Origin of the sequence: Pseudoxanthomonas sp. LjRoot127 (genome assembly GCF_964253495.1) — a bacterium.
GTDB lineage: Bacteria > Pseudomonadota > Gammaproteobacteria > Xanthomonadales > Xanthomonadaceae > Pseudoxanthomonas_A.
On the sequence record NZ_CAXUQR020000001.1, the window covers coordinates 1,910,001 to 1,967,442 of the forward strand.

Here is a 57,442-nt window from a genome sequence, read left to right on the forward strand (position 1 = left end):
AAGCAGGGGGTCGTCGGTTCGATCCCGACAGGCTCCACCACTGGGTACGACTTTTGGGTCTGTAGCTCAGGTGGTTAGAGCGCACCCCTGATAAGGGTGAGGTCGGTGGTTCGAGTCCTCCCAGACCCACCAAAACCAGGCTGGCTATTACTTCTGAAACCTGCAATCGCACACTAAAAGATTATTTTGAAACGGATCGGCGCTGAAGCCGGCTTCGTGTTCTTTAACAACTTGTGACGTAGCGAGCGTTTTAGATTTTCATCTAGACGTGTCGTTGAGGCTAAGGCGGGGACTTCGAGTCCCTAATAAATTGAGTCGTATGTTCGCGTTGGTGGCTTTGTACCCCATCAACACGGCATGTAACTCCGAGGCGACTTGGGGTTATATGGTCAAGCGAATAAGCGCACACGGTGGATGCCTTGGCGGTCAGAGGCGATGAAGGACGTGGCAGCCTGCGAAAAGTGCGGGGGAGCTGGCAACAAGCATTGATCCCGTAATGTCCGAATGGGGAAACCCACTGCTTCGGCAGTATCCTGCAGTGAATACATAGCTGCTGGAAGCAAACCCGGTGAACTGAAATATCTAAGTAACCGGAGGAAAAGAAATCAACCGAGATTCCCTGAGTAGTGACGAGCGAACGGGGACCAGCCCTTAAGCTGGATTGGTTTTAGAAGAACAGTCTGGAAAGACTGGCCATAGACGGTGACAGCCCGGTATTCGAAAAGACCATTTCAGTGAAGACGAGTAAGGCGGGGCACGAGAAACCCTGTCTGAACATGGGGGGACCATCCTCCAAGGCTAAATACTCCTGACCGACCGATAGTGAACCAGTACCGTGAGGGAAAGGCGAAAAGAACCCCGGAGAGGGGAGTGAAATAGATCCTGAAACCGTGTGCGTACAAGCAGTAGGAGCCCGCAAGGGTGACTGCGTACCTTTTGTATAATGGGTCAGCGACTTACTGTTCGTGGCAAGCTTAACCGTATAGGGGAGGCGAAGGGAAACCGAGTCTGATAAGGGCGCATAGTCGCGGGCAGTAGACCCGAAACCGGGTGATCTAGTCATGCCCAGGGTGAAGGTGCCGTAACAGGTACTGGAGGCCCGAACCCACTCCCGTTGCAAAGGTAGGGGATGAGGTGTGATTAGGAGTGAAAAGCTAATCGAACCCGGAGATAGCTGGTTCTCCTCGAAAGCTATTTAGGTAGCGCCTCGTATGAATCTTCTTGGGGGTAGAGCACTGTTATGGCTAGCGGGACATCGCGTCTTAGCAAACCATGGCAAACTCCGAATACCAAGACAGAATGTACGGGAGACACACGGCGGGTGCTAACGTCCGTCGTGAAAAGGGAAACAACCCAGACCCACAGCTAAGGTCCCAAATTTCGTGCTAAGTGGAAAACGATGTGGAAAGGCACAGACAGCCAGGAGGTTGGCTTAGAAGCAGCCACCCTTTAAAGAAAGCGTAATAGCTCACTGGTCGAGTCGGTCTGCGCGGAAGATTTAACGGGGCTAAGCACGAAACCGAAGCTTGGGGTGCATAACTTTGTTATGCGCGGTAGAGGAGCGTTCCGTAAGCCTGCGAAGGTGGCTTGAGAAGGCTGCTGGAGGTATCGGAAGTGCGAATGCTGACATGAGTAACGATAATGCGGGTGAAAAGCCCGCACGCCGAAAGCCCAAGGTTTCCTTGCGCAACGTTAATCGACGCAGGGTTAGTCGGTCCCTAAGGCGAGGGCGAAAGCCGTAGTCGATGGGAAGCAGGTTAATATTCCTGCACCTCGCGTGAGTGCGATGGAGGGACGGAGAAGGTTAGGTGTACCGGGCGTTGGTTGTCCCGGGGAAAGGCGGTAGGTTTGGATCTTTGGCAAATCCGGGATCCTTTAAGACCGAGCACCGAGACGAGTCCTTTAGGACGAAGTCACTGATACCACGCTTCCAGGAAAAGCTCCTAAGCTTCAGCTCACGCAGACCGTACCGTAAACCGACACAGGTGGGTAGGATGAGAATTCTCAGGCGCTTGAGAGAACTCGGGTGAAGGAACTAGGCAACATGGCACCGTAACTTCGGGAGAAGGTGCACCCTCTTTGGTGGCCCATGCGGGCTATAGCTGAGGGGGGTCGCAGAAACCAGGCCGCTGCGACTGTTTATCAAAAACACAGCACTCTGCAAACACGAAAGTGGACGTATAGGGTGTGACGCCTGCCCGGTGCTGGAAGGTTAATTGATGGGGTCAGCCGCAAGGCGAAGCTCTTGATCGAAGCCCCAGTAAACGGCGGCCGTAACTATAACGGTCCTAAGGTAGCGAAATTCCTTGTCGGGTAAGTTCCGACCTGCACGAATGGCGTAACGACAGCGGCGCTGTCTCCACCCGAGACTCAGTGAAATTGAAATCGCTGTGAAGATGCAGCGTTCCCGTGGCAAGACGGAAAGACCCCGTGAACCTTTACTATAGCTTTACATTGAACGTTGAGTTCGTCTGTGTAGGATAGGTGGGAGGCTATGAAACCGAGGCGCTAGCTTCGGTGGAGCCAACCTTGAAATACCACCCTGATGTGCTTGACGTTCTAACCTAGGTCCGTAATCCGGATCGGGGACCATGTATGGTGGGTAGTTTGACTGGGGCGGTCTCCTCCCAAAGAGTAACGGAGGAGCTCGAAGGTACGCTCAGCGCGGTCGGACATCGCGCACTGTGTGCAAAGGCATAAGCGTGCTTGACTGCGAGATCGACGGATCAAGCAGGTACGAAAGTAGGACTTAGTGATCCGGTGGTTCTGTATGGAAGGGCCATCGCTCAACGGATAAAAGGTACTCCGGGGATAACAGGCTGATACCGCCCAAGAGTTCATATCGACGGCGGTGTTTGGCACCTCGATGTCGGCTCATCACATCCTGGGGCTGTAGTCGGTCCCAAGGGTATGGCTGTTCGCCATTTAAAGTGGTACGCGAGCTGGGTTCAGAACGTCGTGAGACAGTTCGGTCCCTATCTGCCATGGGCGTTGGAAGTTTGAGAGGGGCTGCTCCTAGTACGAGAGGACCGGAGTGGACGAACCTCTGGTGTTCCGGTTGTCACGCCAGTGGCATTGCCGGGTAGCTATGTTCGGAAGCGATAACCGCTGAAAGCATCTAAGCGGGAAGCGCGCCTCAAGATGAGACTTCCCGGGGCACAAGCCCCCTAAAGGAACCATCAAGACTAGGTGGTTGATAGGTCAGGTGTGTAAGTGGGGCAACCCATTGAGCTAACTGATACTAATGATCCGTGCGGCTTGACCATATAACCTCAAGTGGCCTTGGACTCGACGATATCGTCAGAGAAAATCCAATGCCCGCTACGTCACAAGACCCTATGAGAGATTGGCGCCTTAATCCGTTCCCTGGATGGCGACGCTCCAACCCTCTCCCTGGTGAAATTAGCGCTGTGGTCCCACCCGTTCCCATCCCGAACACGGAAGTGAAACGCAGCCGCGCCGATGGTAGTGTGGCTTAAGCCATGCAAGAGTAGGTCATCGCCAGGGGCTTTACCCCAAAACCCCCAGCTGAAAAGCTGGGGGTTTTTTCTTGCCTGTGTTTCGCCAACAATCGGGTCTCATCTCACGAAGGGGCGGGTGCATGAGGGTATGTCGATGGGCGTTGGCCAGCGCGCTGGCGATGATCTGCCTGGACGGCGTCGCCGCCGATGAGGTGGCGCCGTCGGCAAGACGCGTGCACGATGAGGCACTCGTCCTGGATACCCATTTGGACACCCCTGCGAACTTCCGTCGCCCCGGTTGGAACATCGCCGACAACCACGAACACGAAGGCGATCTTTCACAAGTGGACCTGCCGCGCATGAAGGCGGGTGGGCTGGATGGCGGATTCTGGGTCATCTACACCGCGCAGGGCGCGCGCGACGTGGACGGCAAGCGCGCGGCGCGTGACCACGGACTGGATCGCCTGGTGAGCATCCATGAAATGCTTGCGGCCAACGCGGGGGAGATGGAGCTTGCGCTTACCGCCGATGACGCAGAGCGGATCGGACGCGCCGGCAAGCGCGTGTCGTTCATCAGCATGGAAAATGCCGCTCCCCTGGCCAGCGATCCCAGCTTGCTGACGGCCTACCATCGGCTTGGCCTGCGCATGCTGGGCATCACGCACGTGCGCAACAACGATTTCGGTGACTCTTCGACCGACCCGGCCGGGGCGGAATGGAATGGCCTGAGCCCGGCGGGTCGTCACCTGGTGGAAGAGGCCAATCGCCTCGGGGTCGTGCTGGATGCGTCGCATGCCAGCGACACCGTCTTCGATCAATTGCTCGCACTATCGAAGGCGCCGATCGTGCTGTCCCATACCAGTGCTGACGCGTTGTACGACCACGCTCGCAACATCGACGATTCGCGCATTCGGCAGCTCGCTTCGAAAGGGGGCGTCATCCACGTCAACGCGTTCGGTGGCTACCTGATCGATATCCCGAAGATTTCCGAGCGCGAAGCGGCCATGGATGCCCTTGGAGAAAAGTACGGCCCTGAAAATCGGCTGGCGACGGACCGCGTAACGGCATATCTGGCTGAGCGCCGTGCTATCGAAGCCCGGTACCCGGTCAAGCGCGCCACATTCGAGGACTACATGGCACACCTCCTTCACATCCTGAAGGTGGCGGGCGTAGACCATGTAGGCATCGGGGCGGATTGGGACGGCGGCGGCGGCGTGACCGGCATGGAGGATGTCAGCGCGTTGCCCCGGATCACGGACGCACTGCTGGCGGCCGGTTACACCGAGCAGGATGTCCGCAAGATCTGGAGCGGCAACCTCCTGCGCGTGATCAGGGAAGCGCAAGCGATCGGATCCGCGGAGCGTTGAGAACGCTCGACGATCGGCGTGCGGTCTTGCAGACGCATGTGACGGAGGCTTCGGGAGGCAGGTGTCATGGAAGAGACGATCACCGCCCGTCGATTCATCGCCACGCTGGGCATGGACATCCCGAGGCATTGGCTGCCCGGCAATGAGGTGGTGTCGTCGTTGCTCAACGCGTACACCATTCTGGTGCCCGCCAACGAGGCGTTCTATATGCGAACGCTCAACGCCTGTCTGCCGCGCATCCCGGACGGCGCGCTTCGTGCGCGTTGCGAAGCCTTCATCCGCCAGGAGGCGCAGCACGGGGTCGCGCACAAGCGTTACTGGGCAAATCTCGACGCGCAAGGTTACGCCTACCGAGGCGTGGAGCGTGTCGTGGAGCGATGCGTCTTCCGTGTGATGGATCGCCTCGCGCCCTTGTGGTTGCGCGTGTCGCTGGTGAGCTGCGTCGAGCATATCAATGCCTATCTGGGTTACGAATTCCTGAGCCAGTCGATCCTTGCAGACGCCGACCCGCGCCTTCGCGATCTGATGGAATGGCATTTCGCCGAGGAGATCGAGCATCGGGCAGTCGCATTCGACCTGCTCCAGGCGGTATCACCCTGCTATCCCGTGCGGATGCTGGGTGCGGCGATGACCGCCACGCTGTTCCATCTTCTGTTGACTGGCCTCGCAGCGTGGCTGCTCGCGCAGGATCGCCTGTTGTGGCGAAGGGCGACCTGGACACAGTTGATCAGTCATCTGGGGGCCGGACACGAGATGGGGCGCAGGTCGTTCGAGCACCTGCGTGACTACCTGGCGCCGCGGTTCGATCCTTACTGCTTGCCCGGCGCGGACGCGCTGGCGGCCGCCGTGCTGACGCGTCTGGGTGCGGAGCATTCGCCGTCCGTGGTCCCGATGGCGCCCCGAAACTGAACGATTGCCCCCTAACCTGCTTCCGCGGGTTACCGGCAGCACTGATGTTTGCGGCATATCCAAGTTGTTGATTAGTAATCACTTTCAGGCCTGGCGTTGAGGGCCCGGTTGTTGCACAACTGGAACAATTCGGAACTTCCGGCACGGTTAGCAGTCGAACCCCCCGACTGCTAACATCCATGCCCATGAGCCAGAACACTCCCACTACCGCCCTGGTCACTCACAACCTGCCGATTCCCAGCGCGCTGGGTTCGCTCGACGCCTACATCAGCGCCGTGCACCAGATCCCGGTGCTGACGGTGGAAGACGAGCGTGCCCTCGCCAATCGTTACCGTGACGAGGAAGACCTCGATGCCGCGCGCGAGCTGGTGCATTCGCACCTACGCTTCGTCGTGCATGTGGCGCGTGGCTACAACGGCTACGGCCTGCCGCTCGGCGACCTGATCCAGGAAGGCAACATTGGCCTGATGAAGGCGGTGAAGCGCTTCGACCCGGATATGGGCGTGCGCCTCGTCAGTTTCGCGGTGCACTGGATCCGTGCCGAGATGCACGAGTTCATCCTGAAGAACTGGCGCATCGTGAAGGTCGCTACCACCAAGGCGCAGCGCAAGCTGTTCTTCAACCTGCGCAAGTCCAAGACGCGCCTGGGATGGATGAATGCCGAAGAGGTCAGCGCCATCGCCAAGGACCTCAACGTGTCCGAGCGCGAGGTGATGGAGATGGAATCGCGGCTGTCGGGGCGGGACATCGGGTTCGATGCGCCGTCGGACGAGGACGAGGACCATGCGCCCCCGTCACCCGCCAGCTATCTGGTCGCGCGCGACGAAGATCCGTCGCAGGCATACGAGCGCGCAGACAGCGAGGATAACCAGCTCGAGTTGCTGCGCGAGGGCTTGGCCAATCTCGATGACCGCTCGCGCGACATCATCAAGCGCCGCTGGCTGGATAGCGAAAGCAAGGTCACGCTGCAGGAGTTGGCCGACGAGTACGGCATTTCCGCCGAGCGCGTCCGCCAGGTCGAAGCCAATGCGCTGAAGAAGATGAAGGCGCTGTTCGCTGCCTGATTCACGCACGCGCGAGTCGTTACCGGAGAGGCCCCATCGGGGCCTCTCCGCTTTTGTGGCGGGTGGAATGGCGGATGTGGTCCACTACGCCGCGACCCGCCGTGGGCGGCGTGACAACCAGAAGGAGCAGGGCATGGGGTGGGGCAACAAGCGGCATTGGGTCTTGGCATTGGCGGTGATGTGCGGAGCGTGGGGTGCGTCTGTCATGCCGGCCCTGGCGGCGGACACGGGCAACCTCCCATCCGAGGGGCGAGAAGGCGGTGTGCGCTTCGGCATCGATCGCGAAGAGTACGACGCACAGGCGCGTGCGGCGATGCAGGTGGATCCCGTCGTGGCTGCGCATCTCGGTGCGATCCGCAAGATCTCGCTCGATGACGCCGCCAGCATGGACGAGCCCGGCCCGGACGTGCTGGTGTTCGACGTGGAAGGCAGCCGCGGCAAGGGGCGTGTTACCGCGCGCTTCATCACGGTCAGCGCCACCCAGGAAGCATTGGGACCCGGTGTCCTGGTCATGGCCGACGGCACGGAGCATGCGATCACCGGCAGCGCCGATGCCCTGGCGGCGGAAGACGGCAGCCACGATCACCACCACCACGACCACGACGAGGACGTCGAGGCGGGGGCCGGTCTCTTCATCCAGCAGGCACGCGAAGCCGCGCAGCGCTATCCCGTGATCCAGCAGCACATCGGCCGCATCAGCACCTTCGAGATCGACAGCGACGCTTCGGGCGCGGCGCCTGGCATGAACGCTTTCGTGTTCGATGTCGTGGGCGACAAGGGACGTGGGCGGCTGGAAGCCGACTTCATCACCGTCAGTGCCGCTACCGAACGCCTCGGCAAGGGGGTGCTGACGCTGGTCGATGGCCGGCGCGTGCCCTTCGACGGCGAACCGCGCGGCGAGGATGAGTTTGCCGATCACGAAGGTGCCGGCGCACTGTTCGGCGACATGCAGGACAATATCTTCACGCGCCAGGCGCGCGTGGCCGTGCAGCGCTCGCCCCTGGTGCAGGAGCACATCGGCACCCTGACGGCGTTCGACTTCGACCTGGCGGGCACGGGGGAAGCGGACGGCGCGAACGAGTTCGTGTTCGACCTGGCCGGCGACAAGGGGAACGGACGCATCCTCGCGGAGTTCATCACCGTCGACGCCGACACGGAGCGCCTCGGCAAGGGCGTGCTCACGCTGGCCGATGGTCGTGAATTCGCGTTCGAGGGTGAGCCGCCGGCGACAGGTGAACTGGACGCAGCGCGTGTCGATACCGACCGTGGCGAGGCTCCCGATGCGTTCGCGCGGCAGGACGGCATCTTCGTGCTGCAGGCCAACGCAGCCATGCAGGCCCATCCGGTCGTGCTGCGCCATATCGGCGACATCCGTGAGGCGGCGTTCGACCGCGACGCATCCTGGGCAGCGGAAGGCGAGCGCTATATATTCGACCTGAGGGGCAGCAAGGGGCAGGGACGGCTGGAGGCCGAGTTCATCACCGTGGATGCCGACAGCGAGCGCATCGGCGAAGGCGAACTCGTCATGGCCGACGGCAAGCGCTACCCACTGGGCGGAAAGTGAGCTGCGCAAGATCCGGATAGCGCCGCCCTTCGCGCGGCGCGAGCATGGCATCCCGTTCCCGAGAGCGCGATGCCATGCCGTTCGTGATCCGCGGGCTGCCGCCCGCGCCCTTCCTTCCCCTGTTCGCCCTTGACGATGCCGCGCTGGCGGCACGCAACATCCGCCGCATCGCCGCGGACGCCGACCGCGGCTTCCCCTGCCGCGTCTCGCTGCGCGATGCGCAGCGTGGCGAGACCGTGCTGCTGCTCCACCATCTGCACCACGAGGTCGTCGGCCCGTATCGCGCCAGTGGCCCCATCTACGTACGCGAAGCCGCGATGTCGTCCGGCGCGGCGGAATTCCGGGACGCGCTGCCGCCCTCGTTCCCACGCCGCCTGCTGTCCCTGCGCGCGTACGATGCGGGCGGCGACATGCGCGATGCCGACGTCGTGGACGGTGCCGATGCCATGCCCCACCTGCAGCGCCTGCTCGGCCTGCCCGGCGTGGCCTACCTGCACGTGCACAACGCGCGGCCGGGGTGCTACGCCTGTCGCGTCGATCCCGCCTGATCCTCGTCACTGCCCAGGATGATCCGGGCGCCGCGCTGGTAGCTCCAGTACGCCCAGAACCAGTTGAGCAGCACGACCAGACGGTTGCGGAAGCCGATCAGGAAGAACACGTGCGCGGTCAGCCAGAACCACCAGGCCAGCACGCCCGAGAATTTCAGCTTGCCGAAATCGACCACTGCGGCCATGCGGCCGATCGTGGCGAGGTTGCCGTAGTCGCGGTAACGGAACGCGCCGGGCGATGCGCCGCCCGACAGGCGTGCACGCAGCACCTGCGCCACGTGGCGGCCCATCTGCTTGGCGGCCGGTGCCACACCGGGGACGGGCTTCCCATCCGCAGCCACTGCCGCCAGGTCGCCGGCGACGAAGATGTCCGGATGACCCGGCACGCTGAGGTCGGGCTGCACCGTGACGCGGCCCGCACGATCCAGCGGCACACCCAGCGAGCGTGCGAGGGGCGATGCGGCCACGCCCGCTGCCCACACCACCGTTCTTGCGGCCACGAACGTGTCCCCGAGTTGGTAGCCGTCGGCGGTGATGCCGCTGACCGGCGTCCCGGTGACGACCTCGACCCCCAGCTTTTCCAATTGCCGACGCGCCTTTTCCGACAGCGCTTCGGGGAACGAGGCCAGGACGCGCGGTCCGCCCTCCACCAGCCGCACGCGCGCCTGCGAGGGATCGATCCGGCGGAACTCGTTCCTGAGCGTGTGCCGCGCGATCTCGGCCAGCGTGCCGGCCAGTTCCACGCCGGTCGGTCCACCGCCGACGATGGCGAAACTCAGCCACGCGGCGCGTGCCGCCGGATCGGTTTCCGCCTCCGCACGTTCGAAGGCGAGCAACAGGTGGCGCCGCAGTTGCAGCGCGTCGTCGAGCGTCTTGAGGCCCGGCGCGTGCGGCGCCCATTCGTCATGACCGAAATAGGCATGCGTCGCGCCCGTCGCCAGCAGCAGCGAGTCGAACGCGATGTTCGTCCCGTCCGTGAGCACGACGTGTTTGTCCCGAGCGGCGATCGAGGCGACTTCCGCCAGCCTCACCTCGACATTGGCCTGCCTGCGCAGGATGTGGCGCAGCGGCGCGGCGATGTCGGGTGCCGACAGACCGGCGGTCGCCACCTGATAGAGCAGCGGCTGGAACAGGTGATGGTTGTGCCGGTCGATCAGCGTGATGCGCACCGGCGCGGAGGCCAGCGCGCGCGTCGCCCAGAGGCCTGCGAAGCCACCGCCGACGATGACGAAATGGTGTGCCGGCTGCATGCCGTCTCCCGCGGCCACGGACCGTGGCGGATCGCGACGTATTGTCGCATGCGCGCCGGTGCCGTCGTTCAATGCGGGTCGCGATCGATCAGCGACGTCTCGCGCGTGTCCGGCATCCACAGGTACACCAGCAGCGAACACGCGATGCATGCAGTGACGTACCCGTAGAAGCCGGCTTCCATGCCGATCTTCTTGAACCACAGGGCCACCATGTCCGCCGTTCCGCCGAACAGCGCGACGGTCAGCGCATACGGCAGGCCCACGCCCAGTGCGCGGATCTCGACGGGAAACATCTCGGCCTTCACTACGGCGTTGATCGCGGTGTAGCCGCTGAGGATCACCAGCGCCGCCATCACCAGCCAGAACGCCTGCACGGGGCTCGACACCGTCTGCAGCGTGGACAGGATCGGCCATGTGCACAATGTGCCCAGCACGCCGAACGCGATGAGGATGCGGCGCCGCCCGATCCGGTCGGACAGTGCGCCGACCACCGGCTGCAGCAGCATGAAGAAGAACAGGGTCGAGGCGTTGATCAGGCTGGCCGTCTCGCTGGCCATGCCGGCGCTGTTGACGAGGAATTTGTGCACGTAGGTCGTGTAGGTGTAGAACGCCAGCGTGCCGCCCATGGTCAGCCCGACCACGGCGAGGACGGCCCGCGGATGCCGCGCCAGCGCGCGCAGCGTTCCCTGCGCCTGCCCGCGGTCCGCGTGGCTGGCGCCACGGCGGCAGAACGATTCGGTTTCCACCATGTTCCGGCGCAGCCACAGCGCGACGAGTGCCGCCACGGCACCGATCGCGAACGGGATGCGCCAACCCCAGTCGCGCAGTTGTTCATCGGTGAGGAAGACGCGCTGCAGCGCGATCAGCACGGCCAGCGCGATCAGGTGGCCCATCACCAGCGTCACGTACTGGAAGCTCGACCAGAAACCGCGGTGCCCGCGCGTGGCCATCTCGCTGAGGTAGGTCGCCGAGGTGCCGTACTCGCCGCCGACCGACAGACCTTGCAGCAAGCGTGCCAGCACCAACAGGATCGGCGCGGCGACGCCGATGGTCGCGTACCCCGGCGTGCACGCGATGATCAGCGAGCCGCCGCACATCATCACAACCGACAGCATCAACGCGCGCTTGCGTCCATGGCGGTCGGCGTAGCGGCCGAGCAGCCAGCCGCCGAGCGGGCGCATCAGGAAGCCCACGGCGAAGATGGCCGCGGTCTTCAGCAACTGGCTGGTGCGGTCGCCGCCCGGAAAGAAGATCTCGGCGAAATACAGCGAGAAGGCCGCATACACGTACCAGTCGTACCACTCCACCAGGTTGCCCACCGATCCGCTGAAGATGCTGCGCAGGCGCTGGGCGGAGGTGAGGCGCGTGAAGGGCGTCGGCGTCATCAGTACAGGTCCATGGGGTCGACATCCAGCGACCAGCGCGTACGGCGTGCTTCCGGGAGGGCATGGATCTGCGGCAGCGCGAGATCGAGCATGCGGTGCAGGGCGCGTCGCTCCGGCGAAGAGAGCAGCAACTGCACGCGATGCAGGCCCGCGCGCCGTGGCATCGGTGCCGGCAAGGGGCCGTGCATCTCCAGCACGGAGTCGTGCGCGCGGAGCACCTGCTTGGCCGCCCGCAGGAAGTGCTGCGCGGCATCGGCCTGCTGTGCCTCCGCGCGCAGCAGTGCTAGGTGCGCAAACGGAGGAAAGCCGGCCATCTGGCGTTGTTCCAGTTCGGCCTCGGCGAACGCGTGGTAACCGCCGTTGATCAGCGTGTTCAACAGCGGATGATCGGGATGGTGCGTCTGCAGCCACACATCGCCACGCTTGCCCGCGCGCCCCGCGCGTCCGGCGACCTGGATCAGCTGCTGCGCCAGCTTTTCGCCGGCGCGGAAGTCGGTGGAGAACAGGCCTTCGTCCACGCCGACCACCGTGACGCGGGTGAGGTGCGGCAGGTCGTGGCCCTTGGCCAGGATCTGCGTGCCGACCAGGATGCCGGGCGTGTCGCCCAGCTTCGCCAGTTGCTGCGCAAGGCCATCGCGCTTCTGCGTGGTGCCGCGGTCCACCCGCAGCACCGGCACGTCGGTGAACTGTTCGGCCAGCAGTTCCTCCAGACGCTCGGTGCCGATGCCCTGCGGTTGCAGCGCCAGTCCACCGCAGTCCGGACAGGCCGGCGGCGACGCTTGTCGTGCGCCGCAATGGTGGCACTGCAGCCGCCTGCCCCCTGCATGCACCGTCATCGGACTGTCGCAGCGCCTGCAGTGCGCGCTCCAGCCGCAGTCATGGCATAGGAGCACTGGCGCGTAGCCGCGGCGGTTCTTGAAGACCAGTACCTGGCCGCCGGCGTCCAGCGCCTGCCGGATCGCCTGCAGGGTGTCCGCCAGCAGGCCCGCCTGCTGTGCGCGCTTGCGCATGTCCAGCACGCGCACGCCGGGCGGTTGCGCCTCGCCGGCGCGGCGCGAAAGTCGCAGGTGCGCGTAGCGGCCGCTGCGCGCGTTGTGCAGCGTTTCCAGCGATGGCGTGGCGCTGCCGAGCAGCACGGGGACGTCCAGCGCCTTGCCGCGGACCAAGGCGAAGTCGCGCGCGTGGTAACGGATGCCGTCCTGCTGCTTGTAGCTGCCGTCGTGTTCCTCGTCTATCACGATCAACCCGGCTTCGGGCAGCGGTGTGAACACCGCCGAGCGGGTGCCCACGATCACCCTGGCCTCGCCGCGCAGACAGGCCGCCCAGGTGCGCGCGCGTTCGCCATCGTTGAGGCCGGAGTGCAGAGCGTGCACGGGCACGCCCAGTCGTTCGCGGAACCGCGCCAGCGTCTGTGGGGTCAGGCCGATCTCGGGCACCAGCACCAGCGCCTGCCGTCCGCGGCGAAGGCAGCCGGCGATGGCGTGCAGGTAAACCTCGGTCTTGCCGCTGCCGGTCACGCCATCCAGCAGCAGCGCGCCGAAACCGACCGTGCCGGTGACCGCGTCAGCGGCGGCCTGCTGTTCCTCGTTGAGCGTCGGCCCGGGGCGTGGAGCGGGCACCGCGGGCACCACGGCGGCAGGGACGCGCTCGGCCAGCCCCCGCTTGCCCAGGTCGCGGGCGGTGGCGCGGCCGGCGTCCAGGTGCAGGTCCAGCGCATCTTCATCCAGTGTGCCGTGCGCCACCAGCAGATCGGCCAGGCGGCGCGGCCGGCTGCCCGCACGCAGGCGGTCCCGCCGGCCCAGGCCCGCCTCCGTCAGTCGCCAGTGCCAGGCGTGGGTGTCGGGCAGCGGCTCGCCCTGGCGCAGCAGGACGGGCAGTGCGGTCGCCACCACCTCGCCCAGCGGCGCATGGGTATAGCGCGCCAGCCAGTGCAGCGATTCCAGCAGTTCGCCCTGCAGCAGCGGATGGGCGTCCAGCAGGGCGTCGGCGTGGCGCAGTTCCATGCCGGGGTCCGTCGCGGGCGCGACGTCGGCGACGAAGCCGGTCAATGGCCGGTTGCCGAACATCACGCTCACCCGCTTCCCCACGTCCGCGGGGGTGGCGTCATGGCCGGGCGGAGGCAGGTAGTCGAACAGGCGCGGCAGGGGCACGGGCAGGGCGACTTGCAGGACGGACACGGGCGACATTGCGTGCAGTGTATCGGCCTGTCCCGGCGCGGGTCAGGTCTCACACAGTTGCGGTGATGTCCTGCCGGAATCTTGACGAAAATCACGCAAGTGCTGATCCCGGAAGGAGATTCCGGTTTATCCACACCTGCTGTGGATAAATCTGTGCATGGCCGGAATGCTTCACGGCGCGATGACGCTGCCGCAAGCATCCCGCCCGGGTTGGCCAAAAAAGTGCCAGTAATACTTTCTTTATTTAAATCATGTGGTTAGGCGTGAAACGCAGCTGACACAATCGGGCGGAGGGTGGCATCGCGGCCACGGATGACAGATCGGTGACTGCTGTGCACAACGTGATTTCCCGGAAACCCTTGTGGCGCCGAAGAGAGCAGATTCCGACGGTCTGTCAAGCATCCGTACCGCCGTCGCAGGTGACTATGATCGCCAGTACGCCACCGGTTCCACGATGACCTCTTCCCGTTCCGATTCCTCCCCCGCCCCCGCCGCATTGGCCGCCTTCCTGCGGGGATGCGAGCGCCGCGGTGCGGTGTTCGCCGAACTCCAGTGCGGAGACGCCGATCGCGGCGATGTCGCCCTCGCCGCCGCCCTGCGCGCCTTTCGGGGCAAGGCGGCCGCGCTCCCGATGGCGGACTGGCCCGTGCGCTTCTGGACACTGCTGGCGGCCACGCCGCAGCTGCGGGTCGATGGCCCGTCGGCGCGCTGGGCGGACGGCTTCGCCGCCCTTGCCCGGCCGGCGGCCGCCGATCGCGCTGCGCTGCTGCTGAGGCTCGCCGGCGGCCTGCAGGAAGTCGAAGCCGCCGCCGCGCTAGGTCTCGACGACGCTGCGTACCGCGATGCCCTCGCACGCGCCTGCCCGCGCGACTCCCTGGGATACCCCGATGCGGGCGCCTGGCGCGCCTTGGCCGAGGCGATCCAGCAGCACCTGCGGGAACTGCCGGACCACCGCCTCGCCACGCTCGCGCGCCTGCGGGAAGAGGCCCTGGCAGGGATTCGCATCACACCACCGGCACCCCAGGCGGGACCGGCAACGGCGGTTCCGGCCGCGCGCCGCCGGTATTGGATCCTGCTGCTCGCGTTCCTCCTGCTCGCGGCGGCCGGCGCGGGGCTGTGGTGGTGGCGTGGGTCGCCACCGGGGGCGACAACGTCGCTGCCGGCCGTGAGCGCGCTTTCTGATGAAGGCGTCGCGGCGCTTCCGGCGGATCCGGTGATCACCTCGGAACCGCTACCCGCCCCCGATGCGCCCGTTGGCCGCGCCGCCGGGATCGCCACCGCCGACGCTCATGCCGACTTTGCCCTCCTGTCGGACCCCGAGGGCGAAGCGCTCGCGCGCGAGGCGGATTTCCTGGCCTGGTACGTGGCGGGTGCCGGCGCGCCCACGTCTGACGCGGGAGCCGCGACCGATGCCGCCCGCTGACGTCAGGCGGGCAACGGCCCTGCGCGCGATCGCCGTGATCGTGCTGTGGGCGGGCATCGGTGCGTCGTCCGCCCAGGAGGCCTCGAATGCCGCCCGCTGGGCCGCGATGTCGCCGCTGGCGCAGGCCGCGTGGCAGCAGCGGCGCGTGGCATGGGACGCCTTGCCCGCGCACGAGCGCGAGGACCGTCGCGCGCGCTACGCCGCCTGGCGGGCGTTGGATGACGTGCAGCGCGCCCGGCTGCGTGCCGCCGCCGCCGAGATCGCCGGCCTGCCGCCGGAACACCAGGCGGCGCTGCGCACCCAGTTCAGCGTGCTGGACGCCATGCAGCGACGCGGCTGGCGCCTTGGACCGGAACTCGGCGCCGACTGGCCACGGTTGCAGCCGCTGTTCGCGTACGTGCCGCCGGCCGAACGCGAGGGCCTGTTGTCGGTGCTGCGCCGACTGGATGCGGAACAGCGCGATGACCTGGCCGCCCTGGCGCAGCGCCTGCCACCGCAGGACCGCGATGCCTTCCGCCGTGAACTGTTGGCGGTGCCGGAGGGCCAGCGCCGCGCGTGGCTGCGGCAGCGGCGCGATCGGTAACGGGGCGGCGTCGCCACGCGAGGGCGCAAGGCTCGCCTCGCGCTACGCGTTCGCCCACGTACTCAGCATCAGGTACATGGCCCCCATCACCAGCATGATGAAGTACACCGTGCCCAGCACCGAGAACTTCACCAGCGTCACCACCCCGTGCTGGCGGTACACGCGCTGCTGCATCCACAACAGGTAGAGCGGCATCCAGCAGAAGACCAGCATCTGCGCCATGCGCACCAGCCAGGAGGCGCCCTCGGGCAGCAGTCGGCCGATGCCTGCGCACAGGAAGATCGCCAGCAGGCACAGGCACAGATAGGCGTGGCTGTAGAGCGCCACCACTAGGTGCTCCAGGTAACCTCGCCGCGTCTCGATGTAGAAGAGTTTCAGCAGCACCGCGAACAACGGCACCAGTACGAACAACACCGACGGTACCGAGCCGATCAGCAGGTTGAAGAAGTGCGACGGGTCCTGCTGGATGCGCGGGATGTTCTGCTCGGCGCGCGCGAGCTTGCGGCTCAGCCACCGGTTGGCGAAGTCGGGCAGTCCGCTGAGCCGTACGGGGTTGGTCTCTGCATCGAACGGCTTGTCGCCGACGCTGATCAGGGGCTGCGCGGCCACCTCGGGCAACGGCTGGCCCTCGGGAAAACGGTCGGGCAGGGCGAGCGCAGGGTGGTCGGGCTGCAGTTCGGCGATGCGCTCGCGGGCGAGTCGCTGCGTCGAGAAGATGTTGTCTTCCATCGGCTTGCGCACGAAGCCCAGCCCGGCCGGCAGGCTGGCGCGTGCCGACACGAGGCCATCGATCGTTTCGTCGCGCAGCTTCAGCACGTCCTCGACCGTGGCGGCCTTGCTGAAATCCACGCCGCCCCGGTCGGGGGCGGCCATCAGGTTGGTGGGCTTGCCGTCGGCCGCCGCGGGGACGGACGGCGGCGCGATCTGCACGTTCGCCAGGTCTTCGGCGTGCAGGGTGAGCTTGGCCACGAAGAACGTCAGCACGGCCAGGATCACGAACAGCCGCAGCGGCGCCACGTACGGCGCGCGGTGGCCGGACAGGTACGCGTTGGCAAGTTTCCCCGGCGACATCAGCGCGCGCAGTGTGCGGAAGATGCGTCCGTCCAGGTGCCAGAACGATTCGAACACCTCCTCCACCGCATGCCCGAAGCTGCGCAGCGGGTTGTGCGCGTTCTGCCCGCACTGGTGGCAGAACCCGCCCTGCAGCGGCGTCTGGCAGTTCTCGCACGCGCGGGCGTGCACCGTGTCGGCGGGGTGCGATGACGTCATGGGGTGTTCGAACGGTGCGGGTGGCGAGCGGGTAAGATACCGGCCTCCCGTGACCCGGTGCCAGCGCGAAACCGTGCGGCCGCAGTCCGGCGGTTGATCCTCATGTCTTCCCCTGCTCTCCCGACCCCGCGCTTCGGCCAGGAAGTGCGCTCGACGGCCACGCTCGCCCTGCCGCTGGTGCTGGGCCATGTGTCCACTGGACTGATCGGTTTCGTCGACAACGTCATCGCCGGCCACCACGCCACCGCCACGCTCGCGGCGGTGACGGTGGGTACCGCGTTGCTGTGGCTGCCCATGATGGTGCCGATCGGCACGCTGATCTCGCTGACCGCCTCGGTCTCGCAACTCGATGGTGCGAACCGGCGCAGCGAGATCGCCCCCCTGTTCCGGCAGGCGCTGTGGCTGTCGCTGGGCCTTGGCCTGTTGATGTTCGCCTTCCTGAGCCTGGCGCCGCATGCGCTCGCGGCATTCGGCATCGCGCCCGACATCATCCCCGGCGCCACCGCCTTCCTGCACGGGATCCGCTGGGGCGTGCCGGCGCTGACGCTCTATTTCTGCATGCGCTACCTCAGCGAAGGCACGCACTGGACGCTGCCGACGATGATCCTCGGCTTCGGCGGACTGCTGGTGCTGGCGCCCGCCGGCTATGTGCTGGCCTTCGGCAAGTTCGGATTCCCCGAAATGGGTGCGGGTGGCCTCGGCGTCGCGTCGGCGCTGACCATGTGGCTGCAGGCGACCGCCTTCGCGATCTACCTGGCGCGATCGACGCGCTTCGCCGACCTTCAATTGTTCGCGCACCTCGAGCCGCCGCGCCGGGCACCGATCATGCAGTTGCTGCGCACCGGCCTGCCCATCGGCATCACGGTGCTGATGGAAGGCAGCCTCTTCATCGTCACCGCGCTGCTGATCGCCCGCCTCGGCGCCACGCCGGCGGCGGCGCACCAGATCGCCATCAACGTGTCGGCGCTGTGCTTCATGATTCCCATGGGCGTGGCCGAGGCCACGACGGTGCGGGTGGGGCATGCGGTGGGGGCGGGCAACGTGCAGGGCATCCGCCGCGCTGCCCATGCCGGCTATGTCATCGTGCTGGCCACGCAGGCGATGTCCGCAATGTTCCTGCTGCTGGGCCACGACCTGGTGGTGGCGCTGTACACCGATGATCTCGCCGTGGCCGCGCTGGCGGGTACGTTGCTGCTGTTCGCGGCGGCGTTCCAGTTCCCGGACGGCATCCAGGTACTGTCGGCCGGCGCATTGCGTGGGTTGAAGGACACGCGCGTGCCCATGTGGCTGGCGGTGGTCTCCTACTGGGGCCTGGGCATGCCGCTAGGTGCCGGGCTGGGCCTGGTGCTGGGCTGGGGGCCGCAGGGCATGTGGCTGGGCCTGATCGTGGGCCTGACCGCCGCGGCGGTGCTGCTGGGCTGGCGCTTCGAGCGCAGCAGCCGGCGCCACGCGGCGCTGCCGGCCGTGCCAACGGTGACCAACGGGGCATGAAAGCCCCGCCGCCGCACGCTACAGTGGCCCCAGTTTCCCGGAGCTTTCCATGAGCCAAGTCGCACCCGCACCCCGTCGCAGCCCGATCGTCGCGTTCTTCGTCGGCCTGTGGGACGTGATGAACTTCACCCGCAAGCTGGTCCTCAACCTGATCTTCTTCGGGCTGCTGTTCCTGATCTTCATCGTGTTCGTCATCGCCGCCGGCAGCGGCGGGGTGAAGCCGCTGTCCGAGCGCACCACCTTCGTGCTGGCGCCGGAAGGCCGCCTGGTCGAACAGTTCACCGCCGACCCCGCCACCCGCGCGCTGGCCAAGGCGCTGGGCGACAAGGCCGCCGAGGAAGTGCAGCTGCGCGACCTGCTGCGCGCGATCGAGGCGGCGCAGAAGGACGAGAAGATCGAACGCATGCTGCTGCGCGTGGACGAGCTGCAGCCGACCGGCTACGCCTCGCTGCGCGAAGTCGCCGCCGCGCTGGCGAAGTTCCGCGCCTCCGGCAAGCAGATCGTCGCGTTCGGCGAGAACATCAGCCAGACCCAGTACCTGCTGGCCGCGCAGGCCGACGAGGTCTACCTCGACCCGATGGGCAGCCTGATGCTCGAGGGCCTCGGCCGTTACCGCCAGTACTACCGCGAAGGCCTGCAGGACAAGCTGGGCGTGGACGTGCACCTGTTCAAGGTGGGCGAATACAAGTCCGCTGCCGAGCCCTACGTGCTGGACGCCGCATCCAAGGAAGCCAAGGAAGCCGACCTGTTCTGGATGAACGATGTGTGGCAGCGCCTGCTGGCCGACATCGCCAAGGTCCGCAAGACCACGCCCGAAGCGCTGGCGGCCGGCATCGACACGCTGCCCGAGGGCGTCGCCGCCGCCGGTGGCGACCTGGCCAAGTACGCCCTGCAGCAGAAGCTGGTGGACGGCCTGAAGACGCAGGAAGAGGTCGAGAACCTGCTGATCGAGCGTGGCGTGGCCGACGAGGATTCGGATACCGGTTTCCGCGCCATCGGCCTGGCCGGTTACCTGACCCAGCTCGACGCCAAGAAGAATCCGCTCGACAAGCGCCCGCAGGTCGCGGTGGTCGTGGCCGAAGGCGAAATCACCGACGGCGACCAGCCGGCCGGTCGCGTCGGCGGCCTGTCCACCTCGGCGCTGCTGCGCGAAGCGCGGGACGACGACGACGTGAAGGCGGTGGTGCTGCGCGTGGATTCGCCCGGCGGCGGCGTGTACGCCTCCGAGCAGATCCGCCGCGAAGTGGCGGCGCTGAAGAAGGCCGGCAAGCCGGTGGTCGTCTCGATGGGCGACCTGGCGGCCTCGGGCGGCTACTGGATCAGCATGAATGCGGACCGCATCTACGCAGACCCGTCCACCATCACCGGTTCGATCGGCATCTTCGGCGTCATCCCCACCGTGCCGCGCACGCTGGAGAAGATCGGCGTGCGCACCGACGGCGTCGGCACCACCCGCTTCGCTGGCGCGTTCGACATCACCCGTCCGCTGGATCCGGCCGTCGGCCAGGTGATCCAGTCGGTGATCGACAAGGGCTACGCCGACTTCACCGGCAAGGTGGCCGAGGCGCGCAAGAAGCCGGTCGAAGAAATCGATGCCGTCGCCCGTGGCCGCGTATGGAGCGGCGCGCAGGCGAAGGAGCGTGGCCTGGTGGACGAACTCGCCGGTTTCGATGCCGCCGTGGCCGATGCCGCCAAGCGTGCCAAGCTGGGCGGAGCCGATGCGTACCGCGTGCGCTACATCGAGAAGATGTCCTCGCCGTTCTCGCAGTTCATGGGTGGATTCGCAGGCAGCCGCATCGGTGCGGCGTGGCTGAAGGATTCCGACTTCGCTCGCGCGCTGTTGGCGCGCAGCCTGCCGGAGATGGAAGCGCAGCTGCGTTTCGTCGACGAAGCCGTCAACGATCGCCACGGTGCCCCGGTGAAGAGCCTGGCGTACTGCTTCTGCGGATTCTGACCGGCTTCGCCATGCCGTGATCGACGGGCCGCGCGGGCAACCGCGCGGCCCGTTGCGTTTTGCGCATCGCAGGAAGACACGATGTCGCGCGACTCAGGACGATGCGGTGTCGCTCCCGGCCTGCGGCTCTGGCGGTTCGTCGGTCGGCGGCGGCTCGGGGGCGCGGCAGGCGGCGCAGGCCAGCAAGGCGGCGGCGAGCAGGATGAGGCGGATCCGGATCATGGCGACGGTCCTCCCGTGACGTGGCGCTATGCTACGCCCATCGACGAAGGAGGCGCAGGTGGCAGCGAACCGGTGGCGGCTGGACGGACAACGGGCGCTGGTGACCGGCGCCAGCGCGGGGATCGGGCTGGCGATCGCCCGCGAGTTGCTGGGCCTGGGCGCGGACCTGCTGATGGTGGCGCGCGATGTCGATGCGTTGCAGGATGCGCGTACCGAGCTGGCGGACGAATTCCCCGAACAGGGGATCGGCACCCTGGCTGCCGACGTGGCCGACGACGAAGACCGTCGCGCCATCCTCGACTGGGTGGAAGACCACGGCGATGGCCTCAACATCCTGGTCAACAATGCCGGCGGCAACCTCACCCGCGCTGCGGTGGACTACACCGAAGACGAGTGGCGGGGCATCTTCGAAACCAACCTGTTCTCCGCGTTCGAACTGTCTCGTTATGCGCATCCCCTGCTCACGCGGCATGCGACGTCCAGCATCGTCAATGTCGGCAGCGTGTCCGGCATCACCGCGGTGCGCAGCGGTGCGCCCTATGGCATGACCAAGGCCGCGCTGCACCAGCTCACCCGTAACCTGGCCGCCGAATGGGCCGAGGATGGCGTGCGCGTCAACGCGGTGGCGCCGTGGTACATCCGCACGCGCCGCACCTCCGGGCCACTGTCCGACGCCGACTACTACGAAGAGGTCATCGCCCGAACCCCGATGCGCCGCATCGGCGAGCCGGAGGAAGTGGCCGCCGCCGCCGCGTTCCTGTGCCTGCCGGCGGCCAGCTACGTCACCGGCGAATGCATCGCGGTGGATGGCGGGTTCCTGCGGTACGGTTTCTGAGGCATGGAAATCCTCGCCCTCATCATCCTGCCGATGACGCTCGCGCTGTGGTCCGCGCGACGGGTTGATCGCTAGAGGCCGCAGCTGCTTTCAGCGACGATGCGTGCGACACGCTCGTAATCGGCGCGGTTCTTCTCTGCATTCTCGCGGCGGGCGAAACGGAAGGCGACCTCGGTCTCGTCGCGGCGCTTCTTCCACGCATCGCACAGCGCGCCATCGGGCACGCGCGCGCACGTGTCGCGCACCACTTCGCAAGCCTGGCCGGCGCCGGCCTGGGGATTTCCGTCCAGTCCCACGGTGCGCAGGTTCACGCAGCGCGAGGCCGGCTCGACGTCCTCCGTCACGTACGTGTCCTTGTCGTGCGTGGTGCACTGGAACAGGATCGGCGGCGGCAGGCGACGGACATCGGTCGACGCCGCGGGCGCGGGTGGGGTCGTGGTTGTCGCCGGACGCGGCGCCGTGGGCGTGGATGCCGGCGTGGAGGGCGGCGGCGTCGCAGGGGCGGTGGGTGTGGTGCCCGGACCCATCGGCACGGTATTGACGCCCTGCATGGTGCGCTGTTCCTGCTTCATGCCTTTCGGGCATGGCGAATTCTGCAGCGTCAGCGCGCCACTGGCATCGGTGCAGCGGTAGATGACCACCTCGGCGCGCGCAGCGGTGGTGCCGAGCTGCCAGGACAGCACGATCAGCAGCAGAAGCACGAGGGGACGAGCGGTGGTTTTCATGTTCATCTGCAATCGCTGGCCATGCGCGCATCGATGCCGCGCTGCTCCAAGTCTAGCGCGCGGCGTTCACTCGGCATCGCACTGCCGTAGCGGCGAAGGATGTCGTAGCGCCGGTCGGACAGGCGTGAACAGATTTCTTCCTGCGGCAGCGGATGGCAGGGGTCGCGCACCCAGGTGCCGCCGGGCACGAGCACGGGACCCGGCCGATGATGTCCGCCGGCCGGTGGAGGCGGGCGGGGAGGATCACCGCTGCGGAAGGACAGGTTGCCGTTTCCGATCGACACGTTGCCCGACACGCTGCCGCCGCTGCGCGGCCACGCGGGGTAGGCGGAATACGGCAGCCCGTAGGACACCCAGCGGGGATTGCCGTCGCCGGTATCGCTGGTATAGGTCTCGCCCTCGGGGGTGGTGCATTCGTACATCGGCTTGGGCGGGCTGAGGTAGACCACGCGGGGCGCCGGCGCCGCAGGGGCGACGAGTGGCGGAGGGGGCGTGGCGGCGCTGGCCGGCACGTGCGGCGGATCCTGGGGCCGCTGCATGGCACGGACTTCCTGTTTCTCGCCCTTCAGACAGGGTGAATCGCGCAGCGCGACGTTGCCGTTGGGGGCAACACAGCGGTAGATCGTCACCGGGGGCAGTGGGGCCGGCTGCGCGTGAGGGACCGACGGCAACGCCGTCAGCAAGGCGATCAGCAGGCGTGGAGTCGGGCGGCGCACGGGCCCATGGTGCGCGCCGCAGCGTTCGATGGAAAGGCGATGGTGCGGCCCGTATGGCCGTCAGTCACGCAGCGACTGCCCGGTGAGGGCATCGCGGATGACGGTGGGCCGGTCCAGGCCCCCCGTGAGGCCGGGCACGAGCGCATCGACCCGCGCCAGCAGGGCGGGATCGAGCGCGGCCGCCTCGCTCACCGCGGGCTTGCCGCTCAGGTTGGCGCTGGTGGAGACGAGGGCGCCGCCGTACGCCTCGCACAGGCCCACCACGACCGGATGCGCGCTGACGCGCACCGCGATGCCCCGGTGCGCACCGGTGATCCAGCGCGGCGCCTGTGCGGACGCCGGCATCACCCAGGTATGCGGGCCGGGCCAACTGGACAGTACGTCGGTGAGGCGTGCGGTGGGCACGGCGGCGATGTCGATCAACGGCTTGAGCTGTTCCAGCGTGGCGGCGATCAGGATCAGGCCCTTGTCGACCGGGCGCTGCTTGATCGCCAGCAGCCGGTGCACCGCGCCCTCGTCGAACGGATCGCAGCCGAGACCCCACACGGCCTCGGTGGGGTAGGCGATCACGCCTCCACTGCGGATGACGTCGGCGGCTTCCTCGATGGTCCGTTCGGTGGGCATGGCGTCGGTATCGTTGCGGGGCGTCAGAAGGGCGCGTCGTCTCCGGCGGCGACCTTGGCCGCAGCCTTCTTCACCGTCTTCTTGGCGGCTGTCTTCTTCGTGGCCGTCTTCTTGGCCGTCTTTTTCGCCGCTTTCTTCACCGCCTTCTTGGCGGGTGCCTTCTTGGCGGCGTCGGCCTTGGGCGCGGCAGCCTTCTTCACAACGGCTTTCTTCGTCGCCGCCTTCTTGCCGAAGCCCTTGCGCACCGGCTTGCCGGTTTCTTCCAGCAGCTTCGTCACTTCGTCGAAGGTGAGCGACGCCGGCTCGCGATCCTTGGGAATCTTGCCGTTGAGCTTGCCGTCGCTGATGTACGGGCCGAAGCGGCCGTTCAGCACCTGGATGTCACTGCCGTCGAATTCCTTGATGATGCGGTTGCGCGCGATCTCTTCCTTCTCTTCGATCAGGAACACCGCGCGCGCCAGGTCGATCGTGTACGGGTCGTCTTCCTTCTTCAGCGAGGCATACACGCTGCCGCGCTTGGCGAAGGGACCGAAGCGGCCGATGCCCACGCTGACCTCTTCATCCTTGTCCTGCCCCAGCTTGCGCGGCAGCTTGAACAGCTCCAGCGCGTCTTCCAGCGTAATGGTGTGCATCGACTGACCGGGGCGCAGCGAGGCGAACTCCAGCTTCTCGTCGGTGTCCTTGTCGCCGATCTGCGCATACGGACCATAACGGCCCAGGCGCACGCTGACCGGCTTGCCGGACTTGGGATCGTTGCCGAGTTCGCGCGCGCCGGTGGCTTCGCTGCGGTCGACCGTTTCCGCCTTTTCGTCCACCAGTTCCTTGAACGGGCCCCAGAACTTTTCCATCAGCGGCACCCACTCTTCCTCGCCGCGGGAGACGGCATCGAGCTCGTCCTCCAGCTTGGCGGTGAAGTCGTAGTCCACGTACTGGGTGAAGTGGCCGGACAGGAACTTGCTGACCGCGCGGCCCACATCGCTGGGCTTGAACGCGCGGCCTTCCATTTCCACGTATTTGCGGAAGATCAGCGTCTGGATGATCGACGCGTAGGTCGACGGACGGCCGATGCCGTATTCCTCGAGCGCCTTGACCAGCGCCGCTTCGGTGAAGCGCGGCGGCGGCTGGGTGAAATGCTGGTCGGCGTGGATGCGGTCCAGCGGCACGGTGTCGCCGGGCTTCATCGGCGGCAGCTTGCGCCCTTCGTCGTCGTCCTCGGCGTTCTTCTGGTCCTTGCCTTCCTCATACACGGCGAGGAAGCCGGGATCGACCACGGTGGTGCCGCTGGCACGGAAGCTGTGCTGGCTGCCCGCGGCGAGGTCGACGCTGACGGTGTTGAGCGTGGCCGGCACCATCTGGCAGGCGACGGCGCGCTTCCAGATCAGGTCGTACAGCTTGCGCTCGTCGTCGCTCAGGTACTTGGCTACCTGCGCCGGCGTGCGCAGCGCGCTGGTCGGGCGGACGGCTTCGTGCGCTTCCTGCGCGTTCTTGGACTTGGTGACGTAGACGTTGGGCTTGTCCGGCAGCGCCTGCGTGCCGTAGTCGCGCGCGATGACGTCGCGGATCTCGGCCAGCGCATCCTGTGACAGGCTCACCGAGTCGGTACGCATGTAGCTGATCAGGCCAACCGTGCCTTCATCGCCGATGGCCACGCCTTCGTACAGCTTCTGTGCCACCTGCATCGTCTTGCGGGTCGTGAAGCCGAGCTTGCGCGAGGCTTCCTGCTGCAGCGTGGAGGTGGTGAACGGCGGCGCCGGGCGGCGCTTGCGTTCCTTGCTGGTCACGTCGGTGACGTGCAGCGCGCCTTGTGCGGCCTGCTGGATGCGCAGGCGGGCGGCTTCGGCGGTGTCGCCGTCGGTGACGGTGAACTGTTCGAACTTCTGGCCGTCCAGCCTGGTGAGCTTGGCGGTGAACGCCTGGCGCGGATGCGCGCACTCGGCCTCGATGCTCCAGTACTCGCGGGCGATGAAGGCTTCGATCTCCTCCTCGCGCTCGACGATCATGCGCAAGGCCGGCGACTGCACGCGGCCGGCGGACAGGCCGCGCTGGACCTTGCGCCACAGCACCGGCGAGAGGTTGAAGCCGACCAGGTAGTCCAGGGCGCGCCGCGCCTGCTGCGCGTCGACCAGGTCGCCTGCGATCTGCCGCGGCTGGCCCATGGCTTCCTTGATGGCGCGAGGGGTGATCTCGGTGAACACCACCCGGTGCAGCGGCTTGTCCTTCAGCAGGCCGCGCTCTTTCAGGATCTCGGCGATGTGCCAGCTGATCGCCTCGCCTTCGCGGTCCGGGTCCGTGGCCAGGAAGATGTCGTCGGCACCCTTGGCGGCCTTGGCGATGGCATCGACGTGCTTCTCGTTCTTCTCGATCAGGTCGTAGCGCATGGCGAACCCGTTGGCCGGGTCCACCGCACCTTCTTTCGGCACCAGGTCACGGACATGGCCGTAGGACGCCAGGACGGTGAAGTCCTTGCCGAGGTATTTGTTGATCGTCTTGGCCTTGGCGGGCGACTCGACGATGAGCAGGTGCTTGGGCATGTCAGGGATTCAGGGGAGTTCGGGTGGGCCGTCCGGGGCCGGCTAGGGTGCCCCGGATGCGGGCGCCAGAGAAGCGGACGCCCGGAGCGGGGGCCCCGGGCGTTCAGTTTCCTATTTATAGTGGTGTCACGGCCGGGGCCGGGCTGTCAAGCCGTATCCGCCCGCCGGACGTCCCCGGGAGCTCAGCGCCAGTTGCCGTTGCCCATCGAGGCGATGGCCGCGAAGGCGACGATCATGAGGATCAGCGCGCCCACCACCAGCAGTCCGCCGATGATCAGGACCACCATCGCCACCGTGCCCAGTTCCTCGCGCTGGCGCTCGGGTTGGGCCGTGAACGCCCACTTGTCGACGACCAGGGTGTCGCAGATGAGGTCGTGCAGTGCCTGCTTGCGGCCGGTGAAGGCGGCCATCAGGAACCCGATGCCGAGGATGATCATGGACAGGAACGTGGCCCAATAGCGGCCGAATCCGCGCAGGAAGCTGATCTTCTCGCCACTGGTACGCACGACCTTGATGCCGATGGCGAGCTTGCCCGGCGTGGCCATCAGCCCGGCCGCGGAATGGAACCAGCCGTACGTCAACGCCATGAGCAGGTACGAAATGCCCGATTCGCCGACGTTGAAGGTGGAAGCGGCCCCGAAGGAGCTCGAGAAAGCGTTGCCCATGCCCAGCAGCCCGGCGACGATCGCGGCCACGATGCCGACCGGAATGCCGATGGCGAACGCGTCGATGAAGCTCGCCGCCACGCGCTTCCAGAACCCGGCATACACCACGTGCCCATCGGTGACACGCGTGCCGTAGGCGCGGGTTTCGACGTCCGCCCGCGGCGCGGCGTACAGCGAGTCGCCGGACGTGACGGCCGGCGACTGCCGTACGGCCGGGGCAGGCGAGGCGTAGGTGGGCTCACTGGCGGTGAAGACCGCGCGGCCGGTCAGCGGCCTGTCGACGACGGGCTCCGCGGCCGCCGGCGCCGCGGGCGGTGGAAGCGAACTGGCGGGTGTGGCGGCGAGGCCCAGTTCGTCGGCAAGTTCGCCCAGCGGCGTCCACTGGCCCATGCCGTCCCGCCAGGCGAGCGAGGCCGGGGTGAGTGCTCCCTTGCGATACAGCGCCACCAGAGCGTCCTGCGCCACCGGGCCCTGGCGTTCGTGGCGCAGGTCGACGTAGTACCACTCGGTCATGACAGGTCCTTCATCAACATCGCCCCCATCACGGCGTAGATCGCGATGCTGCCAACGATGGCCAGGCCGGCCAGCACCAGGATCACGATGGTGACCACCCCGAGCTCATCACGCTGGCGCTCCGGGAATGCGGTGAAGGCCCACTTGTCGACCACCAGCGTGTCGCACAGCATGTCGTGCAGCGCCTGCTTGCGCTCGGTCAGCACCACCATCAGGCCGGAGATCAGCACGCCCAGGCCGCAGGTGACCATGGTGAAGACCAGATAGGCCAGCGAGCGCAGGAAGCCGCGCCAGAAGCTCATCCGCTGGCCGTCGGTGCGCGCCACCTTGATGCCGACCGCGAGCTTGCCCAGGCTGGCCTGCAACGACGAGGACTGCATCCAGCCGAAGTAGACGCAGGGCGCAAGGAACAGGATCGGGTAGATGGCCAGCATCGAGGCGATGCCTGCGCCGGTGGCGAAGGGATTGTCGGATCCTCCCGCGCCCATCACTCCGACGCCGATCAGCATCAGCGGGATCATCAGCGCGTAGCTGATGATGGTGGTGACGATGCTGTCGATGAAGCTGGCGGCGAAGCGCTTCCACAATCCCGCATGCACCAGGTGGCCGCTCGCCATCGACGGGAAGGAGGCGAGGTCCGCCGCCGGTGGGGCGTAGGGCAGGTCGGCGCCGGGCAAGGCGGTGTCGGGCGCGGGTGACGCCAGGGTATCGAGTGGCAGGTCGAGCTCGGAGGCGAGCGAGCCCAGCGGCTGCCAGTCCTGCAGGCCCTCACGCCACACCAGCGTGTTCGCGTCCAGGCGCGCATGGCGCACATGGCCTTCCAGTTCCGCGGCCGAGAACGGCCCGTGCCGTTGCCCGCTGGCATCGGCGTAATACCACTGCGTCATTGCGTCATTCCCCGGTGAAACGCGTGGCTCCCGTCGCCACGCTGACGGTCATCAACCGCGGCAGTCCAGCGGCAGGTACTTGTCGTCGATTTCCGACGAGCAGTTCCACGCGCTGCCGTCGGTCCCCACGTCCCACCACAGCTTGCGGCCATCGATCTGCGCGTTGCCGGTGTTGCCGAATTCCAGTTCGAAGCCACAGGTGCCGTCATCGAACTCGCCGACGATCGCCCGCGTCACGTAGGTGCCGGCGTAGCTCTCCGGCGTGCCGATGTCGCCTTCGCCGTTGCCGGGGCATCGGTCCTCGCCGGTGCGGATGGACTCCACCTGCAGCTTCAGCGGCTCGCTCTCGGCGATCGCCTGCGACACCTTGGCGCGCAGCGTGTAGTCGTTGTAGGCGGGAATGGAGATCGCGGCCAGGATTGCGCCAATCCCCAGGCAAGGGACCAGCAGCACGGCGGCGACGATCAGCGCGATCTTGCCGCCGGACGTGCGCGGCTTCGGGGCGGGGGCGACCGGTGTGCGCAGCAGGCGGTCCTGCGACGCCACCGCGGCGGCCGGCACGGCCGGCGGTACCGGCGGAGGCGTGCTGGCCATCGATTCGGACGTTGCGGGTGCCAGGCCGAGTTCGTCGGCGAAGGTGCGCAAGGGCTGCCACTCCGGCAGGCCTTCCCGCCACACCAGGCCGTCGAGGGCGATGCGTCCGAAACGGTAATGGGTGACCAGTTCTTCCGACGAGACCGGACCGTGCTGTTCACGGTTCCGGTCGGCGTAATACCAACCCGACATGCTTCCCCCTGAAGCGGATCAACGCCTCAGTGTACCGGCTCGGGCTCGTCGGAAAACATCTGGGTTTCCATCCACGCATAGGCGGCTTCGGAACCCGGTTGGTTGAACAGCACCATCAGCACGACCCATTTGAGATCGTCCAGGTCCAGTTCGTCCTGGTCCAGCGCCATCGCCCGGTCCAGCACCAGCTCACGCTGGTCCGCGTCGAGCACGCCATGCTGTTCCAGGAACAGCAGGAAGCCGCGGCACTCGACATCGAGCTTCTCCAGCTCGGGGCCGTGGAACACGCGGGTGGGGCCGCCGGCGCGCGGCTGCGAAGCGGCCGGCCTCTGGTCGGCCAGCGCGTCGAGCCAGTCGAAGGCCTTGCTGATTTCTGCGGGGCTGAAACCGGCCTGGATCAGGCCGTTCTGGAGAGAGTCGCGATCACGGACGGGGTCCGCGTCCTCGGTGAAATAGTGTTCGAACAGGTACAGCAGTACATCAAGGATGCTCTCTTTCATTGCCCCTCGGCCTGCGTCGTCGACGCTGTGGAGGTGAAGAAACCGGTCTTTCTCTGGTATCGGCCGTGGTCCGCCGTTACTAAGCCATCCAGTTCCATGACCAGCAGCATGGAGGACAGTTCGGCGGCCGTCAATCGGGTGCGTGAGACAAGCTGATCCATACCTGTTGGGTCATGGCCCAGTGCTTCCCACAAGCGCTTGTAGTCGGCCTCAAGATGCAGCGGCGTCTCTCCCGTCCCCGCGATCACCCCGGATTCAGTCTCGCCAAGGCGTGCCCTGAGCGCGTCGGCCAGGTCCGCGGCGAGCGGAGCCAGCGCCTCGATGACCTCGTCGGCTGATTCCACCAGGCCCGCGCCATCCCGGATCAGGCGATGGCAGCCGCGTGCCTTGGGGTTGTGGATGGAGCCCGGGATGGCGAAGACCTCGCGTCCGGCGTCGCCAGCCTGCCGGGCGGTGATGAGCGCGCCGGAACGCTCAGCGGCCTCGACCACCAGCGTGCCCAGCGCGAGGCCGGCCAGGATCCGGTTGCGGGCGGGGAAATGGCTGCGGAGCGCGGGGGTGCCCGGCGGGTGTTCACTCACGACCGCCCCGTTCAGCGCCAGCCGGTCGCGCAGCCGGTCGTGCCCGGGCGGATAGACCACGTCCGGACCGGTGCCCACCACCGCCACGGTGGTGCCGCTGCCGATCGCCAGTGCGGCCTCGTGCGCCGCGGCGTCGACGCCACGCGCCATTCCGCTGACCACCACGATGCCGGCGGACGCGAGCGCCCGCGCGAAGGCCTGCGCGTTGTCGCGGCCGCCGCTGGTGGGGGTGCGGCTGCCGACGACCGCGACCGCCGGGCGCCACAGCAGGCTGGGGTCGCCATCGACGAACAGGGCGAACGGTGGGCTGGACATCGCCCGTAGCGGGGCCGGGTAATCGGCATCGTGCCAGCCGATCAGATGGTGGCCGTCGACCTGCAGCCAGCGCAGCGTGCAGGCCAGCGCTTCGTCCTCGCCCTTCTGCTGGAGCTGCGCGATCCGCGGGCCGTCCAGTCCCTCCGCGCGCCAGGCCATGGCGCCAGCGGCCATGGCCGCACTCGGTGAACCGTATCGTTCCAGCAGGCGACGACGCGGCAGGACGGGGCCGCCGGCCAGGACCAGCCGGGCCAGCGCGATCAGGTCATCGTTGGGCATGCGCCCAGCGTAGGCGCCAAACGACGACGGCGCCCTCGGGCGCCGTCGCGGTACCGCGTAGGAATTACCCGACGCGCGTCAGTAGGTTGCGTCCGGATGTTTCAGCTCGTAGCCGACGCGCGTGGCTTCCACGCCTTCCATGACCAGCGCGTAGCTGACCTTGTCGAAGGTGCGGAACACCATGGCATGGCTGGCGTACTCGTCCGGCAGACTGACGCGACCGGCCCCGGACTTGGGCGACTCGCTGACGCGCGAGGATTCCGGATACGCCATGCGGTTGGCCGTGTGGCTGCCATTGCGCCAGACGGAGAACACCGTGCCATTGTCGACGCCGTCCAGCCGGCCGCCGGAGATGGCGATCACGTCGCGCGGACCGCCCGATGTCAGGGCATCGGCCACCGCCAGCACGCGCAGCTTGCCGGCCGGATCGCGGGCGGGCGGGTGCGGGAAGAAATGCAGGTCGTAAGGCTGGGCATCGACCGGGATCAGGCGGTCGCCGACGCGGACTTCGTGGCCGCCGATATCGGCGACCAGGGTGCTGACCTCGGTGCCCGGCACGACGCCGCGGGTGAAAGTGGCCACGTTGACCCGGACCAGCTCGTAACCCAGGAACTCGCCCTTGCCGCTCTGCTCGACGATGTCCTTCCACTGGTCCACTTCGCCGCGAATCGAACGGCCGCGGAAATCGAGATCCTGGGCGCGCGGATTGTCGGTGAAGCGGGCGGTGGGCCGCACGACCAGGTAACGCTGGCCGGGCTGGCCGGCATCGAGGCCGCGCACGTAGATGTTGTGGCCGCCGGAGGCGCGCAGGCGGTCTTCGTCCAGGCCGGCGACATGCGGCAGCTGTTCGAAGCTGTCCACCACGCGGCGATCCTTGAGGAACGGCTCGATGTCGGACAGCGGGATGGCGTTGAGCGGGGCATCCTGGCGCGGCCCCGGCTGCACCGCGACGCGGTCCAGGTAGGCCAGGCTGATGACGTCGCCCGGGTAGATCAGGTGCGGGTTCTGGATCTGCGGGTTGGCCTGCCAGATCTCCGGCCACAGCCACGGCTTCTTGAGGAAGCGCGCGGAAATGTCCCACAGCGTGTCGCCACGCTTGACCACATAGGTATCAGGATGGCTTCCCGCCATCTCGGCGGCAGCCGCATAGGTGCCGACGGTCAGCACCGCAACGGCGAAAACCGTACGAAAACATTTAAACATGGCGGTATCTACCTGATTCCCCGACAGGTGGTCAGCACTATAGTCCAGAAAACCCGGCGCAACGCAAGCGCCCGCGTTAGAATTCGTGAGGCCTTGCCGGATTCCACTGGCGCCCCCATCCCGAGACGTACCATGGCCCTGCTTCCCATCCTCGAATTCCCCGATCCGCGCCTGCGGACCAAGGCCGCGCCGGTCGATGCCGGATATGTGACGACGCCCGCTTTCCAGCGCCTGCTCGACGACATGTTCGAAACCATGTACGACGCGCCCGGCATCGGCCTGGCCGCCAGCCAGGTGGACGTGCACCAGCGCTTCATGGTGATCGACATCAGCGAAGAGAAGAACCAGCCGCAGGTCTTCATCAACCCCGAGCTGAGCGACAAGGCTGGCGAGCAGGTCTACCAGGAAGGCTGCCTGTCCGTGCCCGGCATCTTCGCCGACGTCACCCGTGCCGACGAGGTGACGGTGCGCTTCCTCGACCGGCAGGGCCAGCCGCAGGAGCTGCGTGCCGACGGCTTGCTGGCGGTCTGCATCCAGCACGAGATGGATCACCTGGACGGCAAGCTGTTCGTCGACTACCTCTCGCCGCTGAAGCGCGAGATGGTGCGCAAGAAGCTGGCCAAGCAGCGCAAGCACGTCGCCTGACGTGCGCGTGCGGCGGGACCGGATGACCGGGCTGTCCCCGCCGGCTCCCCTCTCCCTTCCAGAAGCCTGCCCCCCATGAGAATCGTCTTCGCCGGCACGCCGGCGTTCGCCGTGCCCTGTCTCCGCGCGGCGCATGCCCACCATGAAGTCGTCGCCGTCTACACACAGCCCGACCGGCCTGCCGGCCGCGGCCGCGGACTGACGCCCTCGCCGGTGAAGCTGGAGGCGATACAGCGCGGCATCCCGGTGCTGCAGCCGTTGTCGCTGAAGAAGAAATCCACCCAGGATGCGCTGCGCGAGATGCAGCCTGACGTGATGATCGTCGTGGCCTACGGCCTTATCCTGCCGCAGGCGGTGCTCGACATTCCGCAGTACGGGTGCTGGAACGTCCATGCGTCGCTGCTGCCCCGCTGGCGGGGTGCGGCGCCGATCCAGCGCGCGATCGAGGCCGGCGACGACGAGACCGGCGTCTGCCTGATGCAGATGGAGGCCGGTCTGGATACAGGGCCGGTGCTGCTGGCGCAAAGCCTGCCCATTGGACCTGACGACACCGGCGGCCAGCTGCACGACCGGCTTTCCGACCTGGGCGCGCAGGTGCTTCGCGATGCGCTGGGGTTGTTGCGTGCCGGGATCCGGCTTCCGCCGCACCCGCAGTCCGACGTGGGCATCGAGTATGCGCGCAAGTTGGACAAGGCCGAGGCGAAGCTGGACTGGGCGCAGCCCGCCGACGTGCTGGCGCGCAAGGTGCGCGCGTTCAGCCCGTGGCCCGTCGCCGAAGCACAGGTCGCCGGGGAGCGTCTGCGCATCCATGGTGCCGTGCCCGTCGACCACGGGCATGCCGCAGCCCCCGGGACCTTGCTGGCCGCGAACAGGCAGGGTCTGGACATCGCCTGTGGCACGGGCGTGCTGCGCCTGCGCGTCGTCCAGCGGGAAGGCGGCAAGGCCATCACCGCGGCGGACTACCTCAACGCGCGGCGCGACCTGGTGGCCTCATGACGACCCAGGCCGGCGTCGCGGTGCGGGTCATCGCGACCCGCGTCGTGGACGCCGTGATGCATCGGGGTCGCTCGCTGAAGGCCGAGCTCGCCGCGAACCTGCCCCGCATCGAGGATGCGCGCGACCGCGCGCTGCTGGAGGCGATCTGCTTCGCTGCCCTGCGCTCGCGCGTGCGCGGCGAGGCGGCGATCGCGGCCTGGATGAGCAAGCCCCCGGGACCAGCCGACAGCGAGCTGCGCGCGCTGTTGCACGTGGGGTTCGCGCAACTGGTGGTGATGGCACTGCCCGCGCATGCCGCACTGTCCGCCACGGTGGAAGCCGTGCGGGCGTTGGGGCGACCGCACCAGGACAAGCTGGTGAATGCGCTGCTGCGGCGCGCGCAGCGCGAAGGCTTGCCGACGGTGCCTGCCGACGCGGCCTGGCCCGCCTGGTTGCGGCGGCACGTACGCACGGACTGGCCGCAGCAGGCCGACGCGATCTTCGCCGCCAGCCAGTGCGAGGCGCCCCTGTGGCTGCGGGTGAACCGCCGGCACGGCACGCGCGAGGCGTATCGGGGGCGGCTTCAGGATGCCGGCATCGCGGCCGAGACCGCCGACGGCGTGGCGGATGCCCTCCTGTTGCGGGCGCCCGTCGCGGCCACCACGTTGCCCGGCTTTGCCGAGGGCCATGTGTCGGTGCAGGACGGTGCCGCCCAGCGTGTGGCGGATCTGTTCCACGATCTGCCGGCCGGTGCGCGCGTGCTGGACCTGTGCGCAGCCCCCGGTGGCAAGTCCGCGCATCTGCTCGAACGCGATCCATCGCTGCAGCTCGTGGCGCTGGATATCGATGCGCGCCGCCTGCAGCGGGTGCGCGAAACACTGGAGCGCGTGGGCGTGAGTGCACGCCTGCACGCAGCCGATGGTGCCGATCCGGCGTCGTGGTGGGATGGACAACCGTTTGACGCCGTGCTGCTCGATGCGCCCTGCTCCGCCACGGGTATCGTCCGGCGCCAACCTGATGTCCTGCTGCACCGCCGTGCGGAGGACATGGTGGCATTGACCGGCCTGCAGGCGCGCCTGCTCGACGCGGCATGGCAGGTGCTGCGCCCGGGCGGCCGGCTGGTCTACGCCACCTGCTCGCTGCTGCGAATGGAAAATGCAGAGCAACTCGCGTCGTTCAGGGCAAGGCATGCCGATGCCGCGATGGAGGCACTGGGTGACGCGTGGGGTCGCGCCGATGATGGTGGCAGGCAGCGGCTTCCGGGCGAGCAGGACATGGACGGGTTCTTCTATGCCGCACTGCGGAAAGCGTGAGCCCGGTTGCAGGACGTCGCATATCACCCGCGCGTCGTTGCAGGGGTGTGCCGTGAAGGCGCGCGGCTGACGCATACTTGCGCACCGCGGGCGGTTCGAGTGTCGCGCGGTCGCGGCACGAACGTGCCGCGATGGCGGTCGCGCCCGCGACAGTGCGGAGACCGCCGCCTTGATCGTCACGTCGAAATGCGCAGGACCGGAAGCTATGCAGGACAGGAGTGAACGTCGACAGGAGGTCGCGCGCGGGCTGACATGGCTGGCCGGCTTCGCCGCTACCGCCTTGCTTGTCGTGCCCAAGGGCCTGTCCGTGTTCGCCGCTCTGATGTTCCTCGCCACGTTGCTGGCGCTGCCGGACGCGCTGCGCGATCGGCGCGCCGTGCCGCGTGCCGTGTATGCGCTGCTCGCCGTCGCGGTGTTCGTGATCGCCGTCGCTGCCACGTCGATGTGGCGAGGCGATGCGCGGCTGGCCGAACTGGACAACCCATCGCGCACCTTGCTGCTGCCATGGTGCGCCTGGCTGGCCTGGGTAACGCGCGTGCGCCTGTCCGGCCTGTGGTACGGCGCCTTGGTCGGGCTGCTGGTCGCATCCGCCGTATCGATCGCGCAGTCGGCGTTGGGCGTGGATCGGGCAGGCAGTGACGCCAACCCGATCGTGTTCGCCAATGCCGTGTTGGCGCTGTCGGTGGTCGCGGTGTTCTGCAGGCCCGCGGACGAGCGGGGAAGGATGCGCCTGCTGGTGCTGGCGGCCATCGTACTGGCCAATGTCGCGGTCACCCTGAGCGGCAGCCGCGGCGTGTTGCCGGGTCTGGGACTGGTGGTGCTGATGTGGCTGGTGGGCACGGCGCCGCGCCGTCGCTGGTGGCGGCTCGGCGGCGCGGCCGTCGTGCTGGCGGCGCTTTTCGTCGCGATGTGGACGGTGCCGTGGTTGTCCACCCAGTTCCGTCTGGATCAATTGCACGCGGACGTGGCCGGCCTTTCCCAGGGACAGGTGGACAAGCCCATCAGCGCGCGTATCGCCCTGCTGTCGGTGGCCTGGGACGCGTTTCGCGAAGCGCCGCTCACGGGGACCGGCATCGGCGGGTTCGCCGAGCGGATCGATGACAGCCGGTACTGCCTGGGACGAGAGCGGCATTTCTGCGGACTGGAGCACGCGCACAACGACATCGCCCAGTGGGGGGCGACGATGGGCGTGTTCGGTATCGCAGCACTGGCCGCGCTGTACCTGGTGCCCCTGCTGATCGCTGCGCGCCAGATCCGGCAGGCCCGGCTCGACCGGCCGCGCGGCGCGCCCTGGACCGCAGGCATGCTGGCAGCGACCTATCTGGTGTCCGGCCTGACCCAGTCGATGTTTTCCCACGCCCTGAGCACCAGCGCCTTCGTGGTGCTGGCTGGGTTGCTGCTGGGCAGTGGGATGGTGGCGTCACGGGGCTTGAGCGAAACCCGTTCACATTCGTGAATTCAGGTGAAACGTACCGCGGCCGTGCTTGATGGCTCTCACAATCGAGTCATGGAGCGATTTCTAGAATCGGCGCTCCACCGCCTCTCTTTTCTCCAATGCCGCACGTGAACCTGATCGGTTGGGACAACGGTGTCGGCCTGAGCCGCGATCTCCGTCTCATCGAACAGGCACTGCGAGACGCCGGCTATCGGGTCAGCCTGCAGCCGGCGCGCGGCCGCGGCAAGCTGAGGAAGTGGTTCGGCCCCTGGTTGCAGCGGGCTCGTCTTGCCGGACGGCGCCTGGTCGGCGCAGAGCGGTTCGACCTGAACATCATGCTCGAGCACGTGGCCCCCGAGTACCTGCAGTCCGCGGCCCGCAATGCCTTCATTCCGAATCCGGAATGGTGCCTGCCGCGCGACGTGCGGCGCCTGCGTCGCGTCGATGGCGTGATGACGAAGACCCGCCATGCCGAGCAGATCTTCCGTAATCGGGGTGCGGCCATCGCACCCATCGGGTTCACAAGCAGCGATCGCCATCTCCACCACGTGGAAAGACAGTGCACCTTCCTGCACTTGGCCGGGCGCAGCAGCGCCAAGCGCACGCGCGTGGTGCTCGAGACATGGGCGCGGCACCCCGAATGGCCCACGCTGACGGTGGTACAGCATCCGCGCATGGCGGACATCCGGCCACGGGCGTCGAACATCGTGCATCGCGTGGACTACCTGGCGGACGCCGAGCTGCGCGAGTTGCAGAACGCAAATCTCTTCCACCTGTGTCCCTCGGAAACCGAAGGCTTCGGCCACTACATCGTGGAGGCGCTCAGCGTGGGTGCCGTCGTGCTGACGACCGACGCCGCGCCGATGAACGAACTGGTCACCGAAGAGCGCGGCGTGCTGATCCCGTACTCGCACACGGATCGCCAGCATCTGGCCACGCGCTACCTGGTGGATGCGCAGGCCCTGGAGGCGGCGGTCTCCACCGTGTTGGCGATGGACGATGCGGCGATCCAGGCGAAACAGCAGGCGGCACGCGCGTTCTTCCTGGACAACGATGCCGTGTTCCGCACCCGACTGGTGGAGGCGGTGGCGGCGATGGTCGGCCAGCCGCGAAGCGCGGGCGCCCGGGGCCACCATGCGGCGGTCCTGGAGGCTTGTCCAGCGCAGGAACCCGCCCTGCCGGTCGCGCAGGCCTGAGGCCGCCACGCCGCGGACCGCGCGGGTAGAATCGGCGGATGCCTCTTCTTCCCGTTTCCCTCGTCGTCATCACCCACAACGAGGCCTCGAACATCGCGCGCTGCCTGGACAGCGTGCCTTTCGCCGCGGACAAGCTGGTGGTCGACAGCGGCAGCGAGGACGAGACGGTCGCGGTTGCCGAAGCGCATGGTGCGCGCGTGGTGCACCAGCCCTGGCTGGGCTTCGGACCCCAGCGCAACTTCGCCGACACCCGGGCCATCCATGACTGGGTGCTGGTACTGGATGCGGACGAATTCCTTTCCCCCGAACTGGCTGCCCAGCTCGAGGCCGGTTTGCCCGCGCTGATGGCGTCCGACAAGGCCGGCGCCTGGTTGCGGCGACGAACCTGGCTGATGGGCGCGCCGATGCGCTGGTATCGCCCGATGGTGGGCGAGCGCATGGCGCGGCTGTACCACCGGGGGCGTGCGCGCTGGAGCGATGCGCGCGTGCATGAATCGCTGCGCTTCGACGGCGAAGCGCTGGAGTTCACTGCGCCGTTCAACCACGCCGACAACCCCAGCTTGGTGCACAAGCAGTTGAAGGTGCTGCGCTACAGCGAGCTGAAGGCGCTGGACTGGAACGACAAGGGGCGCCCGGTGCGGATGTGGCTGGCGCCACTGGTGTACCTGGCCAGTTTCATCAAGGACTATCTGGTGCGGCTGGCGTTCCTGGATGGCTGGCGCGGCTTCATCATCGCGCAGACCGCCGCCAGCTACGCCGTGTACAAGCGCATGCGCTATTACGAAATGCAGCACAACCCCGCATCGATCGATGCCGCACACCGCAAGCTCGTCCGACACGAACTGGAACGCTGATGGCCAAGCATTACCTCCTCTACGGCTCGGAGCGCTACGCGCTCGCCATCCTGCGGCCGCTGCAGGACGCGATCCGCGCCCGCGGCGGCGAAGCCGCGTGGTTCTTCGACGGTCCCGGCGCGGAAGACCTGAGGCCGGACGAGAAACTGCTGGCCACCACGGAAGAGGTCCGGCGCTGGAACGCCATCGCCGTGATCACCGGCAGCAACGCGGTGCCGCACTTCTTCCCGGGCGTGAAGGTCGAAACCTTCCATGGCTTCGATGCCGGCAAGCCGCGGCACATCTACATCCGCGGCTTCTTCGATCTCTATTGCACCACCGGGCCGAACGATACGCGCGCGTTCTCCGAGATCGCCGCGCGCGTCGGCCACTTCAAGGTGGTCGAGACCGGCTGGCCGAAGATCGATCCCTTCATGCAGGAGATCGCCGGTGGCGTGCCGCCGGTGCGCGAACCGCCCGTCATCCTGTACCACTCGACGTTCTCGCCGTCATGGAGCGCGGCCGAGACGCTGTACGAGGAAGTGAAGCGGCTGTCGCGCAGCGGCGAATGGCGCTGGATCGTGACCTTCCATCCGAAGATGAATCCGGACACCGTCGCGAAGTTCCGCGCGCTGCAGAACGACCACCTCCGGTTCGCCGACGACGACAACATCCTCGACCTGTTCCCGCAGGCGGACATGATGTGTTCCGATACCTCGTCGGCGCTGAACGAGTTCCTGTTGACCCACAAGCCGGTGGTGACCTTCAAGAACCGCCGCCCCGGGCCGCAGCTGATCGATATCGATGACGCGGCGCAGTTCGAGCCCGCGATCCGTTGCGCGCTGGCCCGGCCGCCGGAACTGATGCAGGCCATCGTCGACTATGCGGACAGCATCCACCCGTATCGCGACGGGCGCTCCAGCGAACGGGTGCTGGACGCCATCGATGCCTTCATCGCTGCCGGCGCACGGAATCCGCGCCCGAAGCCGATGAACCTGTGGCGCAAGCTGAAGATCCGGCGTCGGATAGGCTACTGGGGGCCGGCGTGAGCGAAGCTGCCGGCTGCCACCGCGCAGCGGCATCGCAAGCACCCTGGGGCTCGCCATCAGGGCGCATGTCGCAGCGCCCGAGATAGCTCCATCACCAGCGCATGCGATGCGCGGCCAGCGTGTCGCGTAGCTGCCGGTAAACGCTCTCGGCGTCACGCACAGGCACGAAGCGCAACGCCAGCGGTGCGGCGATCCCGTTCGCGCCTGCCGTGTCCAGCCAGAGCGTCGCCGTGCCGCAGGCATGGTCCAGCGGCGAGCGCGACAAGCGCAGCGCCTGCAGTTTGTCGATTTCGGCGAAGCGCCAGTAGCGCGACCACCAGCCACTGCGCACGGCCACCAACTGGTCGTCCAGCGACCAGCCCATGCGCTGTGCCTGCCTGCGTGCGGCATGCCCGGCGAAGAGGATCCATGCCAGCCCCAGCCACGCCCACCCGCCGAGATGCCAGGCGGCGACACCGGTCGCCGGCAACAGGACCGCCAGCGAGGGCAACCACAGGCGCCAGCGCGCAGAGGCATCCACCGGCTGCCAGTCGTCGCGTGGCCATGGCGCGCGGGGCAGCAGGTGGCCGATCAGTGCGTCGCATGCGTCGGGGGTCGCAACCGGCGCGATGTCCTTCAGGGCGCGTGTGTCCTGCCCCGACTTGTCCGCGACGGCCGTATCGATGCGTAGCGAGCGTCGACGGAACAGGCGATGCAGGACGCCTTCGTGCAGGGTCCACGCCTGTATCCGCCGTCGCGCCACGCTTGTGCGCAGGCGAGCGAACAGGCCACGCTCCACCATCAGCCTGCGCGGCTCCTCGGTCAGCCGGAATCCGTGGAACTGCGACAGCGCCAGCGCGACCGAGAGCAGGCGTACCAGCGCCAGTGCGATGCCGATCAGGGCGACGCCGCCGGCCGCGCCCGTCAGCCAGCCCAGGTGCAGCTCCTCGGCATAACCGTAGGCCTGCCGCGCGCCTTGCCGGAAAAACTGCTCGATCATCCGCTCCGGCAGGATCTGCCACGCGGCACCGAATCCGGCGGCCACGACGATCATGCCGCGATTGGAGATAAGTCCCAGACGGATGACGTCCAGCGTCGACAGGGAAAGCAGCGTGGTGCCTTCGCGGGGCGCTGCCGCTTCCGGTTCGGACGACGCGGGCGCGGTCCCATGCGCCTGGTGTCGCACCAGGTCCTCCAGCGCCAGCGCGTCGCGAAGGCCGAGCACGCGCATCTGCGCCTCCGGCTTCTGCCCGCCCGCCGACTCCAGCCGGACTTCGGCGACACCGAACAGGCGGTGCAGCAGGGACTGGTGTACGACCACGTTGTGGATGCGCGAGAACGGAATTTCGCGGCGCGAGCGATGCAGCAGGCCTTCCCGCACCGTCAGGCCGTCGCGTCCGATGGTGTAGCGGTAGGTGAAGTACTGCAGGATCGCCAGCACGACCAGCACCGTGATGCCGATGACGGGTGCGAACGAGGCCCAAAGCTCGCCGTCGCCACTGCTCTTGCGCGCACCGAACACCAGCAGCGCGACCAGCGGGAAGATGAACTGCTTGAGCTGCTGCAGCAGCACGAAGAGCCACGACCACGGATGCAGTCGGCGTTCGTCCGGCGCGGCGCCCGGGATGGCGTCGTCCATCACAGGGCGTCGTCGTGGTCGACCTGGGTGGCCAGGCGCTCGCGCAGGCGTTCCGCGTCGTCCGCATCCAGTCCGGAGACCGTGACGGCGGCCATGCGCGTGCCGGCCGTGTGAACCACGAGCGTGGACAGGCGGGCGTTGCGTTCCAGCGGTCCGCGTTTCAGGTCGAGATGCTGCACGCGCGAAATCGGCACGTGCGTTTCGCTCTGCCACCAGTTGCCGCGGCGCACGGCGAATCCCCGGTCATCCAGCCGCCAGCGCGTGCGGCGATGCCGCTTCACCGCCACCCAGGCGCCCAACCCCGCGCCGGCCAGCGCGGCCACGGGGACCGCCAGCCACGGCGACACCATGTCGGTGGCGCGCGACAGGAAGAACGCCGGGAAGCCGAACGGGAACAGCAGCGCCGCGCCGCCAAGGGCGGCGAGCCACGCGCCGCGGGTGGGCAGGGCCTGCCAGTCGGGGGATGGCGCAGCGTCGATCGCGGGCGTGTCCATGGGGTGGCTCATGCAGCAGGCGCATCCTCTTCGCGCGAACGTAGGCGAGGGGATGCGGTGCATCGCGCGTCATGCCATCCCCGGGTCCGGCTCAGCGGTAAGGATTGTCCTCGCCGCTGCCCGGTGGCCGCAGCGTATAGCGTTTGTAAGTCCACTGGTACTGCGCGGGATCGCGCCGGGCGATTCGCTCGACGGTTTCGTTGAGTGCGGTGACGGCGGCGACCGGATCCGCGTCGGCGATCGCCGGCGGTGCCGGCTCCACATGCAGTGAGAAGTCCGGCCCGGGGCCGATCCGTTCGCACCAGGCGAACAGCACGGTCGCGCCGGTGCGCTCGGCGAGCCGCGATACCAGCGTCATCGTCAGCGCGGGGGTGCCGAAGAAAGGGGCGAACTCGCCATCGCCGGCTTTCGGTTGCTGGTCGGGCAGGATGCCGACGGCGCCGCCTTCTTTCAGGACCTTCCACAACTGCCGCACCGCCGGGCCCTCGGCACGCACCTGGCGGATGTTGTCCGCGCCGCGAACGCGCAGCAGGAAGGCGTCGCCCACTGGCGACGCCGGGGGGCGGTACACGATGGCGAGCGGGCCGCGCGAGGCCAGCCACTGGTTGAGCAACTCCCAGTTGCCGAAGTGCGGCGCCGCCACGATCACTCCCTTGCCGCTGGCCAGTGCTGCGTCGTACAGCGCCTCTCCGTGGCGTTCGCGCAGGCGGGCGAGGTTGTCGGCGGGCGTCCGGGTCCAGAAGCGGAGCGTTTCCAGCGCCTGGCGCGCGGTGGTCCGTAGGATCGCCTGGTGCAGGTCCTCGCGCTGGCTGGGCAGCAGGTCGGGATAAGCGATCTCCAGGTTGCGGCGCGCGACGCGACTTTCGCGCGCGTCCGCCTTCCGCCAGACCCACGCCATCGCATCCCCCAGCGCGCGCAGCCACGGCCAGGGGAGGCGCCCGACCAGGGCGGCGGCGTGGTAGCCAAGGGCGGCGTAGGTGTCCGGTTTCATCCGCCGAGTGTAGCCAACCCGCGCGACCCGGCTTCTGATGGCCGCGCATGTCCCGCTATCCTGCCCGCTGCTTCGACCCCGGACTTACGCCCATGCTTTCCCTGATCCAGCGCGTGACGCAGGCGACCGTGACCGTCGACGACGCGGTCGTCGGCGCGATCGAAGGGGGCTTGCTGGCGTTGGTGGCGGTAGAGCCCGGCGACACCGAGACCCAGATCGCGCGCATGGCCGAGCGGTTGCTGGGCTACCGCATCTTCGCCGACGACGCGGGGCGGATGAACCGCTCCCTCGCCGACACCGGAGGAGGCCTCCTGCTGGTCAGCCAGTTCACGCTGGCCGCCGACACCCGGTCGGGCATGCGTCCCAGCTTCACCACTGCCGCCCCGCCCGCCGAGGCTGAACAGGGATTCAACCGGTTGGTGTCGATCTGTCGCCAACGGCATGCGGGAAGGGTGGAAACGGGGCGTTTCGGCGCCCATATGGTGATCAGCCTCGTCAATGACGGGCCCGTGACCTTCCTGCTGCGTCCCTGACGTTCCTTCCTTACCAAGGGTGGGCTTCAGGAACGGAAGCCGGCCCGGGCTGGTATAATACGGGGTTCTCCCTTCCTTACTCCCGGTGGCGCAACCTCCATGGCCAACGAACGTCCTGCCCAGCAGTCCGACATCAAGCTCTTGATCAGCAAGGGCCTGGAGCAGGGCTATCTGACTTACGCCGAAGTCAACGACCACCTCCCCGACGACATCGTCGACCCGGAGCAGATCGAAGACATCATCGGCATGATCAACGGCATGGGCATCGATGTCCATGAAGTCGCGCCCGATGCAGAGACGCTGCTGCTCGCCGACGGCAATACCGGCAACCGCGAAGTCGACGAGACCGCGGCGGAAGAAGCCGCCGCGGCGCTGACCTCGCTCGATACCGAAGGTGGCCGCACCACCGACCCGGTGCGCATGTACATGCGCGAGATGGGCACCGTCGAACTGCTGACCCGCGAAGGCGAAATCGCCATCGCCAAGCGCATCGAGGAAGGCCTGGGCCAGGTGCAGGCGTCGCTGGGCAACTTCCCGTGGTCGATCGAACTGCTGCTGGAAGAATACGAACTGCACAAGGCAGGCAAGAAGCGCCTGGCCGAAGTGGTCGTCGGCTTCAACGACATCGAGGAGCCGGCTGAAGAAGTGCCGGCCGCCGAAGAAGTGGTCGAAGCGGCGGACGACGATGCCGATGACGACGATGCCGGCGACGACACCGCCGAGGAAGCGGCCCCCACGGGTCCCGATCCCGAGGAAGTCGCCCGTCGCATGCAGGTGCTGGCCGACGGCTATGCCAAGTTCAAGAAGTCGTATGCGAAGAACGGCGCCGACAACAAGGCGGTCGTCAAGCTGCGCACCGAGCTGGGCGAAACCTTCGTCACCCTGAAGCTGCCGCTGCCGCTGACCGACACGCTGGTGCGCAAGCTGCGCGAAGTCGTGGCCCAGGTGAAGGACCACGAGCGTCGCGTGCTGCACCTGTGCGCCAATGTCGCCAAGATGCCGCGCAAGGAATTCCTGCGCGCCTGGGAAGGCAACCAGACCAACCTCGGTTGGGTGGACGAAGTGCTGAAGCGCAAGCAAAAGTGGTCGTCCGGCCTGCGCGACGTACGCGAGCAGATCGTCGCCGAGCAGGAGGCCACCATCGCCGTCGAGCAGGCGATGCACCTGACGCTGGCCGACATCAAGGACATCAGCCGCGCGATGGCCTACGGCGAAGCCAAGGCACGCAAGGCCAAGAAGGAAATGGTCGAGGCCAACCTGCGCCTGGTGATCTCCATCGCCAAGAAGTACACCAACCGCGGCCTGCAGTTCCTCGACCTGATCCAGGAAGGCAACATCGGCCTGATGAAGGCGGTGGACAAGTTCGAGTACCGCCGCGGCTACAAGTTCTCGACGTACGCGACCTGGTGGATCCGCCAGGCGATCACCCGCTCGATCGCCGACCAGGCCCGCACCATCCGCATCCCGGTGCACATGATCGAGACGATCAACAAGCTCAACCGCATTTCCCGCCAGATGCTCCAGCAGTACGGCCGCGAGGCCACGCCGGAGGAGCTGGCCAAGGAAATGGACATGCCCGAGGACAAGATCCGCAAGGTCATGAAGATCGCGAAGGAACCGATCTCCATGGAAACCCCGATCGGCGACGACGAGGATTCGCACCTGGGCGATTTCATCGAGGACACCAACGTGGAGTCCCCGATCGAGAACACCACCAACATCAATCTGTCGGAAACGGTCCGCGACGTGCTTGCTGGCCTGACCCCGCGGGAAGCCAAGGTGCTGCGGATGCGTTTCGGCATCGACATGAATACCGACCACACCCTCGAGGAAGTCGGCAAGCAGTTCGACGTCACCCGCGAGCGCATCCGCCAGATAGAAGCGAAGGCGTTGCGCAAGCTGCGCCACCCGTCGCGCTCGGAACAGCTGCGCAGTTTCCTCGATATCGACTGACGCGAGGGACGCGGCGTTTGCACCAACGAAGCGCGGCCCTTGATGGGCCGCGTTTCTTTTTGGTGCGACGAGATGCGCCAGCGACGTCGTGCGTTCTCATCGTCATCACGCGACCGTCGTTATGCTGTCGCGACCCCACGAGTCAGACTTTCGCGTGCAGCGACGGGACGCCATGAAATCCGTCCTTGCCATCGCGTTGCTGGGCACCATGCCCCGCGTGATGGCGCAGGCCACCCGAGCAGCGGACACCGCCGCGACCCCCGCACGATTTGATCTGGAAACGGTTCCACGCCTGGCGCGCGCGCTGGCGCGGCAGCCGTATCACGCCCCTGACGCCCAGCTGCCTGCGTCGCTGGACACCGGTTACGACGCATACCGCGATCTGCGTTTCGATCAAGCGCAGGCGATCTGGCGAAAGGAGGGCCTGCCCTTCCAGTTGCAGATGTTCCATCGCGGCTTCCTGTTCAAGCAGCGCGTCGACCTGCATCGCGTGCACGACGGTGTCGCCACGCCCATCGCCTATTCGCCTGACCTGTTCGCGTTCCCGCCCGGTGTCGATCCGGGCATGCGGGACGACATCGGCTTCGCCGGGTTCCGCGTGCATACGCCACTGAATAAGCCCGGCGTGTACGACGAACTGATCGCGTTCCTGGGGGCCAGCTATTTCCGCGCACTGGGAAAGGGGCATGCCTACGGTCTGTCGGCGCGCGGCCTGGCGCTGGGCAGCGGCGACGCCGGGGAGGAAGAGTTCCCACTGTTCCGTGCGTTCTGGATCGAACAACCCGCGCCCGGTGCGCGTCTTCTGGTCGTGCACGCGCTGCTCGACAGCCCCAGCATCGCCGGTGCGTTCCGTTTCGAGATCCTGCCGGGCGACGAGACCGTCATCGACGTGCAATCGCGCCTGTTTCCCCGCGTCGATCTCCCCCGTGCGGGCATTGCGCCGCTGACCAGCATGTTCGAGTTCGACGCCGGCGATCGCGTCGGTACCGACGACTATCGGCCTGCGGTGCACGACTCCGACGGACTGGCGATCCTCAACGGCCGAGGCGACCAGATCTGGCGGCCCTTGAGCAATCCGCGGCGCGTGCAGATCAGTGCCTTCGCCGATGCGGGTCCGCGTGGTTTCGGCCTGATGCAGCGAAAGCGCGGGTTCGCCGACTATGCGGACATCGAGGCGCGCTACCACCAGCGCCCCAGCCTGTGGATCGAGCCACGCGGCGACTGGGGCAAGGGCGCGGTGACGCTGGTCGAAATTCCCACCGGCGACGAATACCACGACAACATCGTCGCCTTCTGGCGCCCGGAGCAGCCGCTGCGCGCCGGCCGTGAGCATCGTTTCGACTATCGCATGCACTGGTGCGATGCGCATCGCTGGAAAGCCGACCTGGCCATCGTCGCCGATACCCGCATCGGTGCCGCGCCGGATCCGGCACGGCGCCTGGTGGTGCTCGATCTCGAAGGGGGGCGCCTTGCCTCGCTGCCGCGCGATGTCCGGCTGACGCCCGACGTCTGGTCCGCCCGTGGCGAAGTGGTCGGCGCGGTGGTGTATCCGAATCCCGAGACGCAGGGGTGGCGCCTCAGTTTCGAGTTCCGCCCGCAAACGCAACGTGGGGACGACCGCGACGTCGAGTTGCATGCGCGCGTCCTCGAGGGCCACGCGCCGCTGTCCGAAACCTGGCTGTATCGATGGAGCCCGTGACCATGCACGATGCACACTCGCCGTCGCCTTCCTGGCTGCCGCCGGAATCGCCGTTGCCCATGCCGGTGCAGGATCTGCGCAATGGCCGCCTGTCTTCGCGCCGCCTGCTGACGTCGCCCTGCGGGATCGCCTGGCGCCGCGCAGGGGTGATGGGCATGGCGGTCGCGATGACGCTGTTCGCCACCTACCAGATCTGGTGGGTGCTGCGGGGAGACGGCATCAGCATGCTGGAGGGCGTACTGCTGGCGCTCTTCGTCGCCTTGTTCGCCTGGATCGCCCTGTCGTTCTCCAGTGCGCTGGCAGGATTCGCGTTGCTGCTGTCGAAGCGTCCGCACCCGCTCGGCATCGACGAGGGTCACCGGCCATCGCTGACGACACGCACGGCACTGCTCGTGCCCACGTACAACGAAGACCCGCAGCGGGTGCTGGCCGGCGTGCAGGCGATGCATGAATCGTTGGTGGATACCGGTCAGTCCGCTTGCTTCGACTTCTTCATCCTCAGCGACACCACAGACGAGGATGTGCGACGGAAAGAGGTCGTGGCCGTGCACGCGTTGCGGCATCGCCTGGGCCCGGACGCGCGCGTCTTCTATCGGCGCCGGGAGAAGAACACCGAACGGAAGGCCGGCAACATCGCAGACTGGGTACGCCGCTTCGGCAGCGCGTATCCGCATCTGCTGATCCTGGATGCGGACAGCCTGATGACCGGCGAGACGCTGGTGAGGCTGTCGGCGGCAATGGAACGCGAGCCGATGCTCGCCCTCATCCAGACGCTGCCGATGATCGTCAACGGGCGCACGTTCTTCGCACGCATGCAGCAGTTCGCCGGGCGCGTCTACGGTCCCGTGGCGGCGCACGGCATCGCATGGTGGCATGGGGCGGAGGGCAACTACTGGGGCCACAACGCCATGATCCGCACGGCCGCCTTCGCGCGCCACGCGGGCCTGCCCCGGTTGGGGGGTGGCAAGCCGTTCGAAGGCGCCGTGCTTAGCCACGACTTCGTCGAAGCCGCACTGCTGCGTCGCGGTGGCTGGGCGGTGCACATGGTGCCCGGCATGGGCGGCAGCTTCGAAGAAGGACCGCCGTCGCTGATCGACATGCTCGTTCGCGATCGCCGCTGGTGCCAGGGCAACCTGCAGCATGGCGCCGTGCTGCCCGCGCGTGGTCTCCATTGGATCAGCCGAATGCACCTGATGGTGGGAATCGGCCACTACGCCACGGCGCCCATGTGGGCCATGCTGATGCTGGTGGGTCTGGCGATCCCGCTGCAGCAGGCGGGTTTCCACTTGTCGCAACCGCAGCTCGACGGATTCACGCCCGCGCTCTACTGGCGTGGCGGTGATCCCGAGCGTTTCCTGTGGGTCTTTTACCTGACCATGGCGGTGCTGCTGGCGCCGAAGGTCATGGGGTGCATCGCCACGATGCTCGATGCGCCGTTGCGTCGGCAGTGCGGCGGTGCGCTGCGCATCGCCGGCAGCGCGCTGCTGGAGACGATGATGGCGGCCCTGATGGCGCCCGTGACCATGTACGTGCAATCGCGGGGCGTGGCCGAAGTGCTGGCCGGGCGCGACTCCGGGTGGGAAACGCAACGTCGCGATGACGGCAGCGTGCCGCTCGCGGGACTGGTGCGCCGCTACGCCGGCCTAAGCGTGTTCGGTGCCTTCAGTGGCGTGCTTGCGTACCTGGTGTCACCGGCGTTGGCCGCATGGATGGCCCCGGTGGTGATGGGCATGGTGCTTTCCGTGCCGCTCAACCTGTTGACGGCATCGCCCTCGCTCGGCGACCGCTTGCGCAGGGCAGGCTGGCTGCGCACCCCCGAAGAAGCCGCGCCGCCCACGATCCTCGCGCGTGCGCTCGAGCTCCGCACGCCGTTCGTCGAGGCACCGTCCCCTACCGCCTCCGGTACAATTCCGGCGGCGGAGGGCCTATAGCTCAATGGTTAGAGCAGAGGACTCATAATCCTTTGGTTCCAGGTTCGAGTCCTGGTGGGCCCACCAAAAAGCAGTCCGAGAAAGTCCAGATTCGTCCGGTACCCGCTAGAAAATAGAGGAAATTGGACGAGCGCGCGTCCGGCTCCTTCCAGAGATGTCCAGTTGCATCCAGGATAAAAGCGAGTCAGGCTGTGAGTCATAGAGCGATAGACTGTTGCTCTGACTCACCAATGACTGACTCACATGCTTACGGATACTAAGCTGCGCGCGCTGAAGCCCAAGGAAGCCTCCCATCGGGTGGCCGATTCCAATGGTCTGTGTATTGAGGTCCGCCCCACAGGCGCGAAAGTGTGGCGCTACCGTTACCGCTATGCGGGTAAGCCAAGCATCGTGACGATTGGCGAGTATCCCGCGATGTCTCTAATGCGGGCACGTGCTGAACGTGACCAGCTGCGCTCACTACTCAAGGGCGGGGCCAATCCGGCCCAGGTCGCTCGAGCAGAGCGAGCCGTGCAGGCTGAGCGGGTGAACAGCACGTTCGGGGCTATCGCACTGGAGTTGTTGGCGAAGCGAGCGAAGGAAGGGCTCAGTCCAGGATCTGTGAAGCGAGAGCGGCGCCTGATCGAGAAGGATCTGGCGTCAATTTTTGATACGCCCATTGCTGATGTCAGCGCCCCTATCCTCTTGGTAGCTCTGCGCAAGATGGAGCAGAGGGGCGTCGTGGAGACCGCACATCGGGCTCGCTCTCACGCTGGACGAGTCTTCCGTTATGCGATTGCTACCGGGAGGGCCCAGCGAAACCCCGCAGACGACCTCGCTGGCGCACTTGAGCAGCCACAGACCAAGCACTTCGCAAGCCTGACCGAACCTGAGCGAATTGGTGAGCTTTTGCGTGCGCTGTGGGCCTACCAAGGCTCGCCAGTGACCTGTGCGGCCCTCAAGCTCGCTCCTATGCTTTTCGTTCGTCCTGGTGAGCTGCGGCAGGCCAAATGGGCGGACATCGATTTGGATGTCGGCGAGTGGCGCTACGTCACCAGTAAGACCAAGACTGCGCACATCGTTCCCCTATCCACACAAGCTGCTGCCGTGCTGGAGGAACTCTGGCCATTGACGAAGCGTAGTGTCTACGTGTTCCCAGGAGTACGTAGCTCTGACCGACCTATGAGCGAGAACACTGTTAATGCGGCCCTTCGCAACTTGGGATTTGATGGCGAAACGATTGTTGGCCACGGTTTTCGTGCGATGGCACGCACCGTGTTAGATGAAGTCCTCAGGTTTCGTCCGGACTACATCGAGCACCAACTAGCGCATGCTGTGCGTGATCCACTGGGGCGCGCGTACAACCGCACGGCACATCTGCCGGAACGCAAGAAGATGATGCAGGGTTGGGCCGACTATCTGGATAGCTTGCGGAATTCTGAGAGAAAAGTTGCGCCAATTCGCAAGAAGGTTGCGTGAGGCTACGTGCGATGTTCGAGGAAGTGACTAGGTAGGCTCTACGCTTTCGGCTGCTACCTGAATCTTCTCAATCGGAAATGCCTCATACGTCCTGCTCTGACTGTGCACACTGCGAACGGTCTCCTGTGCTGCCAACGGCTCAATGCCTAGTCGCTGCAGCGATGCAACCAAGTCAGCAAGCATAGCGTCGCGATGCAGTACGAAGTTTGAGGCAAAGCAACGCCAGAACTGCCAGCCGGCGCGCTCCAGAACCCGCTGTCGCCGCATGTCATGATCCCACTGATCCGGACCATGGTAGCGGTCACCATCGCACTCAACCGCCAGACGGGCATCCTTCTCTCCCTCTACCACTAGGTCGATTCGGTAACTTCCAACCTTGACCTGGGGTTGTACGCGGTAGCCTCGCTCGATTAGAGCGTCGAACACTTCTCGCTCAAATGGCGACTCGCAAAGCTGACGAAGGTCAGCCACCTCCTCCTCATTCTGAGTGTATGGAGCCTGGAAGTGCTTGATGAGGCTTGCGCGCAGCTTATCCGCCGGGCTCAGCTCTTCCAGCGTAATGCTACGGACGAGGTACATGCGATCGCGGGCCCGCGAGGCGGCTACGTTATATCGCTGTCTGTACATCTCTAGCGATGAGGCTTGTGCGCGGCCAGACACCACCATCGACAAGAACATGATGTCCCGCTCCTTTCCTTGGAATGTGCGTGCGTCGCCAAACGCCATGTGATGCCGTTCAACGACCTCATCACCCAGCTCACGCGTGACTGCATCCCACACGAGCTTCGCCTGCTCGCCTCCCACCAGTGACACGACGCCTATGCTCCTCTTTGCCATAGCTGGATCACTGGTGATCTTGCGTATCTCCGCAACAATGAAGCGAACCTCGCCCTCATTGATCTTCCCGTCCCCACGAAGACCATCGACCACATGCACATCAATCAATGGCGGATCCAACCGCTCGGAGGTTCTGGGCATCCGCAGGGGCTGTAGCTGATGATCGTAGAACTCACGCTTTGAGTACTCGATGATCGGGGCGACAGACCGGAAGTGTTCCCGCAGCATGATCTGACCCTGTGCGAACACTACCCGGAAAAGGTCATAGATCGACTTTTCAGGCGACATCTGTGGGCGATACAAGCCAACCTGATTTCCGAGGAACTGACCCATCAAGCTAAGTATCTTGGCCTGCTCTAGCCCCACTCCCTCCGGCGATACCTGCTGGTCGTCTCCAACGATCAGCACTTTCTTTGCCCGAAGCAGCGCAGGAAGCGCCGTAAGATCCGACTGCGATGCCTCGTCGATGATCACCAGATCAAACTCACCAAGCGCGACCGGAAGTGACTCGCTAATGCGGTAGTGAGGCATGATCCAACATGGAATCGCAGGGCTTGCCATCCCCGCCGCATCTCGCGCGTCCTTGCGGAAGCGGGGAGCACGTATACCGGTGCCTTTACCGATACGGGAGACTGCTACGCGATACGCTTCAAGCGCAGACCGGACCGCGGGCGTGGCCTTCTCCGCCATCTTCAGCCAGGTGCGCGTGGTGATAGCTCGTTGATACAGTCGTGAAAGATCTGCTTCGAGTTCGTTGCGCTGGAGCGACAACCGCATAAGCTCTGCGCGACCATCCATCGATTCGACCAGCGTCAGCAGACGACGCAGGCGCCATAGCTGTTTCCAGTTGCTGGGCAACTGTGCGTCATGTGCTGAGGTCGCGGGCTCATTGCGTAGTAGGCCGGCCCAAGCTTCAGCGCCCGAGGCCTCGATCAGCCGCGTGGCATCTAGCACTTGTTGGAACAGCGGACGAAGCCCATGTTGGCGTCGTAGCTCCGCTGTGAGCTCCGACCACTCCGCCATCAGTGCGGCCTCGGTAACCTCAGTTTTTCCGAGTCTATCCGTCAGGAACTGGCGAATGGCCTGTGCGGCGGCGCCCGTGGTCGACTCCAATGCTTTAAGGAAAGCATCTTTAACCTGCCACGTGCTCGCCAGTCTATTGCGGGTCAGATTGTGGTCAAGAATCTCAAGCGCCCGCACAATACGCTCAGGCGTGTAAGGCGTTTTGGCCACGTCCTGCCAGGAAGGCAAAAGCGGCTGCAATATCTCGATCAGCGACTTCTCTTCGCGCAAGCAGTGTTGCAGCTTCTCCAGCGCTTCCAAGTATGAGGGGCTTTGAGCCACCAAGGCTTGCGGTGTACCGAAGTTGGGGAGACTGAGCTCAGGCGCGAGGGCGTTCCATCGCACCGTCGTCTCTACACATTTCTGGTGGAAGCGTAGGTACTGAAGGACATGATCCCAGTCCTGTTCCGTCGAAGGCGCAGAACCCAGCACTTGGATCTGATCAATGATCTTCTTTTCGGCGCTCTTGCCGAACAGTCCAGCCAAACCGAAAGGCTTTCTGCCTTGCGCAAGGTTATCTATAGCCTCCAGGATCTCCGGGTTGTTCGTCGACCCGTCGGGCAGTACTACCGGCCGCGCAAGAAATCTCGTGCGATAGGCCAGAAGATCAGTGATTTCGGCTCGCAGGGTCGCAAGCAGCTTGAAGAGTTCATCTGCAGGTCCGGCCAAGCGCATGCGCCGTTCAAGCTCAGACAACCAAGAAAAATTGGTCTGCTCAAGGTATTCGCGGGTGCGAGCTAAGCCAGCCGCCCTGAGGTGCGCAGCAGCTGCTGCCTCAATGGTGTTCTGCTCAAGGTCCCTGAGTGCTGGAAGTTCAGAAGAGCTGACCTGAGCATTGAGTTCTGCGAGCCGCCCCAGATCCGCGTGTGCTTGCCGAAGCTTTTCAGACTCAGGAAATGTATCAATGGCGGGAAGCCGGTGGTCCAATGAAGCAAGATCAGGGCCAAGTGCCATGCGCGCACCGCGCAGCGCGGCGACGTCTGGCTCGCTGAACTGCGGCACATGCTCTTGGCCGATCGTGAGTTCGTCAGTAATCCACGCAGCTTCATTGGGGTGATCCGCAACCTCCCTTGCCACCTCTAATGGCTGCAGGATCTCTGCATCCAGGGTGACCGGCTCAAGATTCTTCTTTGCCCATCGTGAAATCTCGAACTCTGTCCTAGCGATCTGAGCATGGAGCGCGTCGATCTGCTGCTCATACTGGCGAACCTCGGTGCGCATCTCGCTTTTGTTAATGCGTGAAACTTCTGCCGCAATATGACGAATCGCGTGCTCGAACTGCTTCATTCCATCCGCCTCACTACTCAGCAGGCTGATCGCAAGCGGCCGGATTTCGGGCGGCAGCTTCTCTTGCAGTACCGTAAGCGCCGGATCTTTCATTGAAGTAACCAGCACCCTCTTGCCCATCGCTAGATAGTGCGAGATGACGTTGGCGATGGTGTGGGTTTTGCCCGTCCCCGGCGGTCCCTGCACGACGACACCATCCTGATGGTCCAACATGTGGACGATCTGAACCTGCTCATCGTTGTAAGGCATCGGGAAGAAGAGATCTTTACCCTTTCCCGCGGTGCCTGCATGCTGATCGATGTTAGACAGGCCTCTATAGTTGGCCGGCACGGGCTCGCTTGATTCTTCTGAAGGATCGGCGAGAATCGACCACGTTGCCGGCGATAGCAGGCTAAGGTCAACCTCAGACTCTACCAAGCTCTCGAACCGCTCAAGGTCTTGGACGAACAGGCTTGATGTGCGCGGCCGCACAAACAGCACCCAGGTGTCGGTAACTAGCAGATGCTCCGTCGGCTTGGGCAACTGCCGGTCAGTCGGTGTCGTCTGTGATGGCCAATACCCTCCCTTACTGTCGAGCAACGAGGAGGCTGTTTTCAGCACCGGCTCGAACGTGCTCGGAGCAAAAGGACTGATCTGCCATTCGGTACGGGCAAAGTGCTCCTTGCCGGCCTTGGCAACTTCAGCCACGCCCGGGTTGTCCAGAGCCGTATACACATCAAGCTCGATACGAGGCTCCAGTGAGCGAGGCCTCACCTCAATTGCGTGCGTCTTCTCATCGATCGAGAGCTCTACCAGCTTCGAGATCAATGGGTAACCTAACCTGCCGTCTGGAAGGTCCCAAATTGCCATGCCTATGCCGCAGACAAGCTCCAGTGGGGCGTCCACGATATTGCCCTGTAGCATCTGGTAGCTAGCAAACAACTCGGAATACCGAGCGATAGTCTTTCGAACTTCCTTCTCTTTCTCGGCCCACGGGTTCCAAACCTGGCTGACATAGCCTGCTAGCTCGTGCTCCAGCTGCTGCTTAATGCCCAGCGTTTCGATCGAGATAGGCTTAGTTGCATCCTCCCCCTCCAGCAATTCGGGCGCTTTAATGCCCAGCTCGTCCAACTTGGTCCGACTCACATGAGTGGTCAGGACTGGCTGTTTAGCGGGCGCATTTGACTGAACGATCAGTGCGGCCAAGAGAACTGCCGTCGGCTGAGGAGGCGCGCTTTCATGGAGGCGCTCTACCCTTAGCCAAATATCTTCCTCTGATGTAGCGACGTCGAACTGAACTCCCGGCAAGCCCTGTAGCTCGTGCTCGTAGGCTCGAAAATGACCGTGCTTCTCAACTTGACGGGTCGGCTTGCCTTTCAGGTAGGCCGTCTGACGGACGTACTCCAGCAGACTCTTGAGCCGCTCGATGATGTGAGGTTCGGTCATACGGCTAGCAACCTGGGAGTGTGGAGAAGAAGCCGCTGACTGCGTCGGCGGACTGGAGGCTTCAGCAGGCGCGCCGACGTTTGACTGGTTCGTGACGGTCGCGACCTCAGGTGATGGCGTCAGCTCTGCCGCCTGCTTTTGGCTTTTGAGGAAGTCCTCCACCTGAAGCTTTAGCTGCGCGGCACGCGGCTTATCCCGATACCTGAGCTCGGCCGCGAGCGAACGTATGACACGGACGTCGTTCTCGACCATGGCGGTCTCAAATAGCCGCTCAAGGTCCTGTGTACTGGTTTGAAAGTATGGCCGCTGGCTCATAACTTCTGGCGCCCCCTAGTGCAGTTTCCCATGCAAAGGGCATACCACCGCGTACTCCGCAGCCTGAGTGGGTGCTCCATGCAGCTCGATTCTAGCGCGTAAGCGCCGGATCTCCAGGCTGGCGGCCAGCAGAAGGACGAGCCGATCTATAGTCAGTGCCTCCAACGCAGGGTGCTCAGCTGATCGGATAGGCAGAAGGGCAATCAATGAAATATGAAACCCATACTACCCGCATGAATCTGGTAGTCATCAGCTTCGCGTCCGGCGCTCCGCGATGCAGTGCCCTATCCGAGGAGTCTGTAGTGATGAGAAGTAAGGTCGAGCTGATTTACTGCGTCATGGTCGTAGCAACTGCTGTATTGGCAGGCATCGTTAAATGTACTGTGGCAGCCGCATGTCGTAGCTGCAGCGACTTCGTCGACCCCTGATCCCCTCCCATTGGCATCGCTCACAAGGCCCGGCTCGTCCGGGCCTTGTGCGTTTATGCCGTCCATAAACAAGGAAAGAACAATGCACCTGGTTGAAACCATGGCCTACACAGGCCAGACGCCCTGGCATGGCCTGGGCAACAAACTCGCCCGGCAGCAGCCGATCGAGGTGTGGAAGCAGCAAGCCGGCATGGATTGGCAGATCGAAGAGTCCGAAGTCCGGTATGTCACCGGCAGCCAGAAGGTTGGAGCGATCAACGCCTTCCCGGAGAACAAGGTCCTGTACCGCTCCGATACCAAGAAGCCGCTGGCCGTGGTCTCCAAGCGCTTCCAGGTCGTCCAGCCCGGCGAGATCCTGGAGTTCTACCGGGACCTGACGGCGACCAATGGCTTTGAGCTGGAAGCCGCGGGTGTCCTGAGAGAGGGTCGCAAGTTCTGGGCGCTGGCCCGGACCGGGCAGAGCGCGCTGCTTCGGGGGCGGGACAGGGTCGACGGGTACCTGCTGCTGGCCACGGCCTGCGACGGGACGCTGGCCACCACCGCCCAGTTCACCTCTGTCCGGGTGGTCTGCAACAACACCCTGGCCGTGGCGCTGGGTCAGGGGGAGGGCGCCATCAAGGTCCCCCATCGAAGCCAGTTCGATCCGGTGGCGGTTAAACGGCAGCTCGGCCTGACGGTGTCGGCGTGGGAGGGTTTTGTCGACCGGATGAAGCAGCTGTGTGAGCGACCGGTGGACCCGGACGCGGCCGAGGCCCTGCTGCGCCGGGTGCTGACCTACGCGGTGCCGAACGCCGCTCCGGTGGTCAACGAGCACGCTGTCACCAGCGTGCGCGCGCTGTATGAGGGCGGTGGGCGTGGATCCCAGCTGGCCTCGAGCCGGGGAACGGCCTGGGGGCTGCTCAATGGCATCACCGAGTACGTGGACCACCACCGGCGGGCCAGGAGCGAGAACCACCGCAGGGACGCGGCATGGTTCGGGCAGGGCGCGCGGATCAAACGGCGCGCGCTGGTTGAAGTGCTGGGGCTGGTGGCGTGATGCGGTCCCGGTCATCCATCCCCATGCTCGCCCCTGCACCGGTGGCTCCGTCCGAGGAGGTCAGCCGGGTACGAGAGGAGCGTGCCATCTCCCGTGCCCTGCGAGTCCTTGAGCGGCGAGCATTCACCCCCGGCCAGTCGATGGGTGATGTGCAGACCTGCGAGGCGTTCTTTCGCCTCAGGCTGGGCGGGGAGTTGCGGGAGCACTTCGAAGTGGCGTTCCTGGATAGCCAGCACCGCCTGATCGCGGTGGAGCGGTTGTTCTCGGGTTCGGTGGACGGAGCGGAAGTGCGCCCTCGCATCGTGGTACAGCGCGCGCTGGCGTTGAACGCCGTCTCCGTCCTGCTGGCCCACAACCACCCCAGCGGTCATGCCGAGCCCTCGGCAGCCGATAGAGCGGTCACGATCCAGCTGAAGGCCGCGCTTCGCATCGTCGAGGTCCAACTGCTGGATCACTTCGTGGTGACGGCCAACGAAGCGGTGTCGATGGCAGCCAGGGGCTGGGTCTAGCCGGGCAACATGCAGCAGACCTAGACGGCATAGCACCCGGCCATTCCGGGCCGGGTGCTAGGGGGTGTTACCCGGAGCAGCGTCCAGGATCTCTTTGGCCAATGCTTTGCGCTGCTCAGCGGGCAGCTTGGTCAGGGCATCGAGAACGGATGCAAGAGAGCCCTGCTGTGTCTCGCTCTGCCGGCCCAGCGCCAGGATGGCATCCGCCATGGCCGGGGTGGTTGCCAGCAAGTAGGCCGGAGGTACGTCCAACGCATGTGCCAACTCGAAGAGGGAGTCCAGGCTGATGGCCATGGACTCACTCTCATAACGGCTGATGCGGGCCGATGCCGTGTCCTTGTCCAACCCCATGCGTACTCCAACTTCCCGTTGGCTCAGTCCCCGCAGTTGCCGGGCCTGACGCAGGCGCGCCGCCACGACGCCGCGAGGCGTGGAGGGGGCGGGGCTCATGGGCTGCAGGGGCACGATGCACGCATGCCGACAGGATGACCCAGGGGCTACGTCCCGGGTAGACTCTACGTGGCGCGTAAGTCTGAAGCAACTGGGCAGGACGTGAACCGAATGCTCGGCGACGCATTCAGAACCTCAACCGA

General features: G+C 66.0%; 44 protein-coding genes, 3 tRNA genes and 2 rRNA genes (1 of these 49 running past the window's edge). 29 read left to right on the plus strand and 20 right to left on the minus strand.

Going from position 1 to position 57,442, the window contains the following annotated elements; translation table 11 throughout:
• The 9 genes from ACSQ19_RS08885 to ACSQ19_RS08925 form a co-directional block, all read left to right on the plus strand.
• Positions 1–40 (plus strand) — tRNA-Ala (locus ACSQ19_RS08885); it begins 36 nt to the left of the window's first position.
• Between the two features lie 15 nt (positions 41–55).
• Positions 56–132: transfer RNA gene (locus ACSQ19_RS08890), tRNA-Ile, on the plus strand.
• Between the two features lie 255 nt (positions 133–387).
• A 23S ribosomal RNA gene (locus ACSQ19_RS08895) occupies positions 388–3,266 on the plus strand.
• A gap of 126 nt (positions 3,267–3,392) precedes the next feature.
• Positions 3,393–3,507, plus strand: a 5S ribosomal RNA gene (rrf, locus tag ACSQ19_RS08900).
• 115 nt (positions 3,508–3,622) lie between these two features.
• Positions 3,623–4,828: a dipeptidase gene (locus ACSQ19_RS08905; RefSeq protein WP_435996363.1), complete on the plus strand. Its 1,206-nt coding sequence runs from the start codon at positions 3,623–3,625 to the stop codon at positions 4,826–4,828.
• A 66-nt stretch (positions 4,829–4,894) separates the two neighbouring features.
• Entirely contained in the window at positions 4,895–5,737 is an 843-nt protein-coding gene (locus ACSQ19_RS08910) for a metal-dependent hydrolase (protein WP_435996365.1), read from the plus strand.
• A gap of 185 nt (positions 5,738–5,922) precedes the next feature.
• Complete coding sequence (gene rpoH, locus ACSQ19_RS08915) at positions 5,923–6,801, plus strand: RNA polymerase sigma factor RpoH (protein WP_296282130.1); 879 nt, start codon at positions 5,923–5,925, stop codon at positions 6,799–6,801.
• 133 nt (positions 6,802–6,934) lie between these two features.
• On the plus strand, positions 6,935–8,365 hold the full coding sequence (locus ACSQ19_RS08920) for a hypothetical protein (protein ID WP_435996367.1): 1,431 nt from the start codon (positions 6,935–6,937) through the stop codon (positions 8,363–8,365).
• A gap of 44 nt (positions 8,366–8,409) precedes the next feature.
• On the plus strand, positions 8,410–8,913 hold the full coding sequence (locus ACSQ19_RS08925; RefSeq protein WP_435996369.1) for a DUF1203 domain-containing protein: 504 nt from the start codon (positions 8,410–8,412) through the stop codon (positions 8,911–8,913).
• Here ACSQ19_RS08925 and ACSQ19_RS08930 read toward each other — a convergent pair.
• The 3 genes from ACSQ19_RS08930 to ACSQ19_RS08940 form a co-directional block, all read right to left on the minus strand.
• On the minus strand, positions 8,886–10,163 hold the full coding sequence (locus tag ACSQ19_RS08930; RefSeq protein WP_435996371.1) for an NAD(P)/FAD-dependent oxidoreductase: 1,278 nt from the start codon (positions 10,161–10,163) through the stop codon (positions 8,886–8,888). The two genes, ACSQ19_RS08925 and ACSQ19_RS08930, sit on opposite strands and share 28 nt — an antisense overlap.
• 68 nt (positions 10,164–10,231) lie before the next feature.
• Complete coding sequence (locus ACSQ19_RS08935) at positions 10,232–11,548, minus strand: MFS transporter (protein ID WP_435996373.1); 1,317 nt, start codon at positions 11,546–11,548, stop codon at positions 10,232–10,234.
• On the minus strand, positions 11,548–13,734 hold the full coding sequence (locus tag ACSQ19_RS08940) for a primosomal protein N' (RefSeq protein WP_435996375.1): 2,187 nt from the start codon (positions 13,732–13,734) through the stop codon (positions 11,548–11,550). The genes ACSQ19_RS08935 and ACSQ19_RS08940 overlap by 1 nt, the downstream gene beginning before the upstream one ends.
• Positions 13,735–14,179: 445 nt before the next feature.
• Between ACSQ19_RS08940 and ACSQ19_RS08945 the strand changes: the two genes are divergently transcribed.
• Both ACSQ19_RS08945 and ACSQ19_RS08950 read left to right on the plus strand, forming a co-directional pair.
• Positions 14,180–15,148: a hypothetical protein gene (locus ACSQ19_RS08945; protein WP_435996377.1), complete on the plus strand. Its 969-nt coding sequence runs from the start codon at positions 14,180–14,182 to the stop codon at positions 15,146–15,148.
• Complete coding sequence (locus ACSQ19_RS08950) at positions 15,135–15,731, plus strand: DUF3106 domain-containing protein (RefSeq protein ID WP_435996379.1); 597 nt, start codon at positions 15,135–15,137, stop codon at positions 15,729–15,731. Before ACSQ19_RS08945 ends, ACSQ19_RS08950 begins: the two co-directional genes overlap by 14 nt.
• A gap of 42 nt (positions 15,732–15,773) precedes the next feature.
• On the opposite strand, the gene ACSQ19_RS08955 is transcribed toward ACSQ19_RS08950, so the two are convergent.
• Entirely contained in the window at positions 15,774–17,000 is a 1,227-nt protein-coding gene (locus tag ACSQ19_RS08955) for a DUF3667 domain-containing protein (RefSeq protein WP_435996381.1), read from the minus strand.
• Positions 17,001–17,102: 102 nt separating this feature from the next.
• Here ACSQ19_RS08955 and ACSQ19_RS08960 point away from each other — a divergent pair, with 102 nt between their 5' ends.
• Both ACSQ19_RS08960 and sppA read left to right on the plus strand, forming a co-directional pair.
• On the plus strand, positions 17,103–18,491 hold the full coding sequence (locus ACSQ19_RS08960) for an MATE family efflux transporter (RefSeq protein ID WP_435996383.1): 1,389 nt from the start codon (positions 17,103–17,105) through the stop codon (positions 18,489–18,491).
• 49 nt (positions 18,492–18,540) lie between these two features.
• Positions 18,541–20,445: a signal peptide peptidase SppA gene (gene sppA, locus ACSQ19_RS08965; RefSeq protein ID WP_296279149.1), complete on the plus strand. Its 1,905-nt coding sequence runs from the start codon at positions 18,541–18,543 to the stop codon at positions 20,443–20,445.
• A gap of 93 nt (positions 20,446–20,538) precedes the next feature.
• Here the strand turns inward: sppA and ACSQ19_RS08970 are convergent, their stop codons facing one another.
• Positions 20,539–20,667 carry a hypothetical protein gene (locus tag ACSQ19_RS08970; protein WP_296279150.1) on the minus strand — a complete coding sequence of 43 codons (129 nt, stop codon included), beginning with the start codon at positions 20,665–20,667 and terminating at the stop codon, positions 20,539–20,541.
• Between the two features lie 58 nt (positions 20,668–20,725).
• Between ACSQ19_RS08970 and ACSQ19_RS08975 the strand changes: the two genes are divergently transcribed.
• Complete coding sequence (locus ACSQ19_RS08975) at positions 20,726–21,502, plus strand: SDR family oxidoreductase (protein ID WP_296279151.1); 777 nt, start codon at positions 20,726–20,728, stop codon at positions 21,500–21,502.
• A gap of 71 nt (positions 21,503–21,573) precedes the next feature.
• On the opposite strand, the gene ACSQ19_RS08980 is transcribed toward ACSQ19_RS08975, so the two are convergent.
• From ACSQ19_RS08980 to ACSQ19_RS09025, 10 genes are all read right to left on the minus strand, one after another.
• Positions 21,574–22,233, minus strand: coding sequence for a DUF4124 domain-containing protein (locus ACSQ19_RS08980; RefSeq protein ID WP_436040780.1), 660 nt, complete (start codon positions 22,231–22,233; stop codon positions 21,574–21,576).
• Positions 22,230–22,943 carry a hypothetical protein gene (locus tag ACSQ19_RS08985; RefSeq protein WP_435996389.1) on the minus strand — a complete coding sequence of 238 codons (714 nt, stop codon included), beginning with the start codon at positions 22,941–22,943 and terminating at the stop codon, positions 22,230–22,232. Before ACSQ19_RS08985 ends, ACSQ19_RS08980 begins: the two co-directional genes overlap by 4 nt.
• A 60-nt stretch (positions 22,944–23,003) precedes the next feature.
• Positions 23,004–23,567, minus strand: coding sequence for a Sua5/YciO/YrdC/YwlC family protein (locus ACSQ19_RS08990; protein ID WP_296279154.1), 564 nt, complete (start codon positions 23,565–23,567; stop codon positions 23,004–23,006).
• A gap of 23 nt (positions 23,568–23,590) precedes the next feature.
• Complete coding sequence (locus ACSQ19_RS08995; RefSeq protein WP_296279155.1) at positions 23,591–26,098, minus strand: DNA topoisomerase I; 2,508 nt, start codon at positions 26,096–26,098, stop codon at positions 23,591–23,593.
• 182 nt (positions 26,099–26,280) lie between these two features.
• A complete protein-coding gene (locus ACSQ19_RS09000) occupies positions 26,281–27,276 on the minus strand; it encodes an RDD family protein (RefSeq protein ID WP_435996392.1) in 996 nt (331 codons plus the stop codon).
• A complete protein-coding gene (locus ACSQ19_RS09005; protein WP_435996394.1) occupies positions 27,273–28,163 on the minus strand; it encodes an RDD family protein in 891 nt (296 codons plus the stop codon). The genes ACSQ19_RS09000 and ACSQ19_RS09005 overlap by 4 nt, the downstream gene beginning before the upstream one ends.
• Positions 28,164–28,214: 51 nt before the next feature.
• A complete protein-coding gene (locus tag ACSQ19_RS09010; RefSeq protein WP_435996396.1) occupies positions 28,215–28,949 on the minus strand; it encodes a pilin in 735 nt (244 codons plus the stop codon).
• Between the two features lie 26 nt (positions 28,950–28,975).
• On the minus strand, positions 28,976–29,449 hold the full coding sequence (locus ACSQ19_RS09015; RefSeq protein WP_299344195.1) for a DUF494 family protein: 474 nt from the start codon (positions 29,447–29,449) through the stop codon (positions 28,976–28,978).
• The gene (dprA, locus tag ACSQ19_RS09020; RefSeq protein WP_435996398.1) at positions 29,446–30,624 is read right to left on the minus strand and encodes a DNA-processing protein DprA; all 1,179 of its coding nucleotides are present in this window, start codon (positions 30,622–30,624) and stop codon (positions 29,446–29,448) included. The genes ACSQ19_RS09015 and dprA overlap by 4 nt, the downstream gene beginning before the upstream one ends.
• Before the next feature lie 78 nt (positions 30,625–30,702).
• The gene (locus ACSQ19_RS09025; RefSeq protein ID WP_296279161.1) at positions 30,703–31,827 is read right to left on the minus strand and encodes a LysM peptidoglycan-binding domain-containing protein; all 1,125 of its coding nucleotides are present in this window, start codon (positions 31,825–31,827) and stop codon (positions 30,703–30,705) included.
• Between the two features lie 132 nt (positions 31,828–31,959).
• Between ACSQ19_RS09025 and def the strand changes: the two genes are divergently transcribed.
• The 7 genes from def (at position 31,960) to ACSQ19_RS09060 (ending at position 39,273) form a co-directional block, all read left to right on the plus strand.
• Positions 31,960–32,472 (plus strand): peptide deformylase, encoded by a 513-nt coding sequence (def, locus tag ACSQ19_RS09030; RefSeq protein WP_296279162.1) that lies wholly within the window; start codon positions 31,960–31,962, stop codon positions 32,470–32,472.
• Between the two features lie 75 nt (positions 32,473–32,547).
• A complete protein-coding gene (fmt, locus tag ACSQ19_RS09035) occupies positions 32,548–33,468 on the plus strand; it encodes a methionyl-tRNA formyltransferase (RefSeq protein ID WP_435996402.1) in 921 nt (306 codons plus the stop codon).
• On the plus strand, positions 33,465–34,760 hold the full coding sequence (gene rsmB, locus ACSQ19_RS09040; RefSeq protein WP_435996404.1) for a 16S rRNA (cytosine(967)-C(5))-methyltransferase RsmB: 1,296 nt from the start codon (positions 33,465–33,467) through the stop codon (positions 34,758–34,760). The genes fmt and rsmB overlap by 4 nt, the downstream gene beginning before the upstream one ends.
• 205 nt (positions 34,761–34,965) lie before the next feature.
• Positions 34,966–36,216 carry an O-antigen ligase family protein gene (locus ACSQ19_RS09045; protein WP_435996406.1) on the plus strand — a complete coding sequence of 417 codons (1,251 nt, stop codon included), beginning with the start codon at positions 34,966–34,968 and terminating at the stop codon, positions 36,214–36,216.
• 98 nt (positions 36,217–36,314) lie between these two features.
• A complete protein-coding gene (locus tag ACSQ19_RS09050; protein WP_435996408.1) occupies positions 36,315–37,391 on the plus strand; it encodes a glycosyltransferase in 1,077 nt (358 codons plus the stop codon).
• 38 nt (positions 37,392–37,429) lie between these two features.
• Complete coding sequence (locus ACSQ19_RS09055) at positions 37,430–38,245, plus strand: glycosyltransferase family 2 protein (RefSeq protein ID WP_299344210.1); 816 nt, start codon at positions 37,430–37,432, stop codon at positions 38,243–38,245.
• Positions 38,245–39,273: a CDP-glycerol glycerophosphotransferase family protein gene (locus ACSQ19_RS09060; protein WP_435996411.1), complete on the plus strand. Its 1,029-nt coding sequence runs from the start codon at positions 38,245–38,247 to the stop codon at positions 39,271–39,273. The genes ACSQ19_RS09055 and ACSQ19_RS09060 overlap by 1 nt, the downstream gene beginning before the upstream one ends.
• 91 nt (positions 39,274–39,364) lie before the next feature.
• On the opposite strand, the gene ACSQ19_RS09065 is transcribed toward ACSQ19_RS09060, so the two are convergent.
• From ACSQ19_RS09065 to ACSQ19_RS09075, 3 genes are all read right to left on the minus strand, one after another.
• Entirely contained in the window at positions 39,365–40,891 is a 1,527-nt protein-coding gene (locus ACSQ19_RS09065; RefSeq protein ID WP_435996413.1) for a PH domain-containing protein, read from the minus strand.
• Entirely contained in the window at positions 40,891–41,397 is a 507-nt protein-coding gene (locus ACSQ19_RS09070; protein ID WP_296279170.1) for a PH domain-containing protein, read from the minus strand. Before ACSQ19_RS09070 ends, ACSQ19_RS09065 begins: the two co-directional genes overlap by 1 nt.
• A gap of 79 nt (positions 41,398–41,476) precedes the next feature.
• On the minus strand, positions 41,477–42,376 hold the full coding sequence (locus ACSQ19_RS09075; protein WP_435996415.1) for a lauroyl acyltransferase: 900 nt from the start codon (positions 42,374–42,376) through the stop codon (positions 41,477–41,479).
• 92 nt (positions 42,377–42,468) lie between these two features.
• On the opposite strand from ACSQ19_RS09075, the gene dtd reads away from it, so the two are divergent.
• The 6 genes from dtd (at position 42,469) to ACSQ19_RS09105 (ending at position 49,950) form a co-directional block, all read left to right on the plus strand.
• Positions 42,469–42,909 carry a D-aminoacyl-tRNA deacylase gene (dtd, locus tag ACSQ19_RS09080; RefSeq protein ID WP_435996417.1) on the plus strand — a complete coding sequence of 147 codons (441 nt, stop codon included), beginning with the start codon at positions 42,469–42,471 and terminating at the stop codon, positions 42,907–42,909.
• A gap of 99 nt (positions 42,910–43,008) precedes the next feature.
• Positions 43,009–44,862 carry an RNA polymerase sigma factor RpoD gene (rpoD, locus tag ACSQ19_RS09085; protein ID WP_296279173.1) on the plus strand — a complete coding sequence of 618 codons (1,854 nt, stop codon included), beginning with the start codon at positions 43,009–43,011 and terminating at the stop codon, positions 44,860–44,862.
• Positions 44,863–45,034: 172 nt separating this feature from the next.
• Complete coding sequence (locus ACSQ19_RS09090; RefSeq protein WP_435996420.1) at positions 45,035–46,561, plus strand: glucan biosynthesis protein; 1,527 nt, start codon at positions 45,035–45,037, stop codon at positions 46,559–46,561.
• The gene (mdoH, locus tag ACSQ19_RS09095) at positions 46,549–48,492 is read left to right on the plus strand and encodes a glucans biosynthesis glucosyltransferase MdoH (RefSeq protein WP_435996422.1); all 1,944 of its coding nucleotides are present in this window, start codon (positions 46,549–46,551) and stop codon (positions 48,490–48,492) included. Before ACSQ19_RS09090 ends, mdoH begins: the two co-directional genes overlap by 13 nt.
• A tRNA-Ile gene (locus tag ACSQ19_RS09100) sits at positions 48,483–48,558 on the plus strand. The genes mdoH and ACSQ19_RS09100 overlap by 10 nt, the downstream gene beginning before the upstream one ends.
• Before the next feature lie 177 nt (positions 48,559–48,735).
• Positions 48,736–49,950 (plus strand): tyrosine-type recombinase/integrase, encoded by a 1,215-nt coding sequence (locus ACSQ19_RS09105; RefSeq protein ID WP_435996424.1) that lies wholly within the window; start codon positions 48,736–48,738, stop codon positions 49,948–49,950.
• Between the two features lie 27 nt (positions 49,951–49,977).
• Here the strand turns inward: ACSQ19_RS09105 and ACSQ19_RS09110 are convergent, their stop codons facing one another.
• The gene (locus tag ACSQ19_RS09110; protein ID WP_435996426.1) at positions 49,978–54,813 is read right to left on the minus strand and encodes an AAA domain-containing protein; all 4,836 of its coding nucleotides are present in this window, start codon (positions 54,811–54,813) and stop codon (positions 49,978–49,980) included.
• Positions 54,814–55,386: 573 nt separating this feature from the next.
• On the opposite strand from ACSQ19_RS09110, the gene ACSQ19_RS09115 reads away from it, so the two are divergent.
• Entirely contained in the window at positions 55,387–56,340 is a 954-nt protein-coding gene (locus ACSQ19_RS09115) for a DUF932 domain-containing protein (RefSeq protein ID WP_435996428.1), read from the plus strand.
• A gap of 23 nt (positions 56,341–56,363) precedes the next feature.
• Positions 56,364–56,849: a JAB domain-containing protein gene (locus ACSQ19_RS09120; protein WP_435996430.1), complete on the plus strand. Its 486-nt coding sequence runs from the start codon at positions 56,364–56,366 to the stop codon at positions 56,847–56,849.
• 57 nt (positions 56,850–56,906) lie between these two features.
• Here the strand turns inward: ACSQ19_RS09120 and ACSQ19_RS09125 are convergent, their stop codons facing one another.
• Positions 56,907–57,299 (minus strand): helix-turn-helix domain-containing protein, encoded by a 393-nt coding sequence (locus ACSQ19_RS09125; RefSeq protein WP_435996432.1) that lies wholly within the window; start codon positions 57,297–57,299, stop codon positions 56,907–56,909.
• Positions 57,300–57,442: the final 143 nt, after the last annotated feature.

Coding starts and splice junctions, on each gene's coding strand:
- ACSQ19_RS09115 (WP_435996428.1), top strand. CDS start 55,387: ATGCACCTGGTTGAAACCATGGCCTACACAGGCCAGACGCCCTGGCAT.
- ACSQ19_RS08955 (WP_435996381.1), bottom strand. CDS start 17,000: ATGACGTCATCGCACCCCGCCGACACGGTGCACGCCCGCGCGTGCGAG.
- ACSQ19_RS09120 (WP_435996430.1), top strand. CDS start 56,364: ATGCTCGCCCCTGCACCGGTGGCTCCGTCCGAGGAGGTCAGCCGGGTA.
- ACSQ19_RS08925 (WP_435996369.1), top strand. CDS start 8,410: ATGGCATCCCGTTCCCGAGAGCGCGATGCCATGCCGTTCGTGATCCGC.
- ACSQ19_RS09050 (WP_435996408.1), top strand. CDS start 36,315: ATGCCGCACGTGAACCTGATCGGTTGGGACAACGGTGTCGGCCTGAGC.
- rsmB (WP_435996404.1), top strand. CDS start 33,465: ATGACGACCCAGGCCGGCGTCGCGGTGCGGGTCATCGCGACCCGCGTC.
- ACSQ19_RS08950 (WP_435996379.1), top strand. CDS start 15,135: ATGCCGCCCGCTGACGTCAGGCGGGCAACGGCCCTGCGCGCGATCGCC.
- ACSQ19_RS09070 (WP_296279170.1), bottom strand. CDS start 41,397: ATGAGCCACCCCATGGACACGCCCGCGATCGACGCTGCGCCATCCCCC.
- ACSQ19_RS09005 (WP_435996394.1), bottom strand. CDS start 28,163: ATGACGCAGTGGTATTACGCCGATGCCAGCGGGCAACGGCACGGGCCG.
- ACSQ19_RS08935 (WP_435996373.1), bottom strand. CDS start 11,548: ATGACGCCGACGCCCTTCACGCGCCTCACCTCCGCCCAGCGCCTGCGC.
- ACSQ19_RS08910 (WP_435996365.1), top strand. CDS start 4,895: ATGGAAGAGACGATCACCGCCCGTCGATTCATCGCCACGCTGGGCATG.
- rpoH (WP_296282130.1), top strand. CDS start 5,923: ATGAGCCAGAACACTCCCACTACCGCCCTGGTCACTCACAACCTGCCG.
- dtd (WP_435996417.1), top strand. CDS start 42,469: ATGCTTTCCCTGATCCAGCGCGTGACGCAGGCGACCGTGACCGTCGAC.
- ACSQ19_RS09065 (WP_435996413.1), bottom strand. CDS start 40,891: ATGGACGACGCCATCCCGGGCGCCGCGCCGGACGAACGCCGACTGCAT.
- dprA (WP_435996398.1), bottom strand. CDS start 30,624: ATGCCCAACGATGACCTGATCGCGCTGGCCCGGCTGGTCCTGGCCGGC.
- ACSQ19_RS08940 (WP_435996375.1), bottom strand. CDS start 13,734: ATGTCGCCCGTGTCCGTCCTGCAAGTCGCCCTGCCCGTGCCCCTGCCG.
- ACSQ19_RS09075 (WP_435996415.1), bottom strand. CDS start 42,376: ATGAAACCGGACACCTACGCCGCCCTTGGCTACCACGCCGCCGCCCTG.
- ACSQ19_RS08930 (WP_435996371.1), bottom strand. CDS start 10,163: ATGCAGCCGGCACACCATTTCGTCATCGTCGGCGGTGGCTTCGCAGGC.
- sppA (WP_296279149.1), top strand. CDS start 18,541: ATGAGCCAAGTCGCACCCGCACCCCGTCGCAGCCCGATCGTCGCGTTC.
- ACSQ19_RS08970 (WP_296279150.1), bottom strand. CDS start 20,667: ATGATCCGGATCCGCCTCATCCTGCTCGCCGCCGCCTTGCTGGCCTGC.
- mdoH (WP_435996422.1), top strand. CDS start 46,549: ATGGAGCCCGTGACCATGCACGATGCACACTCGCCGTCGCCTTCCTGG.
- ACSQ19_RS08960 (WP_435996383.1), top strand. CDS start 17,103: ATGTCTTCCCCTGCTCTCCCGACCCCGCGCTTCGGCCAGGAAGTGCGC.
- ACSQ19_RS09000 (WP_435996392.1), bottom strand. CDS start 27,276: ATGACCGAGTGGTACTACGTCGACCTGCGCCACGAACGCCAGGGCCCG.
- fmt (WP_435996402.1), top strand. CDS start 32,548: ATGAGAATCGTCTTCGCCGGCACGCCGGCGTTCGCCGTGCCCTGTCTC.
- ACSQ19_RS09015 (WP_299344195.1), bottom strand. CDS start 29,449: ATGAAAGAGAGCATCCTTGATGTACTGCTGTACCTGTTCGAACACTAT.
- ACSQ19_RS08990 (WP_296279154.1), bottom strand. CDS start 23,567: ATGCCCACCGAACGGACCATCGAGGAAGCCGCCGACGTCATCCGCAGT.
- ACSQ19_RS09055 (WP_299344210.1), top strand. CDS start 37,430: ATGCCTCTTCTTCCCGTTTCCCTCGTCGTCATCACCCACAACGAGGCC.
- ACSQ19_RS08980 (WP_436040780.1), bottom strand. CDS start 22,233: ATGAACATGAAAACCACCGCTCGTCCCCTCGTGCTTCTGCTGCTGATC.
- ACSQ19_RS09090 (WP_435996420.1), top strand. CDS start 45,035: ATGAAATCCGTCCTTGCCATCGCGTTGCTGGGCACCATGCCCCGCGTG.
- ACSQ19_RS08945 (WP_435996377.1), top strand. CDS start 14,180: ATGACCTCTTCCCGTTCCGATTCCTCCCCCGCCCCCGCCGCATTGGCC.
- ACSQ19_RS09060 (WP_435996411.1), top strand. CDS start 38,245: ATGGCCAAGCATTACCTCCTCTACGGCTCGGAGCGCTACGCGCTCGCC.
- ACSQ19_RS09025 (WP_296279161.1), bottom strand. CDS start 31,827: ATGTTTAAATGTTTTCGTACGGTTTTCGCCGTTGCGGTGCTGACCGTC.
- ACSQ19_RS09125 (WP_435996432.1), bottom strand. CDS start 57,299: ATGAGCCCCGCCCCCTCCACGCCTCGCGGCGTCGTGGCGGCGCGCCTG.
- ACSQ19_RS09045 (WP_435996406.1), top strand. CDS start 34,966: ATGCAGGACAGGAGTGAACGTCGACAGGAGGTCGCGCGCGGGCTGACA.
- rpoD (WP_296279173.1), top strand. CDS start 43,009: ATGGCCAACGAACGTCCTGCCCAGCAGTCCGACATCAAGCTCTTGATC.
- ACSQ19_RS08995 (WP_296279155.1), bottom strand. CDS start 26,098: ATGCCCAAGCACCTGCTCATCGTCGAGTCGCCCGCCAAGGCCAAGACG.
- def (WP_296279162.1), top strand. CDS start 31,960: ATGGCCCTGCTTCCCATCCTCGAATTCCCCGATCCGCGCCTGCGGACC.
- ACSQ19_RS08920 (WP_435996367.1), top strand. CDS start 6,935: ATGGGGTGGGGCAACAAGCGGCATTGGGTCTTGGCATTGGCGGTGATG.
- ACSQ19_RS09110 (WP_435996426.1), bottom strand. CDS start 54,813: ATGGTCGAGAACGACGTCCGTGTCATACGTTCGCTCGCGGCCGAGCTC.
- ACSQ19_RS09010 (WP_435996396.1), bottom strand. CDS start 28,949: ATGTCGGGTTGGTATTACGCCGACCGGAACCGTGAACAGCACGGTCCG.
- ACSQ19_RS09105 (WP_435996424.1), top strand. CDS start 48,736: ATGCTTACGGATACTAAGCTGCGCGCGCTGAAGCCCAAGGAAGCCTCC.